This window comes from Brevundimonas sp., from assembly GCF_046295595.1.
In the GTDB taxonomy this organism is placed as follows: Bacteria; Pseudomonadota; Alphaproteobacteria; order Caulobacterales; family Caulobacteraceae; genus Brevundimonas.
The window spans coordinates 123,842-180,837 of the sequence record NZ_JBKBMX010000004.1 but is presented as its reverse complement, the minus strand read 5'-3'; the positions used below and the strand labels follow the sequence as shown (position 1 = coordinate 180,837).

Genomic DNA, 56,996 nt, shown 5'->3' with positions numbered 1-56,996 from the left:
ACCCTGGTGCCAAACGCCGAGGTCTTCACCTCGCGCATCACCAACAACACCGCCGATCCGGTGCGTCGCGGCAACGTCCGGTTCCGGCTTGGCTATGAGGTCGACATCCAGAGTCTGGTCGCCCTTCTGCCGGCCGGGGCCGCAGGCGTCGAAGGCGTGCTCGAGACGCCGCCACCACGGCTGAGAGTCCGGACGCTTGACGCCTCCGACATCGAGTTCGACCTGGCCTTCTGGACCGACTCGCGGCGGTCCGATTTCCAGGACACGGGGTCGCTGGTGCGACGCCGGGTCGTCGATCTTTGCCGCGAGGCGGGCGTCGGTTTGCCAAACCCGGACATTCGGCTGATTCAGCGATTGCCGGACAATCCGGCCGACAGAGCTTGAGACGGCGAGACGCCAGCGGGTCCGGCGTGCGCGCTACACCGATTTTTGAGACGAAGGAGAATGCCTTGGGACAGCTGGTCGATGGAGAATGGCGGTCCGACGAGGTCTTCGCGGACGCGGACGGTCGCTTCAAGCGCAAGGAGAGCCGGTTCCGCAACCGGGTCACGGCCAATGGCGAGCCGGGGCCGGACGGGGAGGGCGGTTTCAGGGCGGAACCGGGCCGCTACCACCTCTACGTCAGCCTTGCGTGTCCGTGGGCGCACCGCACCCTGATCATGCGCCGGTTCAAGGGCCTCGAGGACATGATCGACGTCTCGACGGTGCACTGGCTCATGCGGGAAGACGGCTGGACCTTCCAGCCCGGTCCCGGCGTGACCGGCGATCCGATCCACGGCTTCGACTATCTGCACCAGGTCTATACGGCGGCCGACCCCGGCTACACCGGCAAGGTCACCGTGCCGGTCCTGTGGGACCGGCAGCGCGGGACGATTGTCTCCAACGAATCCGCCGACATCATCCGCATGTTCAACAGCGCCTTCGACGGCGTCGGCGCCGCGGCGGGCGATTACTGTCCCGAGGCCTTGCGGGCCGAAATCGACGCGGTGAACGAGCGCGTCTATTCGACCCTGAACAATGGCGTCTATCGCGCCGGTTTCGCGACAAAACAGGAGGCCTACGAAGAGGCGGTGGGGCCGCTGTTCGACACCCTCGCCTGGCTGGAGCAGCGTCTTGAACGGTCCGAGTGGCTGACCGGCGACCGCCTGACCGAGGCCGATATCAGGCTGTTCACCACCCTGATCCGCTTCGATCTGGTCTATCACGGCCACTTCAAATGCAACCTGCGCCGCATCGTCGACTATCCCGCGTTGTCCCGATATCTGCGCGCCTTCCATGCCCTGCCGGGCGTGGCCGATACGGTCAATGTCGAGCACATCAAGCGGCACTATTACGAAAGCCATCGGCAGGTGAACCCGTCGGGCGTGGTACCTGCGGGCCCCGCGAACTGGATCTAGCGTCCGTCATCACTGTGGGCCCCGTCGACGCGCCGCCCGCACGACCGCGGGGCCGGCGCAGCTTGCGGGCGAGCGAACTATTCCATTATGCTGGAAGTATGGAAACCGAGTCGGCCCTTTTCGCGCTCGCCGCCCTGTCCCAGGCGACCCGGCTTGAGACCTTCCGTCTGCTGGTGCGTCACGAACCGGACGGTCTTCCGGCCGGTGAAATCGCCCATCATCTGGCGGTGCCGGCCAATACCATGTCGGCCCACCTCGGCGTGCTGGCGCGCGCGGGGCTGGTCGCCTCCGAGCGGCGCGGACGGTCGATCGTCTACCGGGCCGATCTCGACCGGTTGCGCGGCCTGCTGCTGTTCCTGCTCACTGACTGCTGCGGCGGCCGGGCCGACCTCTGCGAACCGCTTCTCAAGGACCTGGCGCCGGCCCGCGCCTGAGGATTGCCGATGGACGTCGTCATCTATCACAACCCCGCCTGCGGCACGTCCCGCAACACGCTGGAGCTGATCCGGCATGTGGGACTCGAGCCCCGGGTCATCGAGTATCTGAAGACGCCGCCGTCGCGGGCCGAGGTGGCCGATCTCGCCGCGCGCGCCGGCGTGCCGCTGCGCGACCTGTTGCGGGAAAAGGGCACGCCCTTCGCCGAGCTAGGGCTGGGCGACCCGGCCCGCTCCGAGGAGGAGTTGCTGGACGCCATCGAGGCCCATCCGATCCTGCTCAACCGGCCGATCGTGGTCTCCGCCATGGGCGTGAAGCTTTGTCGTCCATCGGAGGCCGTTCTCGATCTGCTGCCGGCCGAGGGGCTGAAGCCTTTCATCAAGGAAGACGGCGAGGTCGTGATCGACGCCGACGGACGGCGGGTGGCCCGGTGATCGACACGCCTGTCGTCGACACGCCGAAGGCCGCACCGCGCCGGTTATCCTTTCTGGACCGGTGGCTGACCCTGTGGATCTTCGCCGCCATGGCGGGCGGCGTGGCGCTGGGAACCGTCATTCCGGGCCTGCCGGTCTGGCTGGACAGCCTGTCGGTCGGCACGACCAACATCCCGATCGCCATCGGCCTGATCCTGATGATGTATCCGCCGCTGGCGAAGGTGAAATACGAGGCCTTGCCGCGGGTGTTCGCCGACAAGCGGGTGCTGGCCCTGTCGCTGTTCCAGAACTGGGTGCTGGGACCGGTGCTGATGTTCGCCCTGGCGGTGATCTTCCTGCGCGACTACCCCGAGTACATGACCGGGGTCATCCTGATCGGTCTGGCGCGCTGCATCGCCATGGTGCTGGTGTGGAACCAGCTGGCGCGCGGCGACAACCAGTATGTGGCGGGACTAGTCGCCTTCAACTCGATCTTCCAGATCGCCTTCTTCAGCCTCTATGCGTGGTTCTTCCTGACGGTCCTGCCGCCGGTGTTCGGCCTTGAGGGCAGTGTGGTGGATGTCGGCGTCTGGACCATCGCCGGGGCGGTGCTGGTCTATCTCGGCCTGCCGTTCGTCGGCGGCTTTCTGACCCGCCGGGTGCTGATCGCGCGCAAGGGCGCCGACTGGTACGAGGACCGCTTCCTGCCGCGTATCGGGCCGATCACCCTGATCGCCCTGTTGTTCACCATCGTCGCCATGTTCAGCCTCAAGGGCGGCGAGGTCGTCGCCCTGCCGCTGGACGCGATCCGGATCGCCATTCCGCTGACCATCTATTTCGGGGTGATGTTTGTGGTCAGCTTCCTGATGGGGCGGCTGATCGAGGCCGATTATCCGCGCACCACGGCGCTGGCCTTCACCGCCGCGTCCAATAATTTCGAACTGGCGATCGCCGTGGCCATCGCCGCCTTCGGCCTGGCGTCGCCGGTGGCCTTCGCCGCGGTGATCGGCCCGCTGGTGGAGGTGCCGGTGCTGATTCTGCTGGTGCCGGTCGCCCTTTGGCTGGGCCGGCGCTTCTTCCCCGAGACAGCCCCGGCGCGGGAGGCCGGCTGATGGATCGTCTGCGCGACCTGCCCGATCCCGACCACCTGCCGGCGCTCAACCCGGCCTTTCTGTGCAGCACGCCGGCGTCGGGTCTCGGACCGGAGGATCACCCGCCGCGCATCCTGCTGCTCTATGGCTCGTTGCGGTCGCGGTCCTATTCGCGCCTGTGCGTCGAGGAGGCCGCCCGGCTGCTGCGCTTCATGGGCTGCGAGACGCGCATCTTCGATCCCTCCGATCTCCCCCTTCCAGGATCGCCCGGCGACGACGACCATCCGGCCGTCCGGGAGTTGCGTGAGCACGCCCTGTGGTCGGAAGGCATGGTGTGGTGCAGCCCCGAACGGCACGGGACCGTCTCGGGCCTGCTGAAGCTGCAGATCGACCACCTGCCGCTCAGCATGGGCGGTGTGCGCCCGACCCAGGGGCGGACCCTGGCGGTGATGCAGGTGTCCGGCGGGTCGCAGAGTTTCAACGCCGTCAACACCCTGCGGCTGCTCGGCCGCTGGATGCGGATGATCACCATTCCCAACCAGTCCAGCGTCGCCAAGGCGTTCGAGGAGTTCGACGAGGCCGGCCGGATGAAACCGTCCAGCTATTATGACCGGATCGTCGATGTGATGGAGGAACTGGTGCGGTTCACCGTCCTGACCCGCCCGCACGCGGGCCGGCTGGTCGACCGCTATTCAGAGCGCAAGGCGTCAGGCAAGATGATCGACGCCGGCACGGACCTTTCGTCCATCGCCATCGCCGCGCAGCCGTAACGCCCCGGGTCGGAGATATCCGGCCGCCCTCGCACCGCGCGAAAAGAAACACACCACTGGTTGCACGTCGCATGTCGGGTTTCGCGCGCTCGACCGTCTGAATGACTGAGGCAGGGTCCCCGATGGCAACGCTCGCGGAAATTCTCAAAAAGGCCCGACGGGCCGTCATGCGGCAGGGGATCTCTGATCAGGACGCCGATGAGCTTGTGCACGAGGCGTATCTGAAGGTGGATCAATATCAACGGCTGCACGCGGTCCAGTCCCACGAAGCCCTGCTGGTCAGGGCCGCGGTGAATCTGTCGATCGACCGTCAGCGCCGCAGCCGGCACATGCCGCTGGCCGACGGCGCGGAGATCCACCAGATCGTCGACGCCGCGCCGGATCCGGCCCGGATCGTCGAGGCGCGGGCGCGGCTGCGCCAGGTGGCGGCGGGTCTGGAACGGCTGCCCGAACGGACTCGCCGGATTCTGCTGAAGCGCCGCCTCGAGAACATGAGCTACGCCGAGATCGCGGCTTCGGAAGACATGTCGGTCGCCGCCGTCGAGAAACTGGTCGCCCGCGCGACGTTGCAACTGATGAACTGGATGGCGCAATCGTGAGCCCGGCCACCCCCTCCCACAGCATCGACGCGGACGCCGCCGTCTGGCTGGCCCGGCTGCATGGCGCCCAGGAGGAGGCCGTGAGGCCAGCCCTGGACGCCTGGCTGGCGGCCGACCCGGCCCATGCCGAAGCGTTCGAGCGGGCCAATGAAACTTGGGCGATCCTGCCGCGCGCGGCGCGATACGGACAGGAGGAGCTGTATCCGCCCGCGCCCGTCGCTCGACGGCGGATGTGGTACCCGGCGGCCCTCGCGGCCTGCCTGGCCGTAGTGGTCGGTTTCGGCGCCCTCTGGTGGTCGCTGGCGGACGCCGGGGCCTATGCGACGGCCCCCGGCGAACAGAAGGTGGCGACGCTCGCCGATGGCAGCCGCATCGCGCTCAACACCGACACCCAGGTGGATGTTCTGTTCAACGCGGAGCAGCGGCAGATCGAACTGGATCGCGGCGAGGCGATGTTCGAGGTCGCGCATGACGCCGAACGGCCCTTTGTCGTGGTCGCCGGCGACACCCGCATCCAGGCGCTCGGCACCGTCTTCACGGTCCGGCGGACCCGTGACGACGTGGTCGTCACCCTGATCAAGGGGAAGGTCGCCGTCTCGCACGACCGCCCGCGAACCGGCGGCGCGGCCGAGGCGCCCCTCGTGCTGCGGCCGGGCGAGAAGCTGACCGAGCCGTTGCACGGTCCGCGCCGGATCGAACCCGAGTCCGTGGAAGTTGCGACCGCGTGGCGGCGCGGTCAGACCGTTTTTAGCGAAACCCCGCTGGGAGAAGCCGTCACCGAGCTGAACCGCTATGGCGGCCCGCCGATCATCGTCGACGACCCGCGAGTCGCGGCCCTGCCGGTCTCAGGCGTGTTCGCGACTAATGCGCCGGACTTCGCCGAAGCGGCCGCGACCCTGCACGGGCTGCGGATCGAGAAGGAGGGCGACACCCTGCACATCACGCGCTGACGGGTGGTGATTTTTTTGTGTCCCGATCGTGTCGGTTTTGCGGCCGCGCTGCGTCTACTCTTATGGGGTCCGATGGGATGGGGCTCCCATGGGGGGATTCATGTATTCACGCACACTGGCCATGTTGGCCGTCAGCGCCAGCACGCTCGTTCTGGCGACCCAGGCCCAGGCCCAGGCGCTCTATGCTTTTGATCTGCCGGCCCAGCTGCTTGAGACCTCGCTGCGCGCCATCGCGGCGCAGACCGATACCAATGTCGTGTTCTCCGGCGAGGAACTCCGGGGCAGGGCGGCGCCGCCGCTGCGCGGGAGCTTCTCGGCGCGGGCGGCCTATGAGACCGTTCTACGCGGCTCCGGGCTGAGGCTCAGCGTCACCGACGGCGGCTCGTTCGTGGTCAATGGCGCTGCGACCGGGCAGCAGGTCCGGCAGGGCCCGGGTTCGCTGGTCGGCCAGGTCTCTCTCGCCGACGGCAATCGCGGTCTCGACGGCGCCCTGGTGCGCATCGTCGAGACCGGCCAGACCACCAGTGTCGACGACTTCGGCAGCTTCCGGTTTCCGTCCCTGCCGGCCGGGACCTACACCGTCGAAGTCTCGTTTCTGGGTTACGACACCCTCGTCGAGACGGTGACCATCTCGCCCGGTTCGGCACAGGCCCAGGTTTTCACCTTGGGTGGGACCTCCGTCGGGACGGTCGACGACGTCCTTGTCTACGGCTCGCGCAGCGCCCGGGCCAATGCGCTCAACCTGCAGCGGACCGCCGAGAACAGCGCCGACGTGATCTCGGCCGACGACCTGGGCAATTTCACCGGCACGACCTTCTCGGAAGCGCTGCGCCGGGCGCCGGGCGTGTCCTTCCAGCGCAACTCGGTGACCGGCGACGGGACCAATGTGATCGTGCGGGGCCTCGAGCCCGACATGAACGCGGTCAAGCTGAACGGTCTGAACCTGCCGGTCGGCAACGGCGTCGGTCGGTCCGCGGATCTGTCGAACCTGTTGGCCGATTCCGTCAGCCGGATCACCATCAACAAGTCCCTGCTGCCCAGCCAGGACAGTTCCGGCACCGGCGGTCTGATCGAGATCGAGACGATGTCGCCGCTTGATCGGCCCGAGCGCTATATCAACATGCTGGTCGAGGGCGGTCAGGCGCCCGACGACTTCGGCAGCGACTATCTGGCGTCGGCCACCGTCGCCGGAACGTTTGGGGAGAATTTCGGTGTCAGCGCCTCGGTTCAGTATCGCAAGCACTCGACCCGCTCGATCGCCTATGACGCGGGGAGCAACGGGGGACGTCTGAACTTCGGCCGCTATCTGCCGCTCGACGCGAACGGCGACCCGATCATGACGCTGGACGCCGTGAATCCGCTGCTCAACTTCCCCTTCACCGACGGCGAGGACCAGGGATATCCGGGCGGCCTCGTCACCAGCTTCTTCCACAATGAGGCCGAGACGCTCGCCGCGACGCTCTCCGCCGAGTGGCAGATCGCCAGCCATACGAACCTGAAATTCGACTTCCAGCACGCCGAGGCGCGGTCCGACTTCTTCTCCCTGTCGGACACCTTCTCGACCGCCGCGGAGTATGTCGTGCCGCCGGGCGGCACCAACGCCCTGCTGACCCTCGACCTGACCCCCGGAAACGCCGCCATCTCGCGCTCGCAGAGCTATGCCTACGATCGGGACGTGCGGCAGATCACCGACACCTACAGCGTCAACGGCAAGACCACTCTCGGCCAGTTCGAGTTCAAATATCTGGCTGGTTACGCGCACGGCACGGAGCGGCATCCGGCCAGCTTCAGCACCCAGCTGCGGATGCCCGATACGGATGCGACGGCGGCGCTGTTCCTGCCCGGTGCGGTCGACCCGGACACCGGCGTCATCATCACCGGTTTCGGTCCCCGCAGCGGCAGCGGCATACCCCTGCCCCTGCTCAGCAGCGAGGGCTGGGCCCTGGTCAACGACACCTCCGCCTTCACCATCGACAACGCCAGCGGACAGATCGACGAATCCGAGGGCAGCAATGATCGCTATACGGCCAGCGGCAGCGCGCGTTGGACCTCGGGCGGCGGCTTCCTGAACTATGTCGAGGTCGGAGCTCTCTACGAGCGCGCCGAGTTCCGCAGCGACCTGGTGCGCAGCCAGCTCGGCGGCAATATCCCGGTGTCGGCTCTGGGCTTCGCGTTTGAGCCTTCGGACCTGACGCGCATCGGAATAGCGGCGCCCGGATTCTCGACGCTCAGCGAGGGCACCCTGCGCGACTTCGTCGAGAATCTGGACAGCTATGTCGCCGGCGGTTCGGGTCTGACGCTGACGCCGATCGTGCCGCATCCCGACCAGGGCAACGAGACCACCGAGGAAACCAATTTCGCCGCCTATCTTCAGACGCGGATCGACATCGGCAAGCTCGAGATCATCGGCGGCGTGCGCTACAACCGCACCAGGCTCGAAGCCAGCAATCTCAACTTCCCGGTCTATATCGGGCCGATCCTGCCCGAGAATGGCGGCGGCGTCGGCGTCGACCTGACGTTCCAGAACGAGTTCACCCGACTGGTCACCCAGGAGGCGGTGGCGGAAGATGTCCTGCCGCGCGTGCTGTTCAACTATCGCGTCAACGACGACCTGATCTTCCGCGGCGGCTATTTCCTGTCGGTGGCGCGACCGGCGATCGGTCAGCTCTCCAGCGAGACCCGCATCTCCTTCGTCAACTTCCCGATCCCGGGTCCGGAAGGCGTCAAGCCGATCCTGCAGATCAACAGCGGCAATCCCGATCTGAAGCCGGCGACCACCGACAATTTCGACCTGAGCGTCGAATACTATTCCGGCATTGGCATCATCAAGCTGAGCGGCTTCTACAAGCGGATCGACAATCTGCTGCAGACCAATATCACCAACGGCCCCGCGGTGCTGGCGGCGGTGACCCTGCCGGATCACCCCTATTTCAATGGCGCGCCCTATTTCGACCCGGCCAACCCCAGCTCGGTGTTCATCACCGGCGGCAGCCCGGTGAACAGCGACGAGGTGGCGGAGATCTGGGGCATCGAGGCCCAGATGGAGCGGCGCTTCGACTTCCTGCCGGGGATCTGGAGCGGGCTCGGGGTCTTCCTCAACCACACCTGGACCGAGAGCTCGCGCTCCGACCAGTATAACTGGGCCTACGACCCGGTGCCGGACAACGTCTACACCTTCAACGACCTGCCGTTCGTGCAGCAGCCGGCCCATTCGGGGACGGCAGCGCTGACCTACAACAAGTACGATATCGATGCGACGCTGGCCTACGGCTATCAGTCCCGGGCGCTGAGCCTGTTCCAGCCGCGCGGTCTGAGCGTCTACAGCGAAGGCGTCCAGACGCTGGACTTCCGGGCCGAATACTATCTGCGCCCGCAGTCGGGCAGCTACCGCATCTATGTCGAGGCCAACGACCTGCTCAACGGCACGGACGACCCCGACCTCGAGCAGACCTTCGGCGGGGAGGGCGGCACGCCGAAATACTATACCCGCGCGACCTACCTGGGCGGCCGCAGCTTCAAGATCGGCCTTTCGGCGACGTTCTGATCGCGCGCTCCACTCTGCCTGCGGCCGGCGCGTCGATGATGCGCCGGCCGCCTTTCCTACGTCAGGACACACGATGAAGAAGATGATGCTGGTGCTCGCGTCCGCCGCGATGGTCCTCACGCCCGCGGCGAGCCTGGCGCAGACCGCGCCGCAGGAAGCCGCCCTGATCCCCTACGAGCAGTTCACCCTGCCGAACGGGCTTCGCGTCGTGGTCCACGAGGATCACTCGACCCCCAAGGTGGCCGTGGCGGTCTGGTACCACGTCGGATCTATGAACGAGCCGGCCGGCAAGTCCGGTTTCGCCCATCTGTTCGAGCATCTGATGTTCAATGGCTCGGAGCACCGCGACGACGAATACATGCCGCCGCTGCAGGAGATCGGCGCCTCCGCCGTCAACGGCGCCACCTCGCTGGACCAGACGTATTACTACGCCGTGGTCCCGACCGGGGGGCTGGAGCGGGTACTGTGGCTGGAGTCGGATCGCATGGGCTATCTGCTCGGCGCGGTCACCCAGGCCAAGCTGGATGAGCAGCGCGGCGTCGTCCAGAACGAGAAGCGGACCTACGAGAACCGCCCCTATGCGATCATGCCGGAACTGCGAGCAGAGGCGCTGTTTCCGGCCAATCACCCCTATCGCCATTCCGTCATCGGCTCGATGGAAGACCTCGACGCCGCCTCGCTGGAGGATGTGAAGGACTGGTTCCGCCGCTACTACGGCGCGTCCAACGCGGTGGTGACGCTGGCCGGCGATGTGACCATCGAACAGGCGCGCGAGCTGATGACCCGCTATTTCGCCAGCGTCCCGCCGGGGCCGCCGGTCGGGCGGATGACGGAATGGACGCCGCTGCTGGACCGGGTGAAGACCGAGGTCGTGGCCGAGAATGTCCCGGAGACCGCCATCGCGTGGAGCTGGCCGGTGCCCGGCAGCGGCTCCGACGAAAGCCAGGCCCTGCGCATGGCGTCGTCGGTGCTGGGACGGGGCCGCCTGTCCCGCCTGCACCAGGCTCTGGTGTTTGACCGCCAGCTCGCCACCAGCGTCTCGGCCAACTACGAGAGCTCGGCCATCGCCGGCATCTTCACCATCGACATGCGGCTGAAGGCCGGGGTCGACCGGGCCGAGGCCGAGACGGCGCTGCAGGCGGTGCTGTCCGAATTCCTCGCCGAGGGCCCGACGGCGGAAGAGCTGGAGCGGATCAAGATCGGCGCCTATGGCGACAACGTCCGCTCGCTGGAGTCGCTGTATGTGCGCGCCATGATGCTGTCGGGCGGGATGATGTTCGACAACAATCCGGGCGAGTTCGAACGGGATCTGGCGCGGTTCGACGCCCTCGAGGCCGGTGAGGTGAAAGCCGCCTCCCAGGAATGGCTGAGCCGGCCGAACTACCGGCTGGCGGTGGTGCCGCAGGCGACTTTCGCGGCGGGCGAGGATCTGGCGGACCGCAGCGGATTGCCCGGGATGGGGCCGATGCCGGCCCTGACCCTGCCGCCGGTCCGCGAGGGACGGCTGTCGAACGGCATCCGGGTGATCCATTCGCAGCGCGAGGGCACGCCGACGGTCGAGATCGTCATGGGCTTTGACGCCGGCGGCGCCGCCGATCAGGCGCTGAAGCCCGGCCTGCAGGGTTTTGCGGTCGGGCTGATGGACGACGGCACGGGTGACATGACCGGTCAGGAGTTCACCCTGGCGCAGGAGATGCTGGGCGCGCGGATGTACGCCTACAGCGACTCCGACACGACGAATTTTGCGGTCTCGGCCCTGACCCGCTCGCTGGACGAGACGGTGGCCCTGTGGGCCGACTACGTCCGGGATCCGAGCTTCCGCCAGAGCGATCTGGAGCGCGAGCGGACCATGGCGCTGTCGGGGCTGCAGCAGGCGCTGGTCGATCCTGACAGCATCGCCGGCCGGGTCTTCAGCCATCTGGTCTATGGTCCGGATCACGCCTACGGCGCGCCGCTGGCGGGTCGGGCGGAGACGATCGCCTCCTTCACCCGCGACGATGTCGAGGCCTTCCACCAGAGCTTCATCCGCCCGGACAACGCGGTGATCTTCGCCGCGGGGGACGCGAGTTTCGACGAGCTGATGGCTGTGCTGGAGAAGGGCTTCGGCGACTGGCGCGCCCCGGCCCTGCCGCGGGGCGAGAAGACCATCGCCGCCGTCGCCGGCCAGACTGCGCCGCGCATCGTCCTGGTCGACAAGCCCGGCGCCATCCAGTCGGTGATCCGGGTCGGGCAGGTCGCCCCGACCGGGCTCGATCCGCGCAATTTCGATCTGGAGGTGATGAACGGCGTGCTGGGCGGAGGCTTCACCGCCCGACTGAACATGAACCTGCGCGAGCAGAGGGGCTGGACCTACGGCGCCAACAGCTACGTCAGCGAGGCCCTCGGGCCGCAGGTCTTCGCCGTCTCGACCAGCGTGCAGACCGACCGGACCGCCGAGGCCCTGGCCGAAATCGCCCGCGAGCTGAACGAAATCGGCGGGACGCGCGCGGCGACGCAGGCGGAGCTGGACCTGTACCGGCGCGGCGAGGTGCTGACCCTGCCGGACCGGTTCGAGACCAACAATGCGATGGTCGGCTATCTGCGCCACGTGACCCGCTTCCAGCGGCCGTATGAGTGGATCACGACTCTGCCGGACCGCTATGCGGCGGTGACTCCGGAGACGGTGACGCAGGCGGCCGGGATCCTGAATCCGGCGGCTATGACCTGGGTGATCGTCGGCGACCTGTCGAAGATCGAGGCCGGGGTCCGCGCGGCGGCGCTGGGCGAGGTCGAGGTGTGGGACGCCGAGGGCGCTCGGCTGCGCTGAGTCCACGGCGACGGGTCGAAAGGCTCGAGCCCCTATCCCGTCGGCCGGTGGGCGGACGGGAAGGGCACGATGGATTCCGACGGCCCGGTCTCCCCGGTCCGGGCGAGGGCCGCCTGCATCAGCGCCAGCGCCTCCTGCACCAGATAACGCATCGCCGCCTCGGCGCCGGCCGCGTCGCCCGCGAGGATGGCGTCGGCGACGCGCCTGTGGTCCTCGATGCTGGCGAGGCTGACGCCCTTGTAGGAGTTGGTCTGACGGATGCTGAAGCGCAGGGCCGTCTCGATCAGCTCGCACTGCTGGGCGTAGAAGCGATTGCCCGTCGCCTTCAGCACCGCCGAGTGGAAGGCGATATCGGACTCCAGCGAGTCGTCCTCGCCCCGGCCGGCGGCGTCCATCCGCTCGATCGCCTCGGCGATGCGGGCGCTCTGGGCGGGGGTGGCGGAGAGGGCTGCAAGGCCGGCCGCGGCTGGTTCGATCCCCAGCCGGACCTCGGTGAACTCGATCAGCAGCGGCAGGGAGAAGCGCCGCTGCAGCATCCAGCGCAGCACGTCGGGGTCCTGCAGGTTCCAGAATTCCTCGGCCTGGATCCAGGTGCCCTGCCGCGGGCGGGCCCGCAGCAGGCCCTTGGCGGTCAGCATCTTGACCGCCTCGCGGACCGCCGAGCGGCTGGCCTGGTAGCGCTGCGCCAGGTCGAACTCGACGGGGAAGGGGCGGTCGGCATAGGCCCCGGTCACGATCGCAACGCCCAGGTCGTGGACGATGCCGTGGGTCCGCGTGCCGCTGTGCCTGGAGGCCGTCATAGGTTTTCCATAGCCCCCCGCATCCTGCCCGACGAGTCCTGTCCACTGTCGCGCCTGCGCCATGGGTGAAATGATTTTCATATATTGTCAGACAATTCGTTGACATTCGGGGCGGCCAAGGTTTCTTTTCTCGGGACAGCGCCGGGCACACGGCGCGTCGGGGAGAGCGAATGGACGCCAGGGCCACGCCATTATCGGGACGTCTGACCGCCGATCGCCGTACGCTGCTGCTTGCGGCGGGCGCGACCGCGCTGGCCCGCGCGGTGCCCGCCGCCGCCCAGTCCCGGCCTGCCCCCGAGCCCGGCGCCCGCGAGCGGCGCAAACTGGCCTTCGACTGGCGATTTGCGCTCGGCCATGCCTCCGATCCCGATCGGGACTTCGACTTCGGCCGCAACCAGCGGACCTACGCCAAGGCGGGGACCGAACTGGCGACTGCGGTGGCGGCGGACTTCGACGATTCGGCCTGGAGCCGGGTGCAGGTTCCGCACGACTGGGCCATCGATCTTCCCTTCACGCCCAGCCCGGCGCCGCCGCCGGACGGCGAGGAGGACCCGCGCGCGGCGCACGGCTTCAAGCCTCTGGGTCGCGAGTATCCGGACACCAGCGTCGGCTGGTATCGCCTGCCAGTCGACATCCCGGCGGAGATGGCCGGGCGGCGGCTGTCGCTGGAGTTCGACGGCGCCTTCCGCGACGTAGTGGTCTTCCTGAACGGCTTCATCGTGCACGAGCACGAGGGCGGCTATACGCCGTTTTCGGTCGACATCACCGACTTCGCCACGCCGGGGCAGATCAATCAGCTGGCCGTGCGTGTCGACGCCAGTCTCGGCGAGGGCTGGTTCTATGAAGGGGCCGGCCTGTATCGCCACGTCTGGCTGACAGCGGTCGATCCGTTGCACGTGCCGCAGTGGGGCGTCACCGTCCGGGCCCGGCCCAGCGGCGCGGGCGCGCGGGCGGAGCTGATGGTCGACGTCGCCAACGCCTCGGCGGAGCGGCGCGTCTGCGAGGTGGTCTGCACGATCAAGGCGCCCGACGGGACCGCCGTGGCGGAGGCGCGGGCGCCGCTGACCCTCGGGGCATGGGACGCGGGCAAGGCGACCCTGGCGGCGGCGTGGGACGCCGCGCCGCTGTGGTCGGTCGAGACGCCGCGGCAGCACACCCTCGTCACCGAGATCGTCGCCGACGGCCAGGTGGTCGACCGGGTCGAGACGCGGTTCGGGGTCCGCACGGCCCAGTTCGACGCGAAGCGCGGCTTCCTGCTGAACGGCCAGCCGCTGAAGCTGCTCGGCGCCTGCTGCCATCAGGACCACGCCGGGGTCGGCGCCGCCGTGCCCGACCGCCTGCAGGTCTGGCGGATCGAACAGCTGAAGGCGATGGGCTGCAACGCCTATCGCGCCTCGCACAATCCGCCGACGCCCGAATTGCTGGACGCCTGCGACCGGCTGGGCATGCTGGTGATCAACGAGACGCGGCGGATGTCTTCGGACGCCGCCGCCCTCAACGAACTGGCCATTCTGGTCCGCCGCGACCGCAACCGCCCCTCGGTGATCGCGTGGTCGATTGGCAATGAGGAACAGGCCATCCAGGGCACGGCCCGGGGCGCCGCCATCGCCCGCACCATGAAGCGACTGGTCAACCGCCTCGACCCCACCCGGCCGGTCACCGCGGCCAAGGACCAGGCGTTCGGCGAAGGCATCTCCCCGGTCGTCGACATCCTCGGCTTCAACTACCGCACGCCGCAGATGGAGCCCTATCACGCCCGGTTCCCGGACCAGCCGATCCTCGGCTCCGAGACCGGCAGCACCGTCTCTACGCGCGGCGAATACGTCCGCGACGACGCGCGCCACATCGTGCCGGCCTATGATCGCGAACACCCGTGGTGGGCCTCGACGGCCGAGGACTGGTGGACCCTCGCGGCCGAGCGGCCCTATATCGCCGGCGGCTTCATCTGGACCGGCTTCGACTATCGTGGCGAGCCGACGCCGTTCAACCGCTGGCCCAGCGTCGCCTCCTATTTCGGGGCGATGGATTCCTGCGGCTTCCCCAAGGACAATTATTGGTACTACCGCGCCTGGTGGCGGCCAGAGCCGCTGCTGCACCTGTTCCCGCACTGGAACTGGGCCGGGCGGGAAGGGGAGGCGATCGACGTCTGGGTCCATTCCAATCTGGATCGGGTCGAGCTGTTCCTGAACGGCCGCTCGCAGGGCGCCAAGGACGTCGCGCGCAACCGCCATCTGGAGTGGGCCGTGCCGTTCGCGCCCGGGGTGCTGGAAGCGCGCGGCTGGAAGGACGGACGTCTGGTCAGCCGGGTCCGGCGCGAGACCGCCGGACCGGCCGCGCGGATCGAGCTGACCGCCGACCGGGTCCGGCTGTCGGCCGATGGCGAGGACGTGGCCATGGTCACCGCCCGGGCGCTGGACGCCCGCGGCCGGCCCGCGCCGCTGGCCGACGACCGGGTCGTGTTCGAGATAGACGGACCCGCCCGCGTGATCGGGGTCGGCAACGGCAACCCTGTCAGCCATGAGCCCGACCGGGCCAGTTCACGCCAGCTGTTCAACGGCCTGGCCCAGGCCATCGTGCAGACCGATCGCCGCCCCGGCCCCATCCGTCTGACGGCGCGGGCCGAGGGGCTGCGCGCCGCAACGCTCGAGCTCGATTCCGGCGGACGGTTCCGGACCACCAGACAATGACAAACCGCGCGACACTGCGTGGACGAGGGGAGGAGACGAGGATGACGATTCACAGGAAGACCCGGACGGGCGTATCGGCCATGGCTCTGGCCGCCGGGCTGGCCTTGCCGGCGGCGGCCTGGGCCCAGGACCCGCCCACCGTCCAGGAGGAGCCGACCGAGGTCGAGGAGGTGATCATCACCGGCATCCGCGCCTCGCTGCGCGACGCCATCGAGGTCAAGCGGCGCTCGGCCCTCGTGATCGAGGCGATCTCGTCCGAGGACATCGGCCAGCTGCCGAACGTGACCATCGCCGAGGAACTGGTCCGCCTGCCCGGCATCAACGGCACCCGCGACCGCGGCAACCAGAGCCAGGCGGCGATCCGCGGCCTGGGCCCGCGTCTGGTGCTGGGCCTGGTCAACGACCGCGAGGTCGCCTCGTCCGAGCCGGACCGGAATGTGCGCTGGGAGATCTATCCGTCCGAGGTGGTCTCGGGCGTCGAGGTCTATAAATCGCAATCGGCCGACCTGATCGCCGGCGGCGTGGCCGGCACGATCAACATCCGCACGGTCAAGCCGCTGGACTATTCCGGGCCCGCGATCGCGGCCAGCGCCGGCCTCGTCTATTATGAGTCCGGCGAGAACCTGCCGGATTACGATCCGCTCGGCTATCGCGCCGCCGCCAGCTTCACCGGCCGCCTTTCCGACACGCTCGGCGTCAATCTGGGCGTCAGCCGCCAGGAACAGCGCAACGGCTTCGCGTCGTTCCAGGGCTGGGGCTTCAATGACGAGGAGACCGGCGGGCAGCCGGGCGACATCGACGGCGACGGCGATCTGGACGCCACGCCCTGGGGCGCCCAGACCGAGGTCAAGCGGCTGGCCGAGGACCGCACCGGCGTCAACGGCGCCCTGCAGTGGCGTCCGAACGCCGACTTCGAGCTGAATTTCGACGTCCTGTATTCCCAGATCGACATCGGCGAGGATCAGAACCAGGCTTGGTACGGCCGCAACGGCGCCATGGGCAACTGGGCCGGCGGATCGGCCTGGGCCTACAATGACCCCGGCGCCTCCTGGACCATCATCGACAACACCGTGGTCGCGGCCAACCTCCCGTTCGTCTCGGTCACCAACGTCGTCGCCCGCTATGAGGAGGACAAGACCCTGTTCGTCACCGGCCTGAACGGTCGTTGGACGGCGGGCGACTGGACCGTGCTGGGCGACCTGTCCTATTCGAAGGCCGAGCGCGACAACACCTGGCAGGCGGTGTTCACCGAGGTCTATCCGAACTGGCTGGCGTTCGACATGCGGGCCAGCGTGGCCCCGTCGGTCACGACCAGCTCCGATCCCGCCGATCCGACCCTTCAGGCCCTCCCGACCTGGGTGCCGGGTCAGACCGACGGCGGCCATCTGGAGGACGAACTGATGGCGGGGCGGTTCGACGCCCGGCGCTACCTGGGCGACACGGGGATGACCGAGGTCGCGTTCGGCGCCCGCGTGTCGGACCGGTCCAAGGGCTACCGCATGACGCAGTGGTTCCAGGCGCCGATCATCGCCGCCCTGCCGGCCGATCTGCTGAGCAGCTTCACGGTCGACGATTTCGAGGCTCCGCCTCTGCTGAACGGCGATTTCGACGCCCTCGCCCAGGCCGCCTATGGCGGCTTCGTCGAGCCGGCCAATGCCGAGGTGCTCGGTTCGGGTTGGGACGTCGAGGAACAGGTCGCCGAAGCCTATGTGAAGGCCGATTTCGTCAGCCAGTGGGGCGGCCTGCCCGTCACCGGCAATGTCGGCGTCCGGGTGGTCGCGACCGAGACCACCAGCAGCGGCTATGAGTCGGTCAACGGCGGTCCGCTGACCCCGGTCAGCATCGACAACGACTATGTCGAGGTCCTGCCCAGCCTGAACCTGACGGTCGAACTGGCCGAGGACCGGCAACTGCGCTTCGGCGCGGCCCGAACCATCGCCCGGCCGCCGCTGGACGAACTGCGCGCCGGCCGCACCCTGTGGAACACCGCCCCGCCGCCCACCGGCAGCGCCGGCAACCCGCTGCTCGAGCCGTTCCGCGCCACCCAGTTCGACCTGTCCTACGAATGGTATTTCGCGCCCGAGGCCCTGTTCGCCGCGGCCGTCTACTACAAGGACGTCGACAGCCACATTGGCTATTCGACCCGGCCGGTCGAGATCGACGGCGTGACCTACAATGTCACCGGCCCGTTCAATGGCGACGGCGGCGGCATCTCGGGGGCGGAGTTCACCTTCCAGACCCCGTTCAGCTTCATCCCGGGCCTGCAGGACTTCGGCATCTACACCAACCTGGCCCTGGTCAATTCCGACGTGAAGGAATTCTACCCCGCCAACGACCCGCTGGAGGGCACGGGGCTGGCGGAGCGCACCGCCACGATCGACCTGTGGTACAGCAAGGGCCGGTTCGAGAGCCGGCTGGGCTACAAATATCACAGCCCCTTCACAGTCATCGACGGCTGGGACGGCTCGGCCCTGCGCACGCTGGAGAGCGAGGGCATCCTCGACTTCAGCGCCTCCTACCAGGTGTCCGACCAGGTCGGGCTGCGCTTCCAGGCCGGCAACCTCACCGACGAGCCGGTGCGGGTCCACTACGACAACAGCCCCGACCGGCTGGCGCGCTACGACCACTATGGCCGTCGCTTCAGCTTCGACATCACCCTGCGTTACTGACCTCACCCGCGGGCGGACCAGCGCCGCCCGCGGGCCCTTGCCCGGTAGAGTTCCATGATCCGTTTCCTCACCCCGGCGCTGGCCGCCCTGACCGTCGCTGCCGCCGGGCCCGCCGCCGCCCAATCCGTCTTCTATTTTGGCGCGGACCTTTCGTATGTGAACGAGATGGAGGATTGCGGCGCGGTCTACCGGGTCAATGGCGAGGCCATGGATCCCTACCAGCTGTTCGCCGAGGCCGGCACCAACCTGGTTCGCGTGCGCATCTGGAACGACGCGGAGTGGACCGACTACTCCGACCTCGACGACGTGCGCGAGACCATTCGCCGGGCGAAGGCGGAGGGCATGGAGGTGCTGTTGGACTTCCACTATTCCGACGACTGGGCCGACGGCGACAAGCAGATCGTACCCAAGGCCTGGCGACCGATCCGGGATGACGTCCCGGCCCTGTCGCAGGCGCTGTACGACTATACCCGGGAGATCCTGTCCGCGCTCGACGCCGACGGGCTGATGCCGGACCTGGTCCAGGTCGGCAATGAGACCAATCCCGAGCTGATGGGCGAACTGTACTGGAAGGAGACCCGTCCGGGCATCAACTGGCCGCGCAACGCCGCCCTGCTGAACGCCGGCATCCGCGCCGTCCGCGACGCCGGCGCGGCCAGCTCGGTCCAGCCGCTGGTCATGCTGCACATCGCCCAGCCCGAGAATGTCGAGCCCTGGTTCGCGGCGGCCGCGGAACATGGTGTCACCGACTTCGACCTGATCGGCGTCAGCTATTATCGCAAATGGTCGACGCAGGGGCTGGAGGGGCTCGGCGCGACGATCAACCGGCTGCGGCATCGCTATGCGGCCGAGGTCATCGTCGTCGAGACCTCCTATCCGTTCACCAATGAGGGCGAGGACGCCTCGCCGAATTTGCTGGGCCCCGACACCCTGCTGCCCGAGTATCCCGCGACCGAGGACGGCCAGCACCGCTATATGGTCGATATCACCCAGACGGTGAAGTCGAATGGCGGCGTCGGCGTGGTCTACTGGGAGCCGGCCTGGGTCTCGACGCGCTGCTCGACTCGCTGGGGCGTGGGGTCGAACTGGGAGAACGCCACCTTCTTCGACTGGCGCCGCGGCAATGAACTGACGAAGGCGGCGCAGTACACCCGCCACGCCTATGTCGAGCCGCAACCGGTCACCATCGGCGTTCGCCGGGCCGCGGGAGAGACGGCCCCGCTCTGGCTCTGGGGCGATTTCCTCGGCTCCAACGAGATGGTGGTTCGGCTGACCCCGGACGCCGGTGACCCGGGCCTGTGGACGTTCGAGACCGACCTCGCGCCCGGACGGGCCATCCGTTACCAGGTCTTCGACCGGCGGCCGTTCGATCAGGGCCTGCTGCCGGGCGCCGACGGCTTCGTCCACGCGGTCGTGGGCGCGAGCGGATCATCGCTGATCCACGGTGGCCCGGCCCCTCAGGCCAGGTAGACCCGCAGGCGGGAGGCCGGCTCGACGAACAGGGACCTGGCAGTTCTTAAGGACCCAGCACCAGATCGTCCCGATGGATCGCCACGCCGGGGCCTTTCCAGCCCAGAAGGGTCTCGAACTCGCGGCTGTGCCGCCCCTGAATGCGGCGGCAGTCGACGGCGGCGTAGGCGGTCAGGCCGACGCCGAGCGGACCGGACGGGCCGACCACCCGGACGCAGTCGCCCGCGTCGAAATCGCCCTGCACCTCCGCGACACCCGAGGCCAGCAGGCTGTTGCCGCCCGCCAGGGCGATCGCCGCGCCCGCATCGACCACCAGCGCCCCGGCGGGCTCCAGACTGCCGGCGATCCACTGTTTGTAGGCGGTCATGGGCGTGGCCGGCGCGGCGATGAGGGTCGCCTTCGCCCCCTGCGCAAGGGCCGCCATCGGGGCGTGGGCCACGCCCGACAGGATCAGGGTCGAGCAGCCGGCCGAGCGGGCGATCCGCGCCGCCATCAGCTTGGTGGCCATGCCGCCCGTGCCGACGCCGGTCTGGAGATTGGGCCCCTCGGCGGCGGCCGCCGCCTCCGGGGTCAGATCGGCGAGAAACGGGATGTGGACGGCCGCCGGATCGCGGCGAGGGTCGGCGGTGTAGAGCCCATCGACGTCGGACAGCAGCACCAGTACATCGGCCCTCGCCAACTGGGCGGTGCGGGCGGCCAGCCGGTCGTTGTCGCCATAGCGGATTTCCTCGGTCGCGACGGTGTCGTTCTCATTGACCACCGGCACGACGCCGAGGGCCAGCAGGGCCTCCAGCGTGGCCCGGGCGTTGAGCCATCGCCGCCGCCGCTCGGTGTCCTCGCGGGTCAGCAGGATCTGGGCGGCAACGAGGCCGTGGCCGGCCAGGGCGGCGGTCCAGGCCTGCATCAGCATCGACTGGCCGACGGCGGCGGCGGCCTGCTTCCGGTCCAGCTGGGCGCCCGGGGGCAGGTCGAGACGGCGACGGCCCAGAGCCACGGCGCCGGACGAGACGACGATCACCGCCTTGCCCTCGGCCCTGACCCGCGCGACCTCGGCGGCCATGGCCTCCAGCCACCCGGCGTCGACGTCGCCCCGCTCGGGGTCGATCAGCAGGGACGAGCCGATCTTGATCACCACGCGGCGCGCGTTCGCCAGCGCCCGACTCGCGTCGCGAAGGTTGTCCGTGTCACTCGCGGCTTCGGGGCGCATGGCGTCACCATGGCGTCCCGCCCGGTTGCTGCCAAGGCTTCCTGCGGCGCCAGAATGCGGCCAGCCCCTGTTGCATCGCCCTCGTCGGGACGGTCAAATGCCGTCGGCCATGCCCGGCCGCTGGAACGCCGATGGTCGTGTCATCCGCCTACATCAGCACGCGTGGGACCTCGCCGGAGGTGGATTTCGCCGGCGCCCTGCTCGCCGGGGTCGCGCCGGATGGCGGGCTTTACGTTCCCCGTGAGTGGCCTGCGTTGCCGCAGCGCCCGGCCGATCCCGACGCCGCCGCCCTGGCCTCGGCGGTGCTGGCGCCGTTCATCGGCGGTGCTCTGCCGGCCGGCGCGCTGGATCGGGCCACGGCGCGGCTGTCCAATCAGTTCCCGCGGCCAGAGGCGACGCCGCTGGTCGAGGCGGCTCCCGGCCTGTTCGTGCTTGAGCTGTTCCACGGGCCCACGGCGGCCTTCAAGGACTACGCCATGCAGATGGTGGCGGTGCTGGCCGAGGCCGCCCTGTCCGTCCGCGACGAACGGCTGCTGCTGGTGACGGCGACCAGCGGCGATACGGGCGCCGCCGCCGTGCGCGCCTTCGGCGGCGTTGAGCGGATCGATCTGGTGGTGCTGCACCCGCTGGGTCGGGTGTCGCCGGTGCAGCGGTTGCAGATGACCACCACCGGCGCCGACAATGTCCTGAACCTCGCCGTCCGCGGCGATTTCGACGACTGCCAACGGCTGGTGAAGGCCCTGCTGAAGGACCCGGCACTGCGCGCCGCGCGCCGACTGAGTTCGGTGAACTCGATCAACTGGGCCCGTCTGGCCGGGCAGATTCCCTACTATGCCAGCGCCGCCCGCGCCCTCGGCGCCGAGGCTGAGAAGGCGACCTATGTCGTGCCGACCGGCAATTTCGGCGACGCCTTCGCCGGATGGGCCGGGCGGCGGATGGGTCTGCCGATGGCCGGCCTCGTCGCAGCCACGAACCGCAACGACGCGCTCGCGCGGGCTCTGGAGACCGGCGTCTATCAGCAGGCGGCGGCCCATCCGACCGCCAGCGTCAGCATGGATGTGCAGGCGCCCTCGAATTTCGAGCGGTTGGTGTTCGAGGCCTCCGGCCGGGACGCCGACCTGACGCGCGGCCTGTTCGAGGACTTCGCCCGCGACGGCCGCGTGACCCTGCCGGGCGATCTGCTGGCGGCGCTGCGGCGCGAGGTGTCGGCGGTTTCGGTCAGCGAGGCGGAGACGGCGCAGGAGATTGCCCGCACCTGGGCCGAATGCGGCCGGGTGATCTGCCCCCACACGGCCGTGGCCCTGCATGCCGCGCGGCGGCTCGACGTGTCGGCCGGCCCGGTGGTGGCGCTGTCGACCGCCCACCCGGCCAAGTTCCCGGAAGCCGTCGAGGCGGCCCTCGGCTTCGCGCCGGAGCGTCCGCCCGAGCTCGAGGGACTGGAGGGCCGCGTCGAGCGGTTCGAGACGGTGGAGCCGACGCTGGAGGCCGTGCTGGCCGCGATCGGCGCGCGCTGATCAGGCGGCCAGCGCCTCTCCCGTCCACCAGTCGAGCCGGCGCAGGAAGGGGGCGGGGTCCTTGGGCGTGACCAGGGCCGCCGGGTCGTGGAACAGTCGGTCGTGCAGCCGGGTCAGGGTGAAGCGCACGGCGGCGACAGCGCCCAGTTCGGGGAGGGCGGCCCGCTCGGCGGCGCTGAGCGGCCGGACCGCTTCATAGCCCGACTGGAAGGCCTTCAGGGCGGCCGGAAACGGCGCCCCTGTGGTGTCGAACCCCCAGGCCGACAGGGCGATGGCGAGATCGTAGGCGAGGGCGTCGACGCAGGCGAAATAGAAGTCGATCAGGCCGCTGGGCACACCGTCCTCGAACAGCAGATTGTCGGGAAAATAGTCGGCGTGGATGGGGCCGCGCGGCAGGTTTGCGGCCGGGTCCGGCGCGCCCTCGGCGACCCACGGCGCCAGCCGCTCAAGGATCCGTCGATCGCCGCCCGCGGCCCGCGTGTCGCACCGCCCGAACAACGCCCGGCGGGCGGCGGCGCCCACGGGATTGGCCCGCACCGCCGGATAGTCGGCCGCGGCCAGGTGCAGGCGGGCCAGCAGGGCCCCGCCGGCCGCCTGATCGGCCAGCGACAGCTCCGTCTTCGCGGTCCCGGGCAGCCAGTTGAGGATGGCGGCGGGCCGGCCGTTCAGTCGCCCGATCGCCTCGCCGTCGGCGTCGACGAGGGCGCGGGCGCAGGGCAGGCCGCGCTCCGCCGCATGCCGGGTCAGGCCGAGACAGAAGGGCAGGGCGGTCTCATCGGTCCGGGCCTCGAACAGGGTCAGGACGAACCGCCCCTGATCCGTGTCGAGGCGGTAGTTGGTGTTCTCCACCCCTTCGGCGATCGGCGTCAGGGCGCGCAGGGCCCCGAGGCCGAAGCGGCGAATGAAGGGTTCGGCCTCGGCCTCTTCCACGGGCGTGAACACCGCCATGTCAGGCGTCCTGAAGCGCGAAGCGGCGGGCGGCGAGCTCGGCGAGGTCGGCCAGCAGGCTTTCCGCCGTGGCCCAGCGCCCGGCGCCGCGCCCGCGGCAACGCACCGCCGATCCATCCGGGCCGATGACTTTCAAGGCGTTTCGCTCCCCGTTCAGCGCGGCGAACAGCGGATCCAGCGCGCCGGCGACCAGTCGAACCTCGGCGACGACCCGGCCGTTGTCCAGACGGCACCGACACAGCTGGCGCGCGCCCGGCGGCGGCGGCGCGTCCTGGGACAGCACGTCGCGCGGGATATCAGCCTCGTCCGGCATCACGCCGAAGGCTTCGAACGCCAGCAACCGCACCTTCGCTGCGGCGTCGAGGCCTTCGAGGTCGGAGGACGGATCCTCCTCGGCGAAGCCGGCGGCGCGCGCCTCGGCCAGGGCCTGGTCGAACGACGCACCGTCGCCGAGGCGTTCGAGCATGAAGTTGACGGTGCCATTCAGCACCGCCTCGAAGCCCGTCACCGGCCCCTCGGCGCGGGCCGCGCGCAGAGTCTCGACCATCGGCGCGCCGCCGCCGATCGAGGCCGACCACAGCAGTTTCGCCTCATGCGCGTCGGCGAGGGCCAGCAGGCCGGCGGGGTCTCGGCTGACAGCCTGTTTGTTGGCGCTGGTGACATCGACGCCGCGCTGCAGGGCGGCGCGGATCACGGCATGACCGGCCTCCGCCTCCGACAGGGCCTCCAGCAGGATGTCCGGGCTGCGGTCCAGCAGGGCGTCGGCAGTGTCCACGAGCAGCGGCGCGAGCGCCTCGGCCGGGAAGCCGGGGATGTCGCGCGCCTTGGCGGGATCGCGCACCAGCACGCCCACGACCTCGACGCGAGGGTCGCCGAGCAGGCGCGACAGCGCCCCGCCGCCGACGACGCCGCAACCGGCGACGGCGACCTTCAGCCGTCGGCGCGGGGGCACGCGGCGCGGCGGCGCGCCCTCGGCCCCGATCGCCGTGCGGTGGCCGTCGGCGTGGTTGCGCACCTCGACGCACAGCCGCCGCGACTCGGCCAGATCGAGGGCGTCCGGCTGGACCAGACCGCCGCCCAGCGCCTTGGCCTCGGCCCAGCTGGCCTGGTCGTAGCGGCGGGCCTCCGGATCGGCGTTGGGGTCGCGGTCGTAGAGGCCGTCGACGTCCTTCACCAGCTGAACGTGGTCGAGGCCGAGCTCGGCGGCGAGGAACAGGGCGGTCAGGTCCGAACCGCCGCGGCCCAGCAGCACCGCCCGGCCGTCGGGGCCGAGGGCGCCGAAGCCCGGCACCACCACGACCTCATGCCGTTCCAGGGCCCGCTCCAGCGCGGCGCGGTCGAGGGCGATGGGGCGGGCGTGTTCGCACGGCCCCTCGGCGAGGATGCCGAGCTCGCGCACCGTCAGCGTCGCGGCGTCCAGTCCGATGCGGTCGCAGGCCAGCGCCGTCAGGGCCGCCGACCGCTCCTCGCCCTGGACGACATAGGCGGGCAGCAGGGGATTGTCGTGGGCGAGGCCGAGCAGACGCGCCTCGGCCAGCAGCCGGTCGGTCTCGTCGGCGAAGGCAGAAACCACGGCGACGACCCGGCGGCCGCGCCGGACCTCGGCATAGATGTCGGAGGCGACGGCCGGCGCATCGGCGGGACCGGCCAGCACCGAACTGCCGAATTTCATCACCACCACGGGTGCGCCGGGGAGGGGGAGGACGGCGGCGGACGCGGGTTTCGGTCGGAGGAGGGCGAGGCTGGGCATGGTGGGGCTTTCGAATGAGGCTGAATGGGGAAGGGCGGAAATGAAAAACCCCGCCCGGGGGTCCGGGCGGGGTTGGGTTGGGGCGATCCTGAGTTCCGGTGCGCGCTAACCTGTCCCCGCCATGGGCGTGGTGATGGTGCCGATGGTGCCGGTCGTACCGAGGCCGCTGGCGCGCACGGCCACGCCGCCGCGCGAGGCAGTCGGGCGAACGGCGAAGAGGGCGGCGGAACGGTTCAAGGGACCGGGCTCACATTGAAGTCGAACGACAGGCTGCGGATGGAAACGCCCGGCGTCAACCCGCACGGCAAGATTATTGCCGGACAGGCCCCGAAATCGGCACTCGGGCCGACTGATCCGCCCTGAGTGCGCTCCGGACGACACGCTTTGACCCGCGCGCCTCATGCCCAGTGCATCTGGATGCGGTGCGCCGCGGCCCAGTGGATGGCGCGAAGGCCGTCGATCACGGCGTTGGCTGCGGCGCGCGTGCCCAGCGTCCCGCCCAGATCCTGGGTCACGGCTCCGGCCGACAGGACGGCGGCGACGGCCGCCTCGACCGAACCGGCCTCGTCCTCCAGCCCGAGGCTGTGACGCAGCATCAGCGCCGCCGACAGGATGGTCCCCACCGGGTTGGCCTTGTCCTGACCGGCGATGTCGGGGGCCGAGCCGTGGATCGGTTCGAACAGGCCCGGGCCGTCCGTCCCCAGCGAGGCCGAGGGCAGCAGGCCGATCGAGCCGCCCAGCACCGAGATCTCGTCCGACAGGATGTCGCCGAACATGTTCTCGGTCAGGATCACATCATATTCGCGCGGCTTGCGGATCAGATGCATGGCCATGGAGTCGACCAGGGCGTGCTCCAGCTCGATGCGGGGAAATTCCTCGGCGTGGACGCGGGTCACGACCTCGCGCCACAGCCGGCTGGTCTCCATCACATTGGCCTTGTCGACCGAGGTGACCTTGCCGCGCCGCAGCTGGGCTGTCTTGAAAGCGGCGCGGGCGATACGCTCGATCTCGGGGACGGTATAGACGCACAGGTCCGTGGCGCGGTCGGCGGTGCGGGTCTTCTCGCCGAAATAGATGCCGCCGGTCAGTTCGCGGAACACGATCAGGTCGACGCCCTCGACGATCTCCTGTTTCAGCGGCGAGCGGTGGGCCAGCACCGGCGAGACCTGCAGCGGGCGCAGATTGGCGAACAGACCCATGGCCTTGCGCAGGCCCAGCAGGCCTTCCTCCGGCCGGCGCGCGCCGCCGTCCCATTTGGGACCGCCGACGGCGCCCAGCAGCACGGCGTCGGCGGCCAGACAGGCGCTGACCGTCTCCGGCGGCAGCGGATCGCCGGTCGCGTCAATGGCCGCCCCGCCGATCAGATGCTCCCGAAAGCGGAATTTGTGGCCGAAGAAGTCGCCGACGACGGTCAGCACGGCCTGGGCCGCGTGGGTCACCTCGGGGCCGACGCCATCCCCGGGCAGGACGACGATCTCATAGGTGCGGGAAGCGGGCATCAGGCGGTTTCCAATTCGTGGGCGGCTTCGAAGGCCGCGATGTCGGGCAGGCGGGCTTGCAGCCAGCCCAGGGTGTCGACGCCGTCCAGCAGGCAGCGGCGGGCGAACCGTTCGACGGTGAAGGGGGTCGGCGCGGCGTTGCCGCGGCGGATCTCTCCGGCCTCCAGGTCGATGGTAACCGGCTGGTCGGGAAAGGCGGCGAGGTCGTCCCACGTCGCCTGATCGACCTCGATCGGCAGCAGGCCGGTCTTGAGGGCGTTGGAGGTGAAGATGTCGGCGATCGAGGTCGAGATCACCGCCCGGAAGCCATAGTCCACGAGTGCCCACGGCGCGTGTTCGCGCGACGAGCCGCAGGCGAAATTCGGGCCCGCCAGCAGGATGCGCCGCTCGGCGGGATCGATGCGGTTCAGCACCGCCTCGGGCTTGGGCGTGCCGTCGGTTTCATACCGCCAGTCGTAGAAGGCGGCCTTGCCCAGACCCTCGCGCGAGGTGGTGGTCAGGAAGCGCGCGGGGATGATCTGGTCGGTGTCGATATTGGCCTGGCTGAGCACCACGGCCTTCGATGTCAGCGCTCGAAAGGCTTCAGGCATCGACGCCCTCCTTCAGATAGACGCGCGGGTCCGTCAGCACCCCGGCGATGGCGCTGGCGGCGGCGGTGGCGGGGCTGGCGAGGATGGTGCGCGCCCCCTTGCCCTGACGGCCTTCGAAATTGCGGTTCGAGGTCGAGACCGCCAGTTGCCCGGGCGCGACGAAATCGCCGTTCATGGCGATGCACATCGAGCAGCCGGGCAGGCGCCATTCGGCTCCCGCCTCGATGAAGACCCGGTCCAGGCCCTCGGCCTCGGCGTCGCGGCGCACGGCCTCGGACCCCGGCACCACCAGCATGCGGACGCCCGGGCTGACCTTGCGGCCGCGCAGCACCTCGGCGGCGGCGCGCAGATCCGGCAGGCGGCCGTTGGTGCAGCTTCCCACGAAAACGACGTCGACCGGATGGCCGGTCGTCGCCTCCCCGGCGGCGAAGCCCATATAGGCCAGCGCCTTCTCGTCCGAGGCGTCGCGCGGCGCCGGCACCAGGGCGCCGATCGGCGAGCCGGCGTCCGGCGTGGTGCCCCAGGTCGCCATCGGCCGGATCGCCGCTCCGTCGATCTCGACCTCGGCATCGAACACCGCCCCGGGATCGCTCTTCAGTGTCAGCCAGTCGGCGGCCGCGCGCCCGAAGGCCTCGCCCGCCGGCGCGTAGCGGCAGCCCTGCAGCCAGGCGACGGTGACGGCGTCCGGGGCGATCATGCCGGCCCGGGCCCCGGCCTCAATCGACATGTTGCAGACCGTCATCCGCCCTTCCATGTCCAGCGAGCGGATGGCCTCGCCGGCGTATTCGATGACATGGCCCGAGCCGCCGCCGAAGCCGAGACGGGCGATGATGGCCAAGGCCACATCCTTGCCCGAGACGCCGGGCTGCAACCGGCCGGTCACGGTGACCCGCATGGCCTTCGGCTTGCGCTGCAGCAGGCATTGGGTCGCCAGCACATGGCCGACCTCCGAGGTACCGATGCCGAAGGCGAGAGCCCCAAAGGCGCCGTGGGTCGCCGTATGGCTGTCGCCGCAGACGACGGTCATGCCGGGCCGGGTCAGGCCCAGCTCCGGTCCCATGACGTGGACCACGCCGCGATCGTCGCTGTCCCAGCCCGCCAGCCGGATGCCGTGGCGGGCGCAGTTGGCTTCCAGCCGCTCGACCTGGGACCGCGCCGCGGGGGTGACATAGGGCCGCTCGCCGTCGGCCCCGGCGGGCAGGGTCGGGGTCGAATGGTCGAGGGTGGCGAAGGTGCGATCGGGCCGACGAACCGGCAAGCCGCGCGCCTCGATTTCGCTGAAGGCCTGCGGGCTGGTGACCTCATGCACCAGATGCAGGTCGACATAGAGGACGCCCGGGGTGTCCACCGTCTCCGGCGCGACCACGTGCCGGTTCCAGACCTTGTCGAACAGGGTCTCAGGCATGTTCGACCTCGCGCTTCGGCGCTGGGGCCGGCGTGGCGATGGGCTCCAGCCAGCCGAACCGGTCCGGCGTGCTCCCGTCGAACAGGCCGCGGAAGGCGGCGTTGACCGCCTTCGTCACTGGCCCCGGACCGGCACAGCGGGTCGGAATCCCGTCGACCGAGCGCACCGGGGTGATCTCGGCCGCCGTGCCGGTCATGAAGATCTCGTCAGCCACATACAGGGCCTCGCGCGGCAGGATCTGTTCGCGGGTCTCATAGCCGAGGCCGCGGGCCAGCTTCAGCACGCTGTCGCGGGTGATGCCCATCAGGATGGAGGCTGCGGCGGGCGGGGTGATGATCTCGCCGTCCTTGACGAGGAACAGGTTCTCGCCCGCCCCCTCGGACAGCCGGCCGTCGGTGCCCAGGGCGATGCCCTCGCCGAAGCCGCCGACCCGGGCCTCGCGGCCGATCAGATAGGAGGACAGATAGTTGCCGCCCGCCTTGGCCCCCGAGGGCACGGTGTTGGGGGCGATGCGCGACCAGCTGGCGATGCAGGCGTCTACGCCCTTCTCCAGCGCCTCCTCGCCCAGATAGGCCCCCCACGGGAAGGCGGCGATGGCGACGTCGGTGTTCATATTGTCGGGAGCGGGCGTCACCCCCATGCCGCACGGGCCGAGGAAGGCGATCGGGCGGATGTAGGCCGACCTCAATCCGGTGGCCCGAACGACGGCGCGACAGGCCTCGATCAGCTCATCCTCCGTATACGGAAGAACGAAATGATACATCCGGGCGCTGTCGAACAGCCGCCTGACATGGTCGGTCAGGCGAAAGCCGCGCGGCCCGTCCGGGGTGTCATAGACGCGGATGCCCTCGAACACCGAGGTGCCATAGTGGAGCGCGTGGCTCATCACATGGATCTTCGCGTCCGCCCAGGGCGTCAGCTCGCCATTGATCCAGATGTGTTCAGCCAGCGGCCGCATAGGCGGGCTCCTCTTGACGGGTGACGGGTCGCGCGGCCTCAATGATGGCCAGCAGTTCGTGGTCGTTGATCTCGCCGATCTCGTCGGCGCGGGCCTTGAACCCGGCGAAGGCGGCGGCCAGATGCAGCCCGGTCACCGGCTGGCCCAGGGTCTCGGCGCGCTTGGCCACGGCGTGACGGCCCGAGTGCTTGCCCAGCACGAACCAGGTGCCTTCGAAGCCGACGTCCTGCGGCCGCATGATCTCATAGGTCGACGGGTCGGCCATCATGCCGTGCTGGTGGATGCCGGCTTCGTGGGCGAAGGCGTTCAGGCCGACGATGGCCTTGTTGCGGACCACCGGCGTGTGGGTGATCTCGCTCAGCAGCCGGCTGGCGCGGACCAGATGGGTCGCGTCCACCCCGGTGTGCAGGCCATAGCGATCCGAGCGGGTGCGGATGGCCATGACCATCTCCTCGATCGAGGCGTTGCCGGCCCGCTCGCCGATGCCGTTGATCGCGCCCTCGATCTGACGCGCGCCGGCCTCGACGGCCGACAGGGAGTTGGCGACGGCCATGCCCAGGTCGTCGTGGCAGTGGGCCGAGAAGACGACCTGCGGAAACCGGGCGCGGACGCTGGCGATCAGGTTGCGGAAGAGGTCGCCGATCTCGCCCGGCGTGGAATAGCCGACGGTGTCGGGGATGTTCAGGGTGGTGGCGCCCGCCCCGGCGGCGACCTCGCACACCTCCGCCAGGAATTCCGGCTCGGTGCGGATGGCGTCCTCGGGGCTGAATTCCACGTCCTCGAACCGGGTGCGGGCATAGGCGACGGCGCGGCCGGCGGCGGCCAGCACCTCGGCCTTCGACATCTTCAGCTTGGCCGAGCGATGGATCGGGCTGGTGCCCAGGAAGATGTGGCAGCGCCGCTCCTCGGTCCCGCGCAGGGCGCGGTAGGCCGCGTCGATGTCGGCCTCGTTCGACCGCGCCAGGGAGCAGAAGACGGGGCCCTCGACCTCGCCGACCACGCGGCGGACGCCTTCCTCGTCGCCGGGCGAGGCGGCGGCGAAGCCGGCCTCGACCACGTCGACCTTCAGCGCGGCCAGCGCCTGGGCCATGCGCACCTTGTCGTCCGGCCCCATGGAGAAGCCGGGCGCCTGCTCCCCGTCGCGCAGGGTGGTGTCGAAGACGACGACCTTGTCCGGATCGGCGGCGACGGCGGTCTGGACCCGGGTCATGCCGCTACCTCGGGATGGAAGGCGGCGGCCGGGGGCGTGATGCGGGTGACGCCGAACAGCTTGTCGATCTGGCGGCCCAGTGTGTGCGGGCAGCGGCCGTCGTCGCGGCCGCGCACGGCCAGTTCGACGCGGCGTCCATGGCCCTCGTCGCTCAGCGTCATACCGTCGATGTGGAAGCCGCGGCGCTCCACGAGACCGATCAGGCGCTGGAGCGAGCCGTCGGCGCGGTCGATATGCAGGTGCAGGGTGTCAGCGGTCATGTCAGGCGCCTTCCATCATTTCGGCATTGCTCTTTCCGGGCGGGACCAGCGGCCACACGTTCTCCCGGGGATCGATGATCACGTGCGCGAGGCAGGGGCCGTCGGCGGCCAGCAGGCGGGCGATCCCGGCCGGGACCTCCTCGCGCCGGCTAATTCGGAAGGCCTCGATGCCGAACGCCTCGGCGACCCGAACGAAGTCCGGATTGTCGGACAGGTCGATCTCCGAATAGTTGCCGGCGAAGAACAGCTCCTGCCACTGGCGCACCAAGCCCAGCGAGCTGTTGTCCAGCAGCAGGATCTTCACCGCGACGCCGTAGCGGCGCAGGGTGGCAAGCTCCTGGACGTTCATCATGAAGCCGCCATCGCCGGCGATGACGACGACCGTCGCCTCCGGATCGGCCAGCTTGGCGCCGATCCCCGCCGGCAGGCCGAAGCCCATGGCCCCCAGGCCGCCCGAGGTGATGTGGGCTTCCGGCTTCGAGAAGCGGCAGTGCTGGGCGGCCCACATCTGATGCTGGCCGACGTCGCAGGCGGCGACGAAATCGTCTCCCGCCGCTTCTGACACGGCTCTCAGCAGGGCAGGGGCGAAGACGCCTTCGCCGGGCGCGTCAGCGTATCGGAAGGCGGTGCGCCGCATCCGGCTGGCGCAGTGGATCATCCACGGATCGATGGTCAGGGTCTGGCCCGCCAGATGCGCGGTCAGGGCCTCGACGCCGGGCGCCAGTTCCCCGGCGACCGGGATCCAGGTCTCGCGCAGCTTGCCGATCTCCGAGGCGTCGATGTCGAAATGGATGACGCGGGCGTGGGGGGCGAACTCGGCCAGCTTGCCGGTGGCGCGGTCGTCGAACCGGGCCCCGAAGACGATCAGCAGATCGGTCTCCTGCACCGCCTCATTGGCCGCGCGCGTGCCGTGCATGCCCAGCATGCCCTGGAAGCCGGGGGCGTCCGTGGGGATGGTTCCCAGGGCGTTCAGGGTCGCGACCGAGGGAATGCCGGTGGCCTCGGCAAAGGCGCGGACCTGGTCCGTCGCCCGGCCGATCTTCACCCCGCCGCCGACATAGATCAGCGGCCGTCGGGCCTCGCGGATCGCCTGGGCCGCCGCGGTGATGGCGTCGTGGTCGATCGGCGTGACCATGTTCGGATAGGGGAAGCCGAAGTCCTCCGTCGTCGCGGCGACCTGCACGTCCTTGGGCAGGTCGATCAGGACGGGGCCGGGGCGGCCCGAGGCGGCGATGTGGAAGGCCTCCTCGACCGCCGCCGGGATGTCGGCCGGATCGCGCACCAGGATGGAGTGTTTCACGATCGGCAGGGTGACGCCCAGGATGTCGATCTCCTGGAAGGCGTCAGTGCCCATGACGCCTTGGGCGACATTGCCGGTGATGCAGACCATGGGGATCGAGTCCATCATCGCATTGGCGATGCCGGTGATCAGATTGGTCGCCCCCGGACCGGAGGTGGCCAGGCAGACGCCGACCTTGCCGCTGCGGCGGGCGTAAGCATCGGCGGCGAAGGCGGCGGCCTGTTCGTGCCGGACCAGGATGTGGCGCAGCGCCGACCCGGCCAGGGCGTCATAGACCGGCATGATGGCGCCGCCCGGATAGCCGAACACGACCTCCACCCCCAGCCGCTCCAGGGTGGAGACGAGCAGGCGGGCTCCGCTTCGGGACGCGGCGGCGGGCTCGGGAACGCGGACGGCGGAGGCGGTCATGACTCAGGCGGCTTCCGATTTGGGGGCGTGCAGCCAGGCCATGCGTTCGCGCAGCTTCGCCCCGGTGATCTCGATGGGTTGCTCGCCGTCGGCCTTGACCCAGGCGTCGTAGCGGGGCTTGTCGGCCGCGTTCTCGGCGATCCATTCGCGGGCGAACTGACCCGACTGGATCTCGTCCAGGATGGTCTTCATGCGGGCGCGGGTTTCGTCGGTGATGACGCGCGGGCCGGACTTGACCGAGCCCCATTTCGCCGTCTCCGAGATGAACTCGTTCATCTTGGTGATGCCGCCCTCGTAGAACAGGTCCACGATCAGCTTCAGCTCGTGCATGCACTCGAAATAGGCGATCTCGGGCTGGTAGCCGGCTTCGACCAGGGTGTTGAACCCGGACATGACCAGCTCCTTGGCGCCGCCGCACAGGACGGCCTGTTCGCCAAACAGATCGGTCTCGGTCTCTTCGCGGAAGGTGGTCTCCAGCAGGCCGCCGGTCGCGCCGCCATTGCCCCGGGCGTAGCCCATGGCGCGGTCGCGGGCCTTGCCGGTGGCGTCCTTCTCGATCGCGAACAGGGAGGGGACGCCGCGTCCGCGCTGGAACTCGCGCCGGACCAGATCGCCCGGCCCCTTGGGCGCAACCAGGATGACGTCCATGTCCTCGCGCGGCGTGATCCGGCCGTAGATGATCGAGAAGCCGTGGGCGAACAGGATGGCCGCGCCCTGTTTGGCGTTGGGCTCGATGATGTCGCGATAGACCTCGGCTTGGACCATGTCCGGGGTCAGGATGGCGATGATGTCCGCGTCGCGGACGGCCTCAGCCGGCTCGGCGGTGGGGACGCCGTCGGCGGTTGCGTTGCGCCAGCCCTTGCCGCCGTGGCGGACGCCGGCGACCACGTCGTGGCCGGAGTCCTTCAGATTCTGGGCATGGGCGCGGCCCTGCGAGCCGTAGCCGATGATGGCGATGCGCTGGCCGGCGATGGCGCCGGGGCGGATATCGTCATTGGTGTAGATGGTGATGGCCATGGTTCAGGCGTCCTCTCGGGCGGGATGGGCTTCGGTCTCAGCGGGACGCTGCACCGGCGGCGGATCGGGAATGGTCACCGCGCCCTGGGCGGCGGAGGCCACCGAGGCGCGGTATTTGGCGAAGACCCCGTGCGCCGGGCGGAGGCATTGGGGCGCGAACTCCGCCCGGCGCTTCGCCAGATCGGCGTCGACGTCGATCCGGCGGTTGGCGACGTCGATGGCGATCCGGTCGCCGTCGCGAATGAGAGCGATGGGGCCGCCGGCCGCCGCCTCGGGCGACACATGGCCGGCGACGAAGCCGTAGCTGGCGCCCGAGAAGCGGCCGTCGGTGATCAGGGCGACATTGTCGACGCCGCGCCCCTTCAGGGCGGCGGTGACCTGCAGCATCTCGCGCATGCCGGGCCCACCTTTCGGCCCCTCGTAGCGGATGACGATGACGTCGCCTTCGCCGACCGAGCCGTCCTGAACCGCGTGGAAGGCGTCCTCCTCGCTGTCGAAGACGCAGGCGGGGCCTTCGAACCGGTCGACCTTGTGGCCGGTCAGCTTGATCACCGCCCCGTCGGGCGCGACGTCGCCATAGATGACCGCGTAGCTGCCGCGCTCCATCACGGGCGCGGCGAAGTCGGTGACGACCTGCTGGCCCGGCGTCTCCTCGGCCTCGGCCGCCTCGGCGAACAGGCTGCGGCCGCTGACGGTGGGGGCGTTGACGATCTTGCCCGCCGCCGCCATCCGTTGCGTTACCAGCCGCGTGCCGCCGGCCGCGAACAGATGCGAGGCCAGGAAGCGGCCGCCGGGCTTCAGGTCGCAGATCACCGGCGCGTCGACGCAGGCCTGGTGGCAGTCCTCGATGCCGAACTCGACGCCGGCCTCGGCGGCGATGGCGGTCAGGTGCATGACCGCGTTGGTCGAGCCGCCCGAGGCCGAGACCGCGGCGGCGGCGTTCCTCAGGCTGGCCCGGGTGATGTATTTGCGGGCCGTATCGCCGGCGAAGGCGCGCTCGACGATCAGCCGGCCGCAGCGTTCGCCCTCGGCGCCCTTGGCCGGATCGACGGCGGGCACGTCGTTGGCCCCCATCGGCGACAGCCCCATGACCGTCAGGGCCATGGCCATGGTGTTGGCGGTGAACTGGCCGCCGCAGGCTCCGGCCCCGGGACAGACGGCGCTTTCGACCGCCTGCAGCCCGGCGTCGTCGAGCGCGCCGGCGGCGTGGGCGCCGATGGCTTCGAAGATGTCCTGGACCGAGACCTCGCGCGCGCCGATGCGGCCGGGCAGGATCGTCCCGCCGTAATAGACCAGACCCGGGATATCCATCCGCGCCAGGGCCATGGCCGCCGCCGGAATGGTCTTGTCGCAGCCGACGATGCAGATGACGCCGTCCAGCTGGTGGCCCTCGACGGCCAGTTCGATGGAGTCGGCGACGACCTCGCGGCTGATCAGCGAGGCCTTCATTCCGGCGGTGCCCATGGAGATGCCGTCGGTGACGACGATGGTGTTGAAGTCGACCGGATAGCCGCCCGCCGCGATGACGCCCGCCCGGACGTCCTTCGCCAGCCGGTCCAGATGCATGTTGCACGGCGTTACCGACGACCAGGTGTTGACCACCGCGATCATCGGCTTGTCGAAGTCGGCGTCCTGCATGCCCGCAGCGCGCAGATAGCTGCGCGCCGCGGCCCGGCTGGGGCCGGCCGTGACGGCACGGCTGCGCGCGTTCGGGGCGCGGCCGTCCGGTCCGGGTCGTGAGGTGAAATCTTGCGTCATTGTCGAGGTCGGTTCCGGGAAAGGTCTGGACCGCGCGCAACAAAAAACCCGCTTCCTTTCGGGAGCGGGTGGCTACGGGCGATCCTGAGGGGGCTTGGGCTCAGGTTGCGTGCATCCACACCGCTCCGGGAAGGAGCAGCAGCGATACAGCGAGAATAAGGATGCTGAGGGCGTTCAGGGCGTCGGGCGCACGCGTCGCGGCAATCGCCGAAACGGCGATGGTGCGGTCAGCGATGTGGGCGCGGTAGGCCACGTCGACACTCCAGTTCAGCCATGAGGTAACCATGGTCTGCTGCGATGCACAAGATGGCTCCGCAATAAGTTTGCGCTGAAGCGGAGAAACGCCCCGATGGCAGCATGAATTGCCCGCGATGCCGGCCGCGCTTCTTGCCGGAACTGAAATGCAAATTTCGGGCGCGGCTTGCGGTTCGCCGGGCCCGTCGGCAAACACGCGTCATGACCCAGACCCTCTACGGCATCCCCAACTGCGACACCGTCAAGAAGGCCCGCGTCTGGCTGGATCAGCACGGCGTCGCCTTTCACTTCCACGACTACAAGAAGGCCGGCGTCGACGAGGCCCGGTTGCGCGGCTGGGTCGCCGAACACGGCTGGGAGACGGTGCTGAACCGCGCCGGCACGACGTTCCGCGCCTTGCCCGAAGCGGACAAGGCCGGTCTGACGGCCGACCGGGCCGTCGACCTGATGCTGGCCCAGCCGTCGATGATCAAACGCCCGGTGCTCGACCTTGGCGGCCGCACCCTGGTCGGCTTCAAGCCCGAGCTCTACGCGGCGGCTCTGGGCTGAAAGCCCGGCCTCAGCGGTTCAGCGTGAACTGCGCCGCTTCGCCGGCCTGGGCGCTGGGGGCCAGCCACACGTCGAACAGGCCCGGCTCGACGGTCGGCTCCAGATCCGGGCCGAGGAACAGCAGGTCGGCGAAGGTCAGCGGAATCGACACCTCGACCGATCCCCCCGCCGGCACGATGACGCGCCGGAACCCTTTCAGCAGCCGCACCGGCTGGGTGATCGAGGCGGCCCGGTCGCGGATATAAAGCTGAACGACTTCAGACGCCTCGCGCGAACCGCTGTTGCTCAGGGTGACCGTCGCGGTGAGCCCGCCGTTCCACGCCATGGTCGGCGCCGACAGCCGCACCGCCGAATACGCCACCGGCGCATAGGTCAGCCCATGGCCGAACGGATACAGGGCGGTGTTCGACGTCTCGCGGAACTGCGCCTTGAAGCCTTCGCTGCGTGAGGCCGCCGGACGTCCGGTGCTCTTGTGGGCGTAGTGGAACGGCGACTGGCCCGATAGATGCGGAAAGCTGACCGGCAGTCGTCCGGTCGGCGCATGGTCGCCGAACAGGATATCGGCCACCGCGTGGCCCGTCTCCGAGCCGAGGAACCAGGTCGCGAGGATGGCCGGGGCGTCCTTGACCGCGCCCGACAGCTCCATCGCCCGGCCATGCCGCAGGATCACCACCACCGGCTTGCCCGTCGCCGCGACCGCCTCGGCCAGGGCCAGTTGCGGCTCGGGAATGCCGATGTCCGCCCGCGACTGGGCCTCGGCCGACATGTTGGTGCTCTCGCCGATCGCCAGCAGCACGACGTCGGCCTGCGAGGCCGCGATGACCGCAGCCTCGATGCCGCCGTCCAGCGGCGCCTCGACGTCCGAGCCCTTGACCACGCTCAGCGAGGCGCCATCGCCCATGGCCGCGCGCAGGCCCTGCTCCAGCGACACGGCCAGGGTTTCGTCCTTGAAGATCGACCACGGCCCGAAGAGATCGGCGCGGTCGGCCCCGAACGGGCCGATCAGGGCGATGCGCTGGCCGGCCTTGGCCAGCGGCAACAGGCCGTCGTCGTTCTTCAGCATCACGATCGATTTGCGCCCGGCCTCGCGCGCCAAGGCCAGATGCTCCCGGCTGCCGGCCACCCGGCGTTCGGTGCGCACGTCCGAGCCGCGATAGGGGTTTTCGAACAGGCCCAGCGCCGCCTTGGTCATCAGCACCCGCCGCACCGCCTCGTCGACGCGCGCCATCGGCACCTCGCCGGCCTGCACCAGTCCGGGGATGTGTTTGATATAGAGGCCGCTCTTCATCGACATGTCGACCCCGGCCATCAGGGCGAGGCGCGTCGCGTCGCGGTCGTCGGCGGCATAGCCGTGGGCGACCAGCTCCTGTTCCGAGGTGTAGTCCGAGACGACGAAGCCGGTGAAACCCCATTCCCCGCGCAGAATCTCGGTCAGCAGCCATTTGTTGCCGCTGGTCGGCACGCCGTTCAGGTCGTTGAAGCCGCTCATCGTCGACAGGGCGCCCGCGTCGAAGGCGGCCTTGAACGCCGGCAGATAGACCGAGCGCAGCTCCAGCTCGCTCATGTCGGTCGAGTTGTAGTCCAGCCCCGCCTGCGCCGCGCCATAGGCGACGAAATGCTTGGGACAGGCCAGCAGCGACGACCAGGCCTTCAGGTCATCACCCTGGAAGCCCTTCGTCCGCGCGGCGGCGAACAGATTGCCCAGCAGCACGTCCTCGCCCGAGCCCTCGACGACCCGGCCCCAGCGCTGGTCGCGGCCGATGTCGACCATCGGGGCATAGGTCTGGTGCACGCCCGCCGCCCCGCCCTCGACCGCCGCCGCCCGGGCGGTCCGCTCCGCCAGATCGACGTCCCAGCTGGCGGCCTCGCCCAGCGGGACGGGGAAGGTGGTCTTCAGGCCGTGGACGATGTCGGCCGCGAACAGCAGGGGAATGCCCAGCCGGCTGTCCTTGACCGCCATCTCCTGCACCAGCCGGGTCGTCGCGGCGCCGACGCCGTTGAACAGCGCCCCGATGCGGCCGGCGCGAATCTCGGCGGCGGTCTCTTCCTGGCTGGCGTCGAGGGTGTCGCCCGGATTGACGCCCTCGGGCCGCCAGCGGAACGGATCGTTCTGCAGCGTCAGCTGGCCGGCCTTCTCCTCGATGGTCATGCGGGCGATCAGGGCGTCGACCCGCGCGAGATTGGCCTCGACCTGCGCCGCAGCGATCCGCGGCGCCATCATCAGCCCCGCCGTCAGGGCGCCTCCGGCGAGAAGCGCGCGGCGGGTCGGGGCGGGGAGGGGCGGGTGACGCATGTAACCGGTTCCAGCTTGCAGATGACGCAGGACTAAACGGCGCGCGTCTCCCCGCCTACCCTAGGCCGATCACAAGGCGTTGCTTGGAACGCGGACCGCGTCAGCCCTCGACCTCGGTTTCCGGGCGGTCGTGGCCATCAGCCCGCTCGGTGATCCAGCGACCCGAGGCGTCGGCGTATTCGATCAGGGTGTCCTCGTCCGGCGCCCTCTGCTCGCGCGCGGCGGCGACGGCGCCGGCGCGGGCCGAGTCATGATCGGGATAGGTCTCGGAATAGGTGTCGCCCAGCCGGTAGGCCCAGCCCCCGTCGTGTTCGACGATGCGATAGGTGATCTGGACCATCAGGTGTCTCTCTGAAAAAAGTGTCGACAGGGCGGTTCCCGGACGAACGCGAGGCCGGCGGGGCAGTTGCAGCGCAGAGCAGACCCGGCCGGGTGCGCTGATTGCGAAATGGGCTGACTGTCGGGCGTCGTCAACGCCCCGTCCGCCTCGCGCCAGACCTTACGAAAGTTTCACCCGCCGGACCGCATCCGCGGGGCCCTCCCGCCGCCTCTTGTCGTCAGAAGGCCGAAGCATCACGCTCCGGTCTGGAAACAAGAGGGGATACCCGCATGGAAGACTTCATCCCGCTGTTCGCGATCTTCGCGGTCTTCGGCACCATCACGGCCATCATCGTCGGCCCGACCTACCTCAAGTCGCGCGAGCGCCACGAGATGCAGGCGACGGTGCGCCACGCGATCGACAAGGGCCAGGACCTGCCGCCCGAGATCATCGCCGCCCTGAGCAGCGAGGCGGCCAGCAAGCTGTCTTCAAGAACCCGCGACATCCGCCGCGGCATCATCTGGTTGGCGGTCGGCATCGGCATCGCGGCGTTCGGCGTGATCAACGGCACGCCCTGGAACGGCGGCGACGACTGGAACGGCAATGTCGGCGACGGCCTGCTGGGCTTCGCGGCCATCCCGATCACAGTTGGCCTCGCCTTTATCGTCCTCAGCTTCTTCAACCCGAACAAGGAATAGGCCGAAGTCGGACGGGGGACGCAACATGACCCAGGCGCTGGTCGACCGGCACGACGTCGAGCTCGCCGCCCTTGCGGCGGCGGGCGGACGGCGGGAGTTCGGAGAACTGGTGCGCCGCCACAGCTCGGCGGTGCGCGGTCTGCTGCGGCGGATGGGGGCCCAGCCCTCGCTCGCCGATGACATCGCCCAGGACGCCTTCATCCAGGCATTCCAGCGGTGCAGCGAGTTCCGCGGCGAAGGAACCTTCGCGGCCTGGGTCAAGCGGATCGCGGCGCGTCTCTACATCAAGCGGGTCGCCAAGGAAGCCCGCTATATCGCTGAAGTTGAACAGGAAGAGGTTGTCTCCGTTGCCGATCAGGCGGGCCTGATGGACCTCGACGAAGCCCTCAGGACGCTCAGCGAACCCGAACGGCTCTGTGTCTCTCTTTGTCACGGAGCGGGCATGGCGCATCCCGAGATCGCCTCCGCCCTGAATTTGCCACTCGGCACGGTGAAGTCTCATGTCAAACGTGGTCTGGATAAACTCCGCGCGCGGCTCCAGCCGGAGCCCGCACAGCCCCTGGGGAGAACGCAGCATGTCGGCTGACGAGTTCGATCCTTTCGTCGAGCGTCTGTTCGCGAGGGCCCCGGCCATGCCCGACGCATCCCTGTTCACCGCCAAGGTCGAGCAACGGCTTCAAAAGGGCTCCCGGGTGCGCTTCCTCGCCCTCTCGCTGGCCGGATTGGCCGGCGGCGCGGTGGCCGTTCGCGAAACCATGTCCATCGACATCGATCTCGGCGCCCGCGAGGGCGTGGTGGCCGGCGACGCCCTCGGTCAGGGCCTCCAGTCTGCGTCCCTCAACATTCAGGGAGCGGTTCAATCCGGCCTTGAGCAGGTCGGTCTCGCCAATCTCCAACTCGGATCCATGGGCGGCATGCAGCTGTTCTGGATCGCCGCGGGCGCCCTGATCGTCCTCGCGGCGGCCGGGGTGATGAAGCTGTCGCAGGAAGTCTGATCCGACCCCGAGGGTGACGCCGGGCGGGCGGCCCTCTATCTACGGCCCCCAAGTCGGAGGCCGCCCATGTCCAGCCAGAAGCAGGAAACCATCAAACGCCTGACCGTACCGGACATCCGGGCGCGCAAGGGCGGCCAGCCGATCGTCATGCTGACCTGCTATGACGCCCCGACGGCCGAGATCATGGATCCGCACTGCGACGTGCTCCTCGTCGGCGACAGCCTCGGCATGGCGGTCCACGGCCTGCCCAGTACGGTCGGGGTGACGCTGGAGATGATGATCCTGCACGGTCAGGCGGTCATGCGCGGCACCCGGCGCGCCCTGGTCGTCATCGACATGCCCTTCGGCAGTTATGAGGCCGCGCCGGAGACCGCCTACGCCAATGCCGTTCGCGTTCTGAAAGAGACGGGCGCGCAGGCCGTGAAGCTGGAAAGCGGTGCGACCGCCCCGGCGACCATCGACTATCTGGTCAAGCGCGGCATCCCGGTCATGGGCCACGTCGGCCTGTTGCCACAGTCGATCAATATCGATGGCAGCTTCCGGGCCAAGGGCAAGGAAGAGGGCGAACGCGCCCGCATCCTCCAGTCCGCCCGCGACACCGCCGACGCCGGCGCCTTTTCGGTCGTGATCGAGGGTGTGGCCGAAGGCCTGGCGCGCGAGATCACCGAAACCATCGACAAGCCGACCATCGGCATCGGCGCCTCCGCCGCCTGCGACGGGCAGGTTCTGGTAGTTTCGGACATGCTGGGCCTGTTCGACTGGACGCCGAAATTCGTCCGCCGCTACGCCGATCTGCGCGGCGAAATCGGTCGGGCGGTCGCCGCCTACGCCGATGATGTCAGGGCCCGCCGTTTTCCTGCCGAAGTCGAGACCTACTTCTCGAAAAAGCCGGTTTCCCCCTAACGGCCGCGTTGCGGCGGGGGATGCGAGTCTCTAGGGTCCGGCCGGTTGGATTTTCTGCGACTTTTGGGGCGACTTATCCGTGGTTGATGTCTTCGATCAGGTCGAGGAGGAGCTCCGCTCCGATCGATACAAGCGGCTCGCCCGCACCTGGCTGCCGGTTGTCGGCGGCGTGCTTCTCGTCGCCCTGATCGCCGCCCTGGCCTGGTGGGGCTGGCAGACGATGGAGACGGGCAAGGCCGACAAGGCCTCGATCGCCTATCAACGCGGCCTCGAATCGCTTGAGGCCGGCAACCCCACCGGGGCGGACGCCGCCTTCAAACAGGCCGCCGACGAAGGCAACGCCGCCTACAAGGCGCTGGCCCTGCAGCATCGCGCCGGCATCGCCGTCCAGCAAAACCGCATTCCCGCCGCCGTCGAGCTGTTCGACGAGGCCGCCGGCGCCGCCAGCGACGCCCTGTTGCGCGACGGCGCGGCCCTGAAGGCCGCCCTGCTGCTGATGGACACCGCCCCCCTCGCCGACATTGAGGCCCGTCTCGAGCCCCTGACCGGGGACGACCGGCCGTTTCGCGCCTTCGCCCGCGAGGCCATGGCCATGGCCCAACTGCAGAACGGCCAGGCCGCCGAAGCCCGCTCGACCTTCGTGGTGCTGAAGAACAGCCTCGACACCCCGCGCGAGATCAGCCAGCGCGCCGGTCTGGCGATCGCCTCGATCGACGCCGGGACGGCCGCGAACCTCAAGTCCACGGTTGACGCCATGGCCGGGTTGGAAGCTTCCGCCGCCCGCGCCGCCGCCCCGACGCGACCGCAGGCGGGCGCGGCCGCTCCGGCCCAGCCGGCCCGCCCGTGAACCCCGTCATCAGGACGTCCGCCATGAACCGCGTGCTTAAAGTCGCCCTGCTTTGCGGGCTCGCCGTCACCGTCGCTTCGTGCGGCACGGTCCGCCGGGCCCTGCCGTTCGGCCTCGGCGGAGGCGACGAACCGCAGGCGACAGCGACCGCGGGCGCGCGCGTCTCCGTCCTTGAGTTCGAGCAGCAGCTGGCGCCCTCCGCCGCCCTGTCCGGCCGCGAGTTCTTCCTTCCCGGCCCCCAGCCGGCGACGGCCTGGACCCAGCCGGGCGGCAATGCCGAGAACGCCGTCGAGCACGTCGCCGCCGCGGCTGACTTCGCCGTCGCCTGGCGCCGCGACATCGGCGCCGGCTCTGCGGCCCGCCGGCAGGTCATGTCGCCGGTCGTGGCCGATAACGGCCGCGTCTTCGTCATGGACGGCGAAGCCACGGTTACGGCGGTTGATTCAGGCAGCGGATCAGTGGCCTGGACGGTCAGCGTCAAGCCGGACGAGGCCGAGTTCCGCCGCAGCATGTTCAGCCTCGGCCTTGGCGGTAGCTCCACCGGCGGCGGCTTCGGCGGCGGCGTGGCGGTCGGCGGCGGCAAGGTCTTCATCTCGTCCGGCTACCGCACCATCACCGCCGTGGACCAGGCGACGGGGGCCGTGATCTGGACCACCCCGGTCGATGTCCCGGTTCACGGGGCCCCCACAGTCGCGGGCTCGCGCGTCTATGTCGTCGACGTCGAGAACCAGCTGTTCGCCCTCGACGTGAACACTGGCCAGCAGGTCTGGACCTATCGCGGCCTTCCCGAACCGGCCCGGATCATGCGCGCCTCCAGCCCCGCGGTGACCGGCGATACCGTCATCGCGCCGTTCTCGTCCGGCGAACTGGTCGCCCTGCGCGCCGCAACCGGCCAGGCGGCCTGGCAGCAGGTGCTTTCGCGCACCAGCCGCACCAGCGCCCTGTCCGAAATCCGCGACATCGCCGGCCGCCCCGTGGTCAGTCGTGGCGTCGTCTACGCCGTCGGCCATTCCGGGGTGATGTCGGCCATCGACGTCCGGACCGGCCAGCCGAAATGGCAACTGCCGATCTCCGGCGTCAATGCGCCCCTGCCGGCGGGCGACGTCGTCTATGTCGTCTCCAAGAGCGGCGAACTGACGGTGGTCAATCGCGAGTCGGGGCAGGTCTACTGGACCCGCGACCTCAACGAGGGCCGCGAGCGTCAGGAAGGCGGCGTCTTCGGCTGGTGGGATCGCACCGTGCGGCCGATCTGGTCCGGTCCGTTGCTGGCCTCCGGCCGACTGGTGCTGACCAACTCCTATGGCGAACTGGTCGCCTTTGATCCGAAGACGGGCGAGCAGACCGCGACCCTCAAGCTCGGAGCGCCGGTCTACCTCGCGCCGGCCGCCTACAACGGCGCCCTGTATGTGCTCACCGACGAGGGACAGCTGATCAGCATTCGCTGACCCTTGGCTCCCAATCTGCGTTAGAAGGCCGACATGGCTCTCAAAGTCGCCATCGTTGGCCGCCCGAACGTGGGCAAGTCGACACTGTTCAACCGCCTTGTCGGCAAGCGCCTCGCGCTGGTCGACGATCGCCCGGGCGTGACCCGTGACCGTCGCTACGCCGACGGCAACATCGGCGATATGGATCTGACGCTGATAGACACCGCCGGCTACGAGGACGTCACCGACGAGAGCCTTGAGTCGCGGATGCGTGAACAGACCGAGGCGGCGCTGGAAGACGCCGACCTGATCCTGTTCATGATGGACGCCCGCGAAGGCGTCACCGCCCTCGACCGCATCTTCGCCGACCGCCTGCGCCATCAGCACAAGCCCGTCGTCCTGCTGGCCAACAAGTCGGAAAGCCGCGAGAGCGGCGGCGGCATCGGCGAGGCCTATGCCCTGGGCTTCGGCGAACCCGTGCCGATCTCGGCCGAGCACGGCGAGGGCATGGCCGACCTCTACGCCGCCATCGTCACCGCCAGCGCCGACATCTTCATCGAGGAGGTCGACGAGCCCGACAAGCCGATCCGCATCGCCATCATCGGCCGTCCCAACGCCGGCAAGTCGACCCTGATCAACCGCCTGATCGGCGAGGACCGGATGCTGACCGGCCCCGAGGCCGGCATCACCCGCGACTCCATCTCGGTCGACTGGGAATATGAAGGCCAGAACATCCGTCTGGTCGATACCGCCGGCATGCGCCGCAAGGCGCGGGTGCAGGAGAAGCTGGAGAAGCTGTCGGTCGCCGACACCATCCGCACCATCACCTTCGCCGAGGTCGTCGTGCTGGTGATGGACAAGGACGACGCCTTCGACACCCAGGACCTGCAACTGGCCGATCTGGTCGAGCGCGAGGGCCGGGCCCTGGTCTATGTCGCTGCCAAATGGGACCTCGAGACCGAGCCCCAGGCCCGCCTCGCGAAATTGACCCAGATGGCAGAGGACAAGCTGCCCCAGCTCAAGGGCTCGCCCTTCGTCGCCCTGTCCTCACACAGCGGCCGCGGCGTCGAACGGCTGATGCCGGCCGTGCTGCAGGCCCACGCCACCTGGTCGGTCAAGGTCAAGACCAAGGACCTCAACACCTGGCTGGCCCTGGCCACCCAGAGGCATCCGCCCCCCGCCGTCGACGGCAAGCGGATCAAGCCCAAATACATGGCCCAGACCAAGGCCCGCCCGCCGACCTTCGTGCTGATGGCCAGCCGCGCCGAAGCCATGCCCGAGCAGTACAAACGCTATCTGGTCAACAATCTGCGTGAGAGCTTCGACCTGCCCGGCACGCCGATCCGGCTGATCGTCAAGGCCGGCAGTGAGAACCCCTATGCGCCGGGCGGCTCCAAATCGGGCCCGGAACGGTACAAGGGCGACGCCAAGACCGCCCCGCGCCGCGTGCTCAAGAAGGCCGAGAAGGCCGACCGGCTCTCGAACCTCCCCGGCAAGGCGCTGGAGCAGAAGAAGGCCGGCAAGGGCAAGACCAAGCCGCTCGCCGGCCTCAAGTCCAGCGCCAACAAGAAGGCCGGCTCGTCCGTCGCGGTCCAGAAGGGCGCGCGGGGCGGGGCCCGTCAGGTGTCGCGTTCGGGCCGGGTCCGCACGGGCCAGAAGCACGTGCCGAAGAAATAGCCCCGGTCCAAGCTCGAACAGGCGCGGCCAATCCCGTCCTCCAGTACGCCCGGATTTGACCCCGGGCGGCGGCGTGTCAGAGTAAGTCGATGCTGATCCTCCTCGCCGCCGCCGTGATCTCCGCCGGACAGGATCCGGTGGCGCCGCCGCAGGATTGCGCCAGCCCTGCGAACACGATCGAGATGAACGATTGCGCCGCGGCGGAGGTGGCGGCCGAAGAGGCCCGCATGGCGGCCTATCTCGCCGCCTCGATCAAGGTGCTGCGCGACGAGGCCGAAAGCCCGGAACTGGCCGCGGCGGTTGTCGCTGAACTTCACGCCAGCCAGACGGCGTGGCAGGCCTATGCCGACAGCGCCTGCCGCACCGTCTATACGCGCTGGCAGTCGGGCACGATCCGCAACCTGATGGCGCTCGGCTGCCGCGAACGCCTCACCCGGGAGCGCACCCACACCCTGTGGGCGGACTATCTGGGCTACATGGACAGCACGCCGCCGATCTTGCCTGAGCCCTTGCCGCTTCCGCGTAACGCCGGCGATTAGATCAGGGCCGCCACGCCCGGCCCCTGGCTCCAGTCCTTGAACCTCACCTCCAGCGGCGGCTCCAGATCGCCGCGCGCCAGCTCGACCACCAGCGGGCCGATGGCCGAGGGATGCACGACCGTCTCCGGATCCTCGCCCGGATAGGCCTGGGCCCGCAGCTGGGTCCGCATCCGGCCCGGATCGACGATCGACACCCGGATCGGCATGGATTCGATCTCGTCGGCCCAGCATTTCATCAAGGCCTCGGCCCCGGCCTTGGTCGCGGCATAGGCGCCCCAGAAAGCCTTGGGCGCGGCGGCGACGCTGGTCGTCACATGGATCACCCGGCCGGCGTCCGACGCCTTCAGCAGCGGCTCCAGCGAGCGGATCAGGCGATAGACGGCGGTGAAATTGGTTTTCTCGACCTTGGCGAAGCCGCGCGGGTCGGCGTGGCTGACCGGCGTCAGGCCCTCGGCCCCCATGGTCGCCGCCGCCTGCACCCAGATGTCCAGTCGGCCGAAGCGCTCGAAAATGGCCCCGCCCAGCCGGTCGATGGCCCCGCCGTCGACCAGATCGAACGGGATCAGGGTCGCATGCTTCCCGGTCGTGGCGAAGATGGCGTCGTCCAGCTCTTCCAGCCCGCCCTGTGTCCGCGCCGTGGCGATCACATGGGCCCCGGCCTTCGCCAGCGCCAGGGCGCTTTCATAGCCGATGCCGCGCGAGGCCCCGATGACGAGGGCGATGCGGTCTTTCAGGGGAAGGTCTGACATGGCGGCCTGATAGCGCGCCGCCGCGCCGGCCGAAAGCGAAACCGCTTCAGAGGCCCGGCGCGGGCTGCCACAGGCTGACGCTGACGCCCTGGTCGTCCGACACCACGGCGGTTCGTCCGGATTCGCTGTCCGAGGGTATGGCGGCCTTGCCTCCCAGCTCCACCACGCGCTCGCACAGGGCGTCGACATCCTCGACCCGGAAATACAGGTTCGAGCAATCCCGCGCCCGCTCCAGCTTGGTCAGGCCGAAGGCCGGCTCGCTGTTGGCCACATGGGCGTATGTCGGATGCGACGAAGCCTCATCGAAGGTCCATCCGAACAGGGCGCTGTAGAAGGCGCGCGCCTTCTCGATATCCGGAACGCCGATGGTGAAATAGCCGAGCTGGGTCATCGCAGGCTTAAGCGCTCACCAGCAGCGAAAGTTGCCGCGCCGCGACCTCGCGCCCGCCTTCCTCGATCTCGCGATCCAGCAGACGGGTCGGGTATTCCCCGGTGAAATAGTGGTCCGTGAACTGCGGATTGCGCGGGTCGCGCGGTCCGGCCTCCATGGCGTCGTACAGGCCGTCGACCGACAAGAAGCCCAGCGAATCGACCTCGAGGTGAGCCCGCATCTCTTCCAGGGTGTGGTTGGCGGCGATCAGCTGGTCCCGCTCGGGCATGTCGATGCCGTAGAAATCGGGCCACAGGATCGGCGGCGAGGCCGAACGCAGGTGCACCTCGGCCGCGCCCGCCGCCCGCACCGCGCGGACCAACTTGACCGAGGTCGTGCCGCGCACGATCGAGTCGTCGATCAGCACCACCCGTTTGCCCGCCAGCACCGAACGGTTGGGGCTGTGCTTCATGCGCACGCCCTTCTGCCGGGCGCCCTGGCTGGGCTGGATGAAGGTGCGGCCCAGATAGTGGCTGCGGATGATCCCCATCTCATAGGGAATGCCGCTCTCCTGGGCGTAGCCCAGCGCCGCCGGCACGCCGGAGTCTGGCACCGGCACGACCACGTCGGCCTCGACCGCATGCTCGCGGGCCAGCCGCTGGCCCATCCGCTTGCGCACCTCATAGACCGACTGGCCGTTCACGATGCTGTCGGGGCGCGAGAAATAGACGTACTCGAACAGGCAGGGGCGGGCCCCGCGGGTCGGGAAGGGCTTCAGCGACTGCAGCCCGTCCTTGTCGATGACCACGACCTCGCCATGCTCGACATCGCGCTCGAAGGTCGCACCGATGGTGTCGAGGGCGCAGGTCTCCGAGGCCAGCACCCAGGCCCCGTCCAGCCGGCCCAGCACCAGCGGGCGGATGCCCAGCGGGTCGCGCGCGCCGATCATCTTCGACCGGGTCTGGCAGACCAGGGCGTAACCGCCCTCGATCCGGCCGAGGGCGTCGATGAAGCGGTCGACGATCTTGGCCTTCCGGCTGCGGGCGATCAGATGGAGAATGACTTCGGAGTCCGAGGTCGACTGGAAGATCGCCCCCTCGCTGACCAGCTGGTTCCGCAGGAACAGGAAATTGGTCAGATTGCCGTTGTGGGCGATGGCGATGCCGCCGCTGTCCAGATCGGCGAACATCGGCTGGATGTTGCGCAGGAACGAGCCGCCCGAGGTCGAATAGCGCGTGTGGCCGATGGCGGCCGAGCCGGGCATCCGCTCGGACAGGTCGGCCCCTCCGAACGCCTCGCCGACCAGACCCATGTGCCGTTCGGTGTGGAAGCGCGCCTCGTGCACGCTGGCGATGCCGCAGGCTTCCTGACCGCGATGCTGCAGGGCGTGCAGGCCGAGGGCCACGACCGCGGAAGCGGCGTTGGGTTCCGCGCCCCACACGCCGCAGACGCCGCACTCGAGGCGTAGCTGATCGTCATCGGGATCGCGCCAATGCTCGCGGTGAAGGACGGGTTCGGCGATGGAATGGGGCATCGTCGGGGCTCCGATGACCGGCAAGGGCGACTAGGGGGCGACGCGCGGGGAGGTAGGCCCCGATTGCGTCGGGGGCAAGGCTTCTTCGCGGGAAAACCCTTTGCTTACGGACGAAGTCACGACCGGCGTCAGGGCGTCGGCGCCGCGGCCGATGCCCGGCAGGACGATCTGGATGGCCCGGGCGGCGCCGGCGGTCAGCGGGCGCAACGCCGCCTCGGTCAGCCAGCGCGGCGTCTTCTCGCCCGGCATGGCCGCGACGACGACCAGATGGATGGCCCCCAGCAGCACCAGCGCCCGTCCCGCGCCGATGAAGATGCCGACGATCCGGTCGACGCCGCCCAGTTGCGGATGGGCCTGGGCCCGTTTCGACAGGATCGAGCCGAAGATGCGGATGCCGAAATAGATCAGCAGGAATGAGGCGACAGCGGCCAGAATGGCGCCGGCCCAGTCCGGATCGATCAGCCCGCGCCCGATCGGCGCCGTCACCGGCAGGGCCACCAGCGCCAGAAAGGCCGCCAGCACGAAGCTCAACAGGGTGATGATCTCGCGCGTGCCGCCGCGCACCCAGCCGGCGGCGGCCGAGGCCAGGATGACCAGGATGGCGATGACGTCGAAGCCGGTCATGGGCGCTCGGTACAGGGGGCGATGATCTTCAGTAGCGGTTTTGCGAGATTCGTTCGACCGCTTCCGTCAGCCGGTTCACCGCCGTCACCCTGACCCCCTTGTCCTTGACCGTCAGCACCGGCGACAGGGCCTGGTCGAAGCCCAGCTTCTGCGCTTCCCGCAGCCGCGCCTCGGCCCGCCCGACGGCGCGAATCTCGCCCGACAGGCTGATCTCGCCGAACACCACGCAGCCCTGCGGCAGGGGCATGTCGGTCGCCGAACTGACCAGCGCCGCCGCCGCCGCCAGATCGGCCGCCGGTTCGTTGATGCGCAGCCCCCCGGCCACGTTCAGATAGACATCCTGATCGCCGAAGCCGAAGCCGCAGCGCGCCTCCAGCACCGCCAGCACCATGGCCAGCCGCCCCGTGTCCCAGCCGACCACCGCCCGGCGCGGCGTGCCATAGGCCGATTTCGACACCAAGGCCTGGACCTCGACCAGCACCGGCCGCGAGCCTTCGATGCCGGCGAACACCGCCGCTCCCGGGGCGCGGTCCTTGCCCTCGCCGAGGAACAGGGCCGAGGGATTGGCGACCTCGCGCAGCCCGGCGTCGCCCATCTCGAACACCCCGATCTCGTCGGTCGCCCCGAAGCGGTTCTTGCCGGCGCGCAGGATGCGGAACGGATAGCCGCGCTCGCCCTCGAAGCTCAACACGGCGTCGACCATATGCTCGACCACGCGGGGGCCGGCGACCTGACCGTCCTTGGTCACATGGCCGACCAGCACCACCGCCACGCCCTGCGACTTGGCCAGCCGCACCATCTCCCCGGCGCAGGCCCGCACCTGGGTCACCGAGCCGGGCCCGGCCTCGTGCGCGTCGGACCACAGCGTCTGGATCGAATCGACGATGACGATGTCGAATTTCTCGCGCTTCAGCGTGCCGAGGATCTCGCGCAACGCCGTCGCCGAGGCCAGCTCCACCGGCGCCTTCTCCAGACCCATCCGCTTCGCCCGCGCCCGGATCTGTTCGACGGCCTCCTCGCCCGAGATATAGGCCACCCGCCGTCCCGACAGGGCCGCGCGGCCGGCCACGTCCAGCAGCAGGGTCGACTTGCCCACGCCGGGATCGCCGCTCAGCAGGATCGCCGAACCCGGCACCACCCCGCCGCCGCAGACCCGGTCGAACTCGGTCACCCCGGTGACGATGCGCGGCGGCTCGGGCGTATCGGACTGCAGGGTCTCGAACTGGACCCCGCGCGTGCGGCTGCTCGCCGCCGGCTTCATCGCCCCCGGAGGGGCCGAGCGGCTTTCCTCGACGATCGAATTCCACTGACCGCACGCCCCACACTGGCCCGACCACTTGCCGTGGACCGCCCCGCAGGACTGACAAACATAGATTGCACCGTCTCGAGCCATGCTGTTGGCTTACAGGAGTCGCTGGCGACGGGGCAGGGGGCTCTGGCGAGCGTACGACCGATATTGACGTATCAGGAGAGACGGTGTCCGAGGCGACCTTCATCAAGCTGTTCATCGCGGTCTGGCTCTGCGCCATGGCCTATGCCCTCAGCGCCCTCAAGCTGGCGCTGAGGGTTCGCCATCTGAAACGGCAGGGCTTGGCCGCGGAGGCGCCGGAGGTCTTCCACCCCTTCGACGGCGTTCGGGGCATCTTCTGGCTCGTGACCGGCCGCTACGACGAGCTGAACGACCCGATCGTCACGCGCTGGGCCGGTGTCGCCCGCGTCCTGTTCATCCTTGTCTTCCCGATGGTCCTCATCCTGTTCGCCATAGCGGGCTCACAGATGGGCCACTGGTCTCAGCCGACGTAGCGCCGGGGCACGCGCGACCCGATCGAGGTCAACAGCTCCCAGGCCACGGTGCCGGCCGCCGCCGCGGCGTCGTCGATCATCCGCTCGCCGCCGAACAGCTCGACCCGATCGCCGACGGCGACATCCAGTCCGGTGACATCGACGGCGCAGACATCCATCGACACCCGTCCGACGATCGACCGCAGCGTGCCGGCGACGGCCACGGCCCCGCGCGGGCTGTAGCTGCGCAGCACGCCGTCGGCGTAGCCCGCGGCGACCGTTGCGATCCGCGTCGTCGCCGTGGCCGTGAAGCCCCGCGAATAGCCGACCGTCTCTCCGGCCGGCACGTCGCGCAGCTGCAGCACCTCGGCGGTCAAGGTCGCCACCGGCCGGATCCGCTCGTCCGGCCGTCCCTCCGGCCCGCCGCCGTACAGGCAGATGCCGGGCCGGCTGGCGTCGAACGCATAGGACTCGCCGAGGAAGACGCCGCCCGAATTGGCGAAGGACCGCAGCACCCCGGGATAGCGCGCCGCCGCCGCCGCGAAGGCGTCGCGCTGCCGGGCGTTCATCGGCTCCGCCGGATCGTCGGCGCAGGCGAGATGGCTCATCACCAGCTTCAGTTCATCGAAAGGTTCGGGCGCCGTCCCCGCGCCAAAGCCCAGCCGGTTCATGCCGGTGTCGATCTGGACGCCGCAGGCCCCGCCGCCCGCCGCCCGCCATTCGGCCAGCTGGGCCTCGGTGTTCAACACCGGCCGCAGATCGGCTCCGCGCAACCGAGGCGCCCGTCCGGTCAGGCAGCCATCCAGCACATAGATGGCCGGACCGACGCCGAGAGCGGCGCGCAAACGCTCGCCTTCGGCCACTCGCGCGACAAAGAAGGTCCGGGCGCCCTCCGCCGCCAGCCGCCGGGCGCAGGCCTCGGCGCCCAGGCCATAGGCGTCGGCCTTGACCACCGGGTGTACGGGCGCGCCGCCCACGGCCTCAAGCGTGCGGAAGTTGGCGGCGAGTGCGTTCAGATCGACGGTCAGCAGGGCGGGGGCGGACATGCCCCATCTAGGGCCACGCTGTTGTGCGATGCAACAGAAGCGCTAGAGCCGCGGGAAGGCGATGCCGTCGGCGTCGAACAGATGCGCCTGTCCCGCCGCGACATCCAGGCTCAGGGTCTCGCCTACGGCAGGCCGGGCATTCCCCGGCAGCAGCACCGTCAGCGCCGTCTCTCCCATCGTCAGATAGGCGTAGGTTGCGTGGCCCAGGGTTTCGACGAAGGTGACGGTGGCGCTCAGGCCGTCACCCTCGCCGGACAGGCCAAGGTGCTCGGGCCGCACGCCGAGGGTCACTGCATCCCCGGGGGCGGCGCGGGACGCATCGACATCGACCCTGAGGCTTTCGCCCGCCGCCGTTCGCACCGTCGCGCCCCCGGCGGAAGCCGTGACGATCTGCGCCGGCAGGAGGTTCATCTTCGGGCTGCCGATGAACTCGGCCACGAACCGGTTGCGCGGCCGTTCGTACAGTCCCATCGGCCGGCCGACCTGCTCGATCCGGCCCTCATTCAGCACCACGATCCGGTCGGCCAGGGTCATGGCCTCGACCTGGTCGTGGGTGACATAGACCATGGTCGTCCTCAGCCGCTCGTGCAGGCTGGCGAACTCGTAGCGCATCCGCACCCGCAGGGCGGCGTCGAGGTTGGACAGGGGCTCGTCGAACAGGAACACCTGCGGTTCGCGCACGATGGCCCGGCCGATCGCGACCCGCTGACGCTGGCCGCCCGACAGGGCCTTCGGCTTGCGCTCCAGATAGTCGGTGATGTTCAGCGTTTCCGCCGCCCCGCGCACCCGCCGGTCGATCTCGGACTTGTCCAGCTTCGCAAGTTTCAGTCCGAACGCCATGTTTTCATAGACGTTCATATGCGGATACAGGGCGTAGGACTGGAACACCATGGCGATGCCCCGGGCGGACGGCGACAGGTCGCTGACCGGCCGCCCGCCAATGGCGATCTCGCCCCCGTCCAGCTCCTCCAGCCCGGCGATGGTGCGCAACAGGGTGGACTTGCCACAGCCCGACGGCCCGACGAAGACAAGGAACTCGCCGTCGGCGATCTCCAGATCGATGCCCTTCAGCACCTCCGTCGTGCCGAAACGCTTGGTCACGCCGGTCAGCCGGACGTCCGCCATCGATTTCCTGCCCGTCGCTTCTTGCTTTGCCGCCACCGTAAACGGTTACAGGTCCGGATCAACCTGACGGCCAAGGTCAAGGCCGGATCAGCGCGGGGTCTTGCCCTTGTACGGCGCGCGGGGCTCCGCGGGCTTGCCGCGCGCGTCCCTGGGCGCCCACGGACGGTCGCCGCCCTTGGGCTTGCCCTTCCACGGCTTGTCGCCCGCCGGGGCCGGCGCGGCCTCGGCGTCGGAGCGCGGCGCCCACGGCGTCTTGCCCTCGGCCGCCGGCTTCTTGACCCAGGGCTTCTTGCCTTCGGGCGTCGGATCGCCGGCCGTGCGCTTGACCCACGGCTTCTTGCCCTCGGCCGCCGGAACGGCGTCGTCGCGCTTCGCCCACGGCTTCTTCTCACCGTGCGGCCTGTCCTCGCGGGCCTTCCAGGCCGGCTTGTCGCCGTCCTCGCGCTTGACCCAGGGTTTCTTGCCCTCGGCGGGGGCGGCGTCGTCGCGTTTGACCCAAGGCTTCTTGTCGCCCTGCGGACGGTCCTCGCGCGGCTTCCAGGCCGGCTTGTCGCCGCCTTCCTCGCGCGCCTTCCACGGCTTCTTCTCCGGGCGGTCGCCGCCGGCGCCGGGCTTCTTGTCCCAGCGGCTGACCGGCTTCTCCGACGGACCCGGCTTGATGGCCGGATCGATCTTGACGCCTTCTTCCAGTCCCTGGGCGATGGCGGCCTCGAACTTCGCCTGCATCTCCAGGGTGATCTCGAACTTGGTTTCGCGCTCGAAGATCTTGATCGAGCCGATGTCGCGCTTGGTCACATGGCCCAGGCGGCAGATGGTCGGCATCAGCCATTTCGGATCGGCGTTCTTGTCGCGGCCGATGTTGATCCGGTACCAGACCATGTCGCCGCCGCGGGCGAAGTCCGTATAGGGCACGTCCGGCTGGCCCTTGTCGTTCTTGCCGGTCGCCTGCTGGCGTTTCATCCGCTCGTCGTCGAACACGTCTTCCGGCGCCGGCAGCTTCTGCTGGTACAGGCGGATCAGGGCCGCGGCGACCTGTTCGGGCGTGGTGTTTTCGAGCAGCTGCCGACCGAGGGCGAGGGTGTCCTCGTCCTCGACCGGCGCGGTCAGCACCGGATCAGCCAGCATCCGTTTGCGGTCGTTGGCGACGATCATCTCGGCCGAGGGCGGGCCCGACCATTCGGCGTTGATCGAGGCCGACTGCAGCATCAGCTCGACCTTGCGGCGACGCGTATAGCTGACCAGCAGGACCGACACGCCCTTCTTGCCGGCCCGGCCGGTGCGGCCCGAACGGTGCAGCAGCCCGGCCTTGTTGACCGGGGTCTCGGCGTGGATGACCAGGCCCAGATCGGGCAGGTCCAGTCCGCGGGCGGCGACGTCGGTGGCGACGCAGACCCGCGCATGGCCGTCACGCAACGCCTGCAGCGCCTCCGACCGCTGACTCTGGGTCAGTTCGCCCGACAGGCCGACGACCGAGAAGCCGCGCTCGCGCAGCGAGGCCGTCAGATGCTTGACTCGTTCACGGGTGTTGGCGAACACCAGCGCGCCCGGGGCTTCGAAATAGCGAAGCACGTTGACGACCGCGAGTTCGATCTCGTTCGGCGCGACGCGGATCGCCTTGTACTCGATGTCGGCGTGCGAGACGTTGCCCGCCACCGTGTCGATGCGCAGGGCGTTCTTCTGATAGGTCTTGGCCAACTGCACGATGTCGCGCGCCAGCGTCGCCGAGAACAGCAGGGTCCGGCGCTCGGCCGGGGCGGCGTCGAGGATGAAGGTCAGGTCTTCCTGGAAGCCCATGTCCAGCATTTCGTCGGCCTCATCCAGCACCACGGCCTGCAGCGTCGACAGATCCAGCGAGCCGCGCTCGACGTGGTCACGCAGGCGGCCGGGCGTGCCGACGACGATGTGGCAGCCGCGGTTCAGCGCCTGACGCTCGACCTTGGGATCCATGCCGCCGACGCAGGAGACGATCCGCGCCCCGGTCTGGGCGTACAGCCACTGGAGCTCGTTCGAGACCTGCAGCGCCAGTTCGCGCGTCGGCGCGATGACCAGCGCAACCGGGGCGCCGAACTCGGCGAATTTCTCGGCCTCGCCCAGCAGGGTCGGGGCGAGCGCCAGGCCGAAGGCGACGGTCTTGCCCGAGCCCGTCTGGGCGCTGACAAGCAGGTCGCGGCCGCTGCCGTCCTCGTTGAGGGTCGCTTCAAGAACGGCCGACTGAACCGGGGTCGGCTCGGCATAGCCACGGGCGGAGAGCGCGCGGTCGAGCGCGGGATGACTGGCGGGGAAGGGCATGGAGTGGTCCGTAAGGCGCCAGGACGGCGCGCGCCAGCCCAGGCGGGCGGCGGGGCGCTCGTATGTGCGCGGATCAAGGCCAAAGCGCGGCGGCCGGCCCTTTTGGCGCCCGTTATTGTATCGACCTTGGCGCCCGTCCGCCTCAGTCCCTAGCGCGGACGGTTGCAGGCCTCGATGAGGCGAGTCGCCATGTCCAGATCGCCCTCGCTCCGGGCTATGCCCACGGCTTCATGACAACGACCGCTATTTGCGAGGGCCGCTAGCCGTGCGGCTCGCTCGCGTCGTTCCGGAAGCGCACGAGCTTCCTCGGCCTCTGCGCGCTGTATGGCGCGCTGCTCCGCGTGGAGCTGGTCCATGGCGCGGGTCGACGCCGACCGGATCCGTCTCGGTGTAATAGGTGGGGCGTTGCGTAAACTACCGGGCGATGGCGACGCTGTGGGTGGTGGCGGCGCCTGCTGACTGCTTGCTTCCGTGGCGACGGAGCAGACGAAGGCTGCTACGACGGCTGTGATGATGATGCGCATTGGCATCGTTCTCCCGCTTTTCCGTGACGTTGGCGTGTCCGCGAAGAAAAGGGTCGCGTATCCGCCGGAGCATCGATCCAGACTAGTTCGATCCGCTGCTGCAGGCCTCGACCAGACGGGTCGCCATGTCGAGATCGCCCTCCCGGCGGGCGATCCTGACGGCCTGTGAGCAGTGGCCGGTGTTCGCCAGGGCGGCCAGCCGCTCGGCGCGCGCACGCCGCTCCGGACGCTCCCGTTCATCTTTCGCCGCTGCGCGTTGCCGTTCCGCAAACTCGTTGTGGAACTGATCCATCCCGCTGGCGCGCACCTTCATCGGCATCACGAACATCGGGGGGCCCGGCACAAACACCGGCGGGGGTAGCGGGGCCGGCGGCGGAGCAGGCGGCGGCGTCTGCTGGGCGTTTGCTCCCGCGGCGATAGAGGCGGCGGCGGCCAGGGCGATGGCGGCAATGGTGAGGCGCATCAAGGCAATCCTTCCACTTGTCAGCACGGCGACGATCGGCCGCCTATCCACGTTAGATTACGCGGCGGAATTGCCGGTTTGTCAACGCTATTCGCGGTTCGAGTGCGGGAGCGGGCGTCTGCAACCTTTGGAATCATTTCCGGCGGGCTCGTCGGCGGCCGATGGAACGTGGCTACAGCCCGAGTGCCGATCGGATATCCCGCCAGTCGATGTATTTGAAATTCTGCGTCCCGGAGTCGTTGATGTCGTCCTGAACGACCACCAGACCCTCGGGGAAGGCGTCGCCGACACGGCCGCCGCGGGCGTCCAGACCGTCGGTGCCGGTCACCCGGTCGACCGCGCCCTCGACGACGATGAAACGGCCGACGTAGGCTGGCCGGGCCCCGTCGACGCGCCAGACCGGGAAGCCCGAATCACCCTGGCTGGAGGCGATCAGATAGCGGGCGGCGCCGTCCTCGATGATGGTCAGGCCCTCGGCGTCGGCGACGAGGACCCCATCCTCGATCGGCTGTACCTGCGAGCGGGCGGCGCCGGCG

51 protein-coding genes (2 of these 51 running past the window's edge) are annotated in these 56,996 nt (G+C 69.4%); 24 read left to right on the top strand and 27 right to left on the bottom strand.

Annotation, left to right across the window (positions count from 1 at the left end):
- From ACK4JY_RS04545 to ACK4JY_RS04500, 10 genes are all read left to right on the top strand, one after another.
- Window positions 1-384: the 3' end of a mechanosensitive ion channel family protein gene (locus tag ACK4JY_RS04545; protein WP_409603242.1), read on the top strand. Its footprint begins 882 nt before the window's first position; only the last 384 of its 1,266 coding nucleotides appear in the window; its start codon lies beyond the left edge, outside the window; its stop codon occupies window positions 382-384.
- 65 nt (window positions 385-449) lie between these two features.
- Window positions 450-1,397, top strand: coding sequence for a glutathione S-transferase family protein (locus ACK4JY_RS04540; RefSeq protein ID WP_409603240.1), 948 nt, complete (start codon window positions 450-452; stop codon window positions 1,395-1,397).
- A 98-nt stretch (window positions 1,398-1,495) separates the two neighbouring features.
- Window positions 1,496-1,831: an ArsR/SmtB family transcription factor gene (locus ACK4JY_RS04535; protein ID WP_409603238.1), complete on the top strand. Its 336-nt coding sequence runs from the start codon at window positions 1,496-1,498 to the stop codon at window positions 1,829-1,831.
- A 9-nt stretch (window positions 1,832-1,840) separates the two neighbouring features.
- Window positions 1,841-2,266: an arsenate reductase (glutaredoxin) gene (gene arsC, locus ACK4JY_RS04530; RefSeq protein ID WP_409603236.1), complete on the top strand. Its 426-nt coding sequence runs from the start codon at window positions 1,841-1,843 to the stop codon at window positions 2,264-2,266.
- A complete protein-coding gene (arsB, locus tag ACK4JY_RS04525) occupies window positions 2,263-3,357 on the top strand; it encodes an ACR3 family arsenite efflux transporter (protein ID WP_409603235.1) in 1,095 nt (364 codons plus the stop codon). Before arsC ends, arsB begins: the two co-directional genes overlap by 4 nt.
- The gene (gene arsH, locus ACK4JY_RS04520) at window positions 3,357-4,106 is read left to right on the top strand and encodes an arsenical resistance protein ArsH (protein WP_409603233.1); all 750 of its coding nucleotides are present in this window, start codon (window positions 3,357-3,359) and stop codon (window positions 4,104-4,106) included. The genes arsB and arsH overlap by 1 nt, the downstream gene beginning before the upstream one ends.
- 101 nt (window positions 4,107-4,207) lie before the next feature.
- On the top strand, window positions 4,208-4,705 hold the full coding sequence (locus tag ACK4JY_RS04515) for an RNA polymerase sigma factor (RefSeq protein WP_409603231.1): 498 nt from the start codon (window positions 4,208-4,210) through the stop codon (window positions 4,703-4,705).
- On the top strand, window positions 4,702-5,655 hold the full coding sequence (locus tag ACK4JY_RS04510; protein ID WP_409603229.1) for a FecR family protein: 954 nt from the start codon (window positions 4,702-4,704) through the stop codon (window positions 5,653-5,655). The genes ACK4JY_RS04515 and ACK4JY_RS04510 overlap by 4 nt, the downstream gene beginning before the upstream one ends.
- Before the next feature lie 100 nt (window positions 5,656-5,755).
- Window positions 5,756-9,199 carry a TonB-dependent receptor gene (locus ACK4JY_RS04505; protein ID WP_409603227.1) on the top strand — a complete coding sequence of 1,148 codons (3,444 nt, stop codon included), beginning with the start codon at window positions 5,756-5,758 and terminating at the stop codon, window positions 9,197-9,199.
- 73 nt (window positions 9,200-9,272) lie between these two features.
- Entirely contained in the window at window positions 9,273-12,005 is a 2,733-nt protein-coding gene (locus ACK4JY_RS04500; protein WP_409603225.1) for a M16 family metallopeptidase, read from the top strand.
- Window positions 12,006-12,037: 32 nt separating this feature from the next.
- Here the strand turns inward: ACK4JY_RS04500 and ACK4JY_RS04495 are convergent, their stop codons facing one another.
- Window positions 12,038-12,805 carry a FadR/GntR family transcriptional regulator gene (locus ACK4JY_RS04495; protein WP_409603223.1) on the bottom strand — a complete coding sequence of 256 codons (768 nt, stop codon included), beginning with the start codon at window positions 12,803-12,805 and terminating at the stop codon, window positions 12,038-12,040.
- Window positions 12,806-12,975: 170 nt separating this feature from the next.
- Between ACK4JY_RS04495 and galA the strand changes: the two genes are divergently transcribed.
- The 3 genes from galA to ACK4JY_RS04480 are packed head-to-tail and all read left to right on the top strand — an operon-like array spanning window position 12,976 to window position 19,631.
- Entirely contained in the window at window positions 12,976-15,492 is a 2,517-nt protein-coding gene (gene galA / locus ACK4JY_RS04490) for a beta-galactosidase GalA (protein ID WP_409603221.1), read from the top strand.
- Between the two features lie 41 nt (window positions 15,493-15,533).
- Window positions 15,534-18,161 (top strand): TonB-dependent receptor, encoded by a 2,628-nt coding sequence (locus tag ACK4JY_RS04485; RefSeq protein ID WP_409603219.1) that lies wholly within the window; start codon window positions 15,534-15,536, stop codon window positions 18,159-18,161.
- A gap of 54 nt (window positions 18,162-18,215) precedes the next feature.
- Window positions 18,216-19,631 (top strand): arabinogalactan endo-beta-1,4-galactanase, encoded by a 1,416-nt coding sequence (locus tag ACK4JY_RS04480; protein ID WP_409603217.1) that lies wholly within the window; start codon window positions 18,216-18,218, stop codon window positions 19,629-19,631.
- 46 nt (window positions 19,632-19,677) lie between these two features.
- Here the strand turns inward: ACK4JY_RS04480 and proB are convergent, their stop codons facing one another.
- Complete coding sequence (proB, locus tag ACK4JY_RS04475) at window positions 19,678-20,838, bottom strand: glutamate 5-kinase (protein WP_409603216.1); 1,161 nt, start codon at window positions 20,836-20,838, stop codon at window positions 19,678-19,680.
- Between the two features lie 131 nt (window positions 20,839-20,969).
- On the opposite strand from proB, the gene thrC reads away from it, so the two are divergent.
- Window positions 20,970-22,352: a threonine synthase gene (gene thrC, locus ACK4JY_RS04470; protein ID WP_409603214.1), complete on the top strand. Its 1,383-nt coding sequence runs from the start codon at window positions 20,970-20,972 to the stop codon at window positions 22,350-22,352.
- Here thrC and ACK4JY_RS04465 read toward each other — a convergent pair whose 3' ends face one another.
- From ACK4JY_RS04465 to ACK4JY_RS04405, 13 genes are all read right to left on the bottom strand, one after another.
- Window positions 22,353-23,300: a homoserine kinase gene (locus tag ACK4JY_RS04465; RefSeq protein ID WP_409603212.1), complete on the bottom strand. Its 948-nt coding sequence runs from the start codon at window positions 23,298-23,300 to the stop codon at window positions 22,353-22,355.
- Window position 23,301: 1 nt separating this feature from the next.
- Window positions 23,302-25,050, bottom strand: a complete 1,749-nt coding sequence (locus ACK4JY_RS04460) for a homoserine dehydrogenase (RefSeq protein WP_409603210.1) — start codon at window positions 25,048-25,050, stop codon at window positions 23,302-23,304.
- 105 nt (window positions 25,051-25,155) lie between these two features.
- On the bottom strand, window positions 25,156-25,287 hold the full coding sequence (locus ACK4JY_RS04455; RefSeq protein ID WP_409603208.1) for a hypothetical protein: 132 nt from the start codon (window positions 25,285-25,287) through the stop codon (window positions 25,156-25,158).
- A gap of 161 nt (window positions 25,288-25,448) precedes the next feature.
- A complete protein-coding gene (gene leuB / locus ACK4JY_RS04450; protein ID WP_409603206.1) occupies window positions 25,449-26,549 on the bottom strand; it encodes a 3-isopropylmalate dehydrogenase in 1,101 nt (366 codons plus the stop codon).
- On the bottom strand, window positions 26,549-27,139 hold the full coding sequence (leuD, locus tag ACK4JY_RS04445; RefSeq protein WP_409603204.1) for a 3-isopropylmalate dehydratase small subunit: 591 nt from the start codon (window positions 27,137-27,139) through the stop codon (window positions 26,549-26,551). The genes leuB and leuD overlap by 1 nt, the downstream gene beginning before the upstream one ends.
- The gene (gene leuC / locus ACK4JY_RS04440; RefSeq protein WP_409603203.1) at window positions 27,132-28,544 is read right to left on the bottom strand and encodes a 3-isopropylmalate dehydratase large subunit; all 1,413 of its coding nucleotides are present in this window, start codon (window positions 28,542-28,544) and stop codon (window positions 27,132-27,134) included. The genes leuD and leuC overlap by 8 nt, the downstream gene beginning before the upstream one ends.
- Window positions 28,537-29,502 carry a branched-chain amino acid transaminase gene (locus ACK4JY_RS04435; RefSeq protein WP_409603201.1) on the bottom strand — a complete coding sequence of 322 codons (966 nt, stop codon included), beginning with the start codon at window positions 29,500-29,502 and terminating at the stop codon, window positions 28,537-28,539. Before ACK4JY_RS04435 ends, leuC begins: the two co-directional genes overlap by 8 nt.
- Complete coding sequence (locus ACK4JY_RS04430) at window positions 29,486-30,712, bottom strand: 2-isopropylmalate synthase (RefSeq protein ID WP_409603199.1); 1,227 nt, start codon at window positions 30,710-30,712, stop codon at window positions 29,486-29,488. Before ACK4JY_RS04430 ends, ACK4JY_RS04435 begins: the two co-directional genes overlap by 17 nt.
- Entirely contained in the window at window positions 30,709-30,972 is a 264-nt protein-coding gene (locus ACK4JY_RS04425; protein ID WP_409603197.1) for an ACT domain-containing protein, read from the bottom strand. The genes ACK4JY_RS04430 and ACK4JY_RS04425 overlap by 4 nt, the downstream gene beginning before the upstream one ends.
- Window position 30,973: 1 nt before the next feature.
- Complete coding sequence (ilvG, locus tag ACK4JY_RS04420) at window positions 30,974-32,680, bottom strand: acetolactate synthase 2 catalytic subunit (RefSeq protein WP_409603195.1); 1,707 nt, start codon at window positions 32,678-32,680, stop codon at window positions 30,974-30,976.
- A 3-nt stretch (window positions 32,681-32,683) separates the two neighbouring features.
- Window positions 32,684-33,697: a ketol-acid reductoisomerase gene (ilvC, locus tag ACK4JY_RS04415; protein ID WP_409603193.1), complete on the bottom strand. Its 1,014-nt coding sequence runs from the start codon at window positions 33,695-33,697 to the stop codon at window positions 32,684-32,686.
- 3 nt (window positions 33,698-33,700) lie between these two features.
- Window positions 33,701-35,455: a dihydroxy-acid dehydratase gene (locus tag ACK4JY_RS04410; protein WP_409603192.1), complete on the bottom strand. Its 1,755-nt coding sequence runs from the start codon at window positions 35,453-35,455 to the stop codon at window positions 33,701-33,703.
- Window positions 35,456-35,555: 100 nt separating this feature from the next.
- Entirely contained in the window at window positions 35,556-35,741 is a 186-nt protein-coding gene (locus ACK4JY_RS04405) for a hypothetical protein (RefSeq protein WP_409603190.1), read from the bottom strand.
- 170 nt (window positions 35,742-35,911) lie between these two features.
- Between ACK4JY_RS04405 and ACK4JY_RS04400 the strand changes: the two genes are divergently transcribed.
- Window positions 35,912-36,259, top strand: coding sequence for an arsenate reductase (locus ACK4JY_RS04400; RefSeq protein ID WP_409603188.1), 348 nt, complete (start codon window positions 35,912-35,914; stop codon window positions 36,257-36,259).
- Window positions 36,260-36,269: 10 nt separating this feature from the next.
- On the opposite strand, the gene ACK4JY_RS04395 is transcribed toward ACK4JY_RS04400, so the two are convergent.
- Window positions 36,270-38,552 carry a glycoside hydrolase family 3 N-terminal domain-containing protein gene (locus ACK4JY_RS04395; protein ID WP_409603186.1) on the bottom strand — a complete coding sequence of 761 codons (2,283 nt, stop codon included), beginning with the start codon at window positions 38,550-38,552 and terminating at the stop codon, window positions 36,270-36,272.
- Between the two features lie 100 nt (window positions 38,553-38,652).
- Window positions 38,653-38,892, bottom strand: a complete 240-nt coding sequence (locus ACK4JY_RS04390; protein ID WP_409603184.1) for a hypothetical protein — start codon at window positions 38,890-38,892, stop codon at window positions 38,653-38,655.
- A 269-nt stretch (window positions 38,893-39,161) separates the two neighbouring features.
- Between ACK4JY_RS04390 and ACK4JY_RS04385 the strand changes: the two genes are divergently transcribed.
- The 8 genes from ACK4JY_RS04385 to ACK4JY_RS04350 all read left to right on the top strand — a co-directional run bounded on the left by ACK4JY_RS04385 (window position 39,162) and on the right by ACK4JY_RS04350 (window position 45,954).
- Window positions 39,162-39,569: a DUF6249 domain-containing protein gene (locus ACK4JY_RS04385; RefSeq protein ID WP_409603182.1), complete on the top strand. Its 408-nt coding sequence runs from the start codon at window positions 39,162-39,164 to the stop codon at window positions 39,567-39,569.
- A gap of 25 nt (window positions 39,570-39,594) precedes the next feature.
- Window positions 39,595-40,155: an RNA polymerase sigma factor gene (locus ACK4JY_RS04380; RefSeq protein WP_409603180.1), complete on the top strand. Its 561-nt coding sequence runs from the start codon at window positions 39,595-39,597 to the stop codon at window positions 40,153-40,155.
- Window positions 40,145-40,564 (top strand): hypothetical protein, encoded by a 420-nt coding sequence (locus ACK4JY_RS04375; protein ID WP_409603178.1) that lies wholly within the window; start codon window positions 40,145-40,147, stop codon window positions 40,562-40,564. Before ACK4JY_RS04380 ends, ACK4JY_RS04375 begins: the two co-directional genes overlap by 11 nt.
- Window positions 40,565-40,630: 66 nt before the next feature.
- A complete protein-coding gene (gene panB / locus ACK4JY_RS04370) occupies window positions 40,631-41,467 on the top strand; it encodes a 3-methyl-2-oxobutanoate hydroxymethyltransferase (RefSeq protein WP_409603176.1) in 837 nt (278 codons plus the stop codon).
- Window positions 41,468-41,546: 79 nt separating this feature from the next.
- Window positions 41,547-42,314: a tetratricopeptide repeat protein gene (locus ACK4JY_RS04365; RefSeq protein WP_409603174.1), complete on the top strand. Its 768-nt coding sequence runs from the start codon at window positions 41,547-41,549 to the stop codon at window positions 42,312-42,314.
- Window positions 42,315-42,337: 23 nt separating this feature from the next.
- Window positions 42,338-43,759, top strand: coding sequence for a PQQ-binding-like beta-propeller repeat protein (locus tag ACK4JY_RS04360; RefSeq protein ID WP_409603172.1), 1,422 nt, complete (start codon window positions 42,338-42,340; stop codon window positions 43,757-43,759).
- 33 nt (window positions 43,760-43,792) lie between these two features.
- Window positions 43,793-45,415 (top strand): ribosome biogenesis GTPase Der, encoded by a 1,623-nt coding sequence (gene der, locus ACK4JY_RS04355; protein WP_409603170.1) that lies wholly within the window; start codon window positions 43,793-43,795, stop codon window positions 45,413-45,415.
- A gap of 89 nt (window positions 45,416-45,504) precedes the next feature.
- The gene (locus tag ACK4JY_RS04350) at window positions 45,505-45,954 is read left to right on the top strand and encodes a lysozyme inhibitor LprI family protein (protein WP_409603168.1); all 450 of its coding nucleotides are present in this window, start codon (window positions 45,505-45,507) and stop codon (window positions 45,952-45,954) included.
- Here the strand turns inward: ACK4JY_RS04350 and ACK4JY_RS04345 are convergent.
- The 5 genes from ACK4JY_RS04345 to radA are packed head-to-tail and all read right to left on the bottom strand — an operon-like array spanning window position 45,951 to window position 50,624.
- Complete coding sequence (locus ACK4JY_RS04345; RefSeq protein ID WP_409603167.1) at window positions 45,951-46,703, bottom strand: SDR family NAD(P)-dependent oxidoreductase; 753 nt, start codon at window positions 46,701-46,703, stop codon at window positions 45,951-45,953. The genes ACK4JY_RS04350 and ACK4JY_RS04345 overlap by 4 nt on opposite strands.
- Window positions 46,704-46,749: 46 nt before the next feature.
- The gene (locus tag ACK4JY_RS04340) at window positions 46,750-47,094 is read right to left on the bottom strand and encodes a VOC family protein (RefSeq protein WP_409603165.1); all 345 of its coding nucleotides are present in this window, start codon (window positions 47,092-47,094) and stop codon (window positions 46,750-46,752) included.
- A gap of 7 nt (window positions 47,095-47,101) precedes the next feature.
- On the bottom strand, window positions 47,102-48,607 hold the full coding sequence (gene purF / locus ACK4JY_RS04335) for an amidophosphoribosyltransferase (protein ID WP_409603163.1): 1,506 nt from the start codon (window positions 48,605-48,607) through the stop codon (window positions 47,102-47,104).
- 30 nt (window positions 48,608-48,637) lie between these two features.
- The gene (locus tag ACK4JY_RS04330) at window positions 48,638-49,231 is read right to left on the bottom strand and encodes a CvpA family protein (protein WP_409603161.1); all 594 of its coding nucleotides are present in this window, start codon (window positions 49,229-49,231) and stop codon (window positions 48,638-48,640) included.
- A 28-nt stretch (window positions 49,232-49,259) separates the two neighbouring features.
- The gene (gene radA / locus ACK4JY_RS04325) at window positions 49,260-50,624 is read right to left on the bottom strand and encodes a DNA repair protein RadA (RefSeq protein ID WP_409603159.1); all 1,365 of its coding nucleotides are present in this window, start codon (window positions 50,622-50,624) and stop codon (window positions 49,260-49,262) included.
- A gap of 83 nt (window positions 50,625-50,707) precedes the next feature.
- Between radA and ACK4JY_RS04320 the strand changes: the two genes are divergently transcribed.
- On the top strand, window positions 50,708-51,034 hold the full coding sequence (locus ACK4JY_RS04320; protein ID WP_409603157.1) for a hypothetical protein: 327 nt from the start codon (window positions 50,708-50,710) through the stop codon (window positions 51,032-51,034).
- Here the strand turns inward: ACK4JY_RS04320 and alr are convergent.
- The 5 genes from alr to ACK4JY_RS04295 form a co-directional block, all read right to left on the bottom strand.
- Window positions 51,022-52,059 (bottom strand): alanine racemase, encoded by a 1,038-nt coding sequence (gene alr / locus ACK4JY_RS04315; protein ID WP_409603155.1) that lies wholly within the window; start codon window positions 52,057-52,059, stop codon window positions 51,022-51,024. The genes ACK4JY_RS04320 and alr overlap by 13 nt on opposite strands.
- A gap of 42 nt (window positions 52,060-52,101) precedes the next feature.
- Complete coding sequence (locus tag ACK4JY_RS04310; protein WP_409603153.1) at window positions 52,102-53,184, bottom strand: ABC transporter ATP-binding protein; 1,083 nt, start codon at window positions 53,182-53,184, stop codon at window positions 52,102-52,104.
- An 87-nt stretch (window positions 53,185-53,271) separates the two neighbouring features.
- A complete protein-coding gene (locus ACK4JY_RS04305) occupies window positions 53,272-55,473 on the bottom strand; it encodes a DEAD/DEAH box helicase (RefSeq protein ID WP_409603152.1) in 2,202 nt (733 codons plus the stop codon).
- A gap of 606 nt (window positions 55,474-56,079) precedes the next feature.
- Window positions 56,080-56,460, bottom strand: a complete 381-nt coding sequence (locus tag ACK4JY_RS04300) for a hypothetical protein (protein ID WP_409603150.1) — start codon at window positions 56,458-56,460, stop codon at window positions 56,080-56,082.
- A gap of 172 nt (window positions 56,461-56,632) precedes the next feature.
- On the bottom strand, window positions 56,633-56,996 hold the 3' portion of the coding sequence (locus ACK4JY_RS04295; RefSeq protein ID WP_409603148.1) for a phytase. 728 nt of this gene lie beyond the right edge of the window; the window shows 364 of its 1,092 coding nt (coding positions 729-1,092); the start codon falls outside the window, past its right edge; it ends in the stop codon at window positions 56,633-56,635.

Bases quoted from the DNA above. Each gene is read 5' to 3' on its own strand.
- ACK4JY_RS04465 (WP_409603212.1), bottom strand. From the start codon at position 23,300: ATGGCGGTGTTCACGCCCGTGGAAGAGGCCGAGGCCGAACCCTTCATT.
- der (WP_409603170.1), top strand. From the start codon at position 43,793: ATGGCTCTCAAAGTCGCCATCGTTGGCCGCCCGAACGTGGGCAAGTCG.
- galA (WP_409603221.1), top strand. From the start codon at position 12,976: ATGGACGCCAGGGCCACGCCATTATCGGGACGTCTGACCGCCGATCGC.
- ACK4JY_RS04350 (WP_409603168.1), top strand. From the start codon at position 45,505: ATGCTGATCCTCCTCGCCGCCGCCGTGATCTCCGCCGGACAGGATCCG.
- ACK4JY_RS04345 (WP_409603167.1), bottom strand. From the start codon at position 46,703: ATGTCAGACCTTCCCCTGAAAGACCGCATCGCCCTCGTCATCGGGGCC.
- ACK4JY_RS04375 (WP_409603178.1), top strand. From the start codon at position 40,145: ATGTCGGCTGACGAGTTCGATCCTTTCGTCGAGCGTCTGTTCGCGAGG.
- ACK4JY_RS04400 (WP_409603188.1), top strand. From the start codon at position 35,912: ATGACCCAGACCCTCTACGGCATCCCCAACTGCGACACCGTCAAGAAG.
- ACK4JY_RS04395 (WP_409603186.1), bottom strand. From the start codon at position 38,552: ATGCGTCACCCGCCCCTCCCCGCCCCGACCCGCCGCGCGCTTCTCGCC.
- panB (WP_409603176.1), top strand. From the start codon at position 40,631: ATGTCCAGCCAGAAGCAGGAAACCATCAAACGCCTGACCGTACCGGAC.
- leuC (WP_409603203.1), bottom strand. From the start codon at position 28,544: ATGCCTGAGACCCTGTTCGACAAGGTCTGGAACCGGCACGTGGTCGCG.
- ACK4JY_RS04305 (WP_409603152.1), bottom strand. From the start codon at position 55,473: ATGCCCTTCCCCGCCAGTCATCCCGCGCTCGACCGCGCGCTCTCCGCC.
- ACK4JY_RS04535 (WP_409603238.1), top strand. From the start codon at position 1,496: ATGGAAACCGAGTCGGCCCTTTTCGCGCTCGCCGCCCTGTCCCAGGCG.
- ACK4JY_RS04340 (WP_409603165.1), bottom strand. From the start codon at position 47,094: ATGACCCAGCTCGGCTATTTCACCATCGGCGTTCCGGATATCGAGAAG.
- ACK4JY_RS04330 (WP_409603161.1), bottom strand. From the start codon at position 49,231: ATGACCGGCTTCGACGTCATCGCCATCCTGGTCATCCTGGCCTCGGCC.
- proB (WP_409603216.1), bottom strand. From the start codon at position 20,838: ATGCGCCCCGAAGCCGCGAGTGACACGGACAACCTTCGCGACGCGAGT.
- ACK4JY_RS04500 (WP_409603225.1), top strand. From the start codon at position 9,273: ATGAAGAAGATGATGCTGGTGCTCGCGTCCGCCGCGATGGTCCTCACG.
- ACK4JY_RS04300 (WP_409603150.1), bottom strand. From the start codon at position 56,460: ATGCGCCTCACCATTGCCGCCATCGCCCTGGCCGCCGCCGCCTCTATC.
- ACK4JY_RS04360 (WP_409603172.1), top strand. From the start codon at position 42,338: ATGAACCGCGTGCTTAAAGTCGCCCTGCTTTGCGGGCTCGCCGTCACC.
- leuD (WP_409603204.1), bottom strand. From the start codon at position 27,139: ATGCCTGAAGCCTTTCGAGCGCTGACATCGAAGGCCGTGGTGCTCAGC.
- ACK4JY_RS04385 (WP_409603182.1), top strand. From the start codon at position 39,162: ATGGAAGACTTCATCCCGCTGTTCGCGATCTTCGCGGTCTTCGGCACC.
- ACK4JY_RS04380 (WP_409603180.1), top strand. From the start codon at position 39,595: ATGACCCAGGCGCTGGTCGACCGGCACGACGTCGAGCTCGCCGCCCTT.
- ACK4JY_RS04435 (WP_409603201.1), bottom strand. From the start codon at position 29,502: ATGCGGCCGCTGGCTGAACACATCTGGATCAATGGCGAGCTGACGCCC.
- radA (WP_409603159.1), bottom strand. From the start codon at position 50,624: ATGGCTCGAGACGGTGCAATCTATGTTTGTCAGTCCTGCGGGGCGGTC.
- ACK4JY_RS04480 (WP_409603217.1), top strand. From the start codon at position 18,216: ATGATCCGTTTCCTCACCCCGGCGCTGGCCGCCCTGACCGTCGCTGCC.
- leuB (WP_409603206.1), bottom strand. From the start codon at position 26,549: ATGCCCGCTTCCCGCACCTATGAGATCGTCGTCCTGCCCGGGGATGGC.
- arsC (WP_409603236.1), top strand. From the start codon at position 1,841: ATGGACGTCGTCATCTATCACAACCCCGCCTGCGGCACGTCCCGCAAC.
- ACK4JY_RS04310 (WP_409603153.1), bottom strand. From the start codon at position 53,184: ATGGCGGACGTCCGGCTGACCGGCGTGACCAAGCGTTTCGGCACGACG.
- ACK4JY_RS04485 (WP_409603219.1), top strand. From the start codon at position 15,534: ATGACGATTCACAGGAAGACCCGGACGGGCGTATCGGCCATGGCTCTG.
- purF (WP_409603163.1), bottom strand. From the start codon at position 48,607: ATGCCCCATTCCATCGCCGAACCCGTCCTTCACCGCGAGCATTGGCGC.
- ACK4JY_RS04505 (WP_409603227.1), top strand. From the start codon at position 5,756: ATGTATTCACGCACACTGGCCATGTTGGCCGTCAGCGCCAGCACGCTC.
- ACK4JY_RS04410 (WP_409603192.1), bottom strand. From the start codon at position 35,455: ATGACGCAAGATTTCACCTCACGACCCGGACCGGACGGCCGCGCCCCG.
- ilvG (WP_409603195.1), bottom strand. From the start codon at position 32,680: ATGACCGCCTCCGCCGTCCGCGTTCCCGAGCCCGCCGCCGCGTCCCGA.
- ACK4JY_RS04515 (WP_409603231.1), top strand. From the start codon at position 4,208: ATGACTGAGGCAGGGTCCCCGATGGCAACGCTCGCGGAAATTCTCAAA.
- alr (WP_409603155.1), bottom strand. From the start codon at position 52,059: ATGTCCGCCCCCGCCCTGCTGACCGTCGATCTGAACGCACTCGCCGCC.
- ACK4JY_RS04405 (WP_409603190.1), bottom strand. From the start codon at position 35,741: ATGGTTACCTCATGGCTGAACTGGAGTGTCGACGTGGCCTACCGCGCC.
- ACK4JY_RS04390 (WP_409603184.1), bottom strand. From the start codon at position 38,892: ATGGTCCAGATCACCTATCGCATCGTCGAACACGACGGGGGCTGGGCC.
- ACK4JY_RS04430 (WP_409603199.1), bottom strand. From the start codon at position 30,712: ATGACCCGGGTCCAGACCGCCGTCGCCGCCGATCCGGACAAGGTCGTC.
- ilvC (WP_409603193.1), bottom strand. From the start codon at position 33,697: ATGGCCATCACCATCTACACCAATGACGATATCCGCCCCGGCGCCATC.
- ACK4JY_RS04460 (WP_409603210.1), bottom strand. From the start codon at position 25,050: ATGCCCAGCCTCGCCCTCCTCCGACCGAAACCCGCGTCCGCCGCCGTC.
- arsH (WP_409603233.1), top strand. From the start codon at position 3,357: ATGGATCGTCTGCGCGACCTGCCCGATCCCGACCACCTGCCGGCGCTC.
- ACK4JY_RS04495 (WP_409603223.1), bottom strand. From the start codon at position 12,805: ATGACGGCCTCCAGGCACAGCGGCACGCGGACCCACGGCATCGTCCAC.
- thrC (WP_409603214.1), top strand. From the start codon at position 20,970: ATGGTCGTGTCATCCGCCTACATCAGCACGCGTGGGACCTCGCCGGAG.
- ACK4JY_RS04425 (WP_409603197.1), bottom strand. From the start codon at position 30,972: ATGACCGCTGACACCCTGCACCTGCATATCGACCGCGCCGACGGCTCG.